Source organism: Amycolatopsis sp. NPDC098790 (assembly GCF_044759945.1).
In the GTDB taxonomy this organism is placed as follows: domain Bacteria; phylum Actinomycetota; class Actinomycetes; order Mycobacteriales; family Pseudonocardiaceae; genus Amycolatopsis.
On the sequence record NZ_JBIWAI010000003.1, the window covers coordinates 454751 to 511065 of the forward strand.

Annotated in this window: 50 protein-coding genes and 2 pseudogenes (2 of these 52 running past the window's edge); 24 read left to right on the forward strand and 28 right to left on the reverse strand. The window is 72.5% G+C overall.

Annotated features, from left to right (window positions below):
- The 3 genes and pseudogenes from ACIQWX_RS27285 to ACIQWX_RS27295 all read left to right on the forward strand — a co-directional run.
- Positions 1–5482, forward strand: a pseudogene (locus tag ACIQWX_RS27285) (type I polyketide synthase) (its annotated part extends 4718 nt beyond the left edge of the window); the annotation flags it as partial.
- Positions 5479–6237, forward strand: a complete 759-nt coding sequence (locus ACIQWX_RS27290) for a thioesterase II family protein (protein ID WP_400876836.1) — start codon at positions 5479–5481, stop codon at positions 6235–6237. The pseudogene ACIQWX_RS27285 and the gene ACIQWX_RS27290, both read left to right, overlap by 4 nt.
- Positions 6238–6248: 11 nt before the next feature.
- Positions 6249–7499 carry an activator-dependent family glycosyltransferase gene (locus ACIQWX_RS27295; protein ID WP_400876839.1) on the forward strand — a complete coding sequence of 417 codons (1251 nt, stop codon included), beginning with the start codon at positions 6249–6251 and terminating at the stop codon, positions 7497–7499.
- A gap of 52 nt (positions 7500–7551) precedes the next feature.
- On the opposite strand, the gene ACIQWX_RS27300 is transcribed toward ACIQWX_RS27295, so the two are convergent.
- Positions 7552–8745 carry an aminotransferase class I/II-fold pyridoxal phosphate-dependent enzyme gene (locus ACIQWX_RS27300; RefSeq protein WP_400876842.1) on the reverse strand — a complete coding sequence of 398 codons (1194 nt, stop codon included), beginning with the start codon at positions 8743–8745 and terminating at the stop codon, positions 7552–7554.
- A 264-nt stretch (positions 8746–9009) separates the two neighbouring features.
- Here ACIQWX_RS27300 and ACIQWX_RS27305 point away from each other — a divergent pair, with 264 nt between their 5' ends.
- Entirely contained in the window at positions 9010–10224 is a 1215-nt protein-coding gene (locus tag ACIQWX_RS27305) for a macrolide family glycosyltransferase (protein WP_400876845.1), read from the forward strand.
- On the forward strand, positions 10221–11279 hold the full coding sequence (locus ACIQWX_RS27310) for a ketoacyl-ACP synthase III family protein (RefSeq protein ID WP_400876848.1): 1059 nt from the start codon (positions 10221–10223) through the stop codon (positions 11277–11279). Before ACIQWX_RS27305 ends, ACIQWX_RS27310 begins: the two co-directional genes overlap by 4 nt.
- 149 nt (positions 11280–11428) lie before the next feature.
- Here ACIQWX_RS27310 and ACIQWX_RS27315 read toward each other — a convergent pair whose 3' ends face one another.
- From ACIQWX_RS27315 to ACIQWX_RS27330, 4 genes are all read right to left on the reverse strand, one after another.
- Positions 11429–11572 carry a hypothetical protein gene (locus tag ACIQWX_RS27315; RefSeq protein ID WP_400876851.1) on the reverse strand — a complete coding sequence of 48 codons (144 nt, stop codon included), beginning with the start codon at positions 11570–11572 and terminating at the stop codon, positions 11429–11431.
- A gap of 57 nt (positions 11573–11629) precedes the next feature.
- Positions 11630–12322, reverse strand: coding sequence for a helix-turn-helix transcriptional regulator (locus tag ACIQWX_RS27320; RefSeq protein ID WP_400876854.1), 693 nt, complete (start codon positions 12320–12322; stop codon positions 11630–11632).
- Positions 12323–12674: 352 nt separating this feature from the next.
- Positions 12675–13790, reverse strand: coding sequence for a cytochrome P450 (locus tag ACIQWX_RS27325; RefSeq protein WP_400877592.1), 1116 nt, complete (start codon positions 13788–13790; stop codon positions 12675–12677).
- 85 nt (positions 13791–13875) lie between these two features.
- Positions 13876–15099 carry a macrolide family glycosyltransferase gene (locus ACIQWX_RS27330; RefSeq protein ID WP_400876857.1) on the reverse strand — a complete coding sequence of 408 codons (1224 nt, stop codon included), beginning with the start codon at positions 15097–15099 and terminating at the stop codon, positions 13876–13878.
- 142 nt (positions 15100–15241) lie between these two features.
- Here ACIQWX_RS27330 and ACIQWX_RS27335 point away from each other — a divergent pair, with 142 nt between their 5' ends.
- Positions 15242–16198 carry an ATP-binding cassette domain-containing protein gene (locus ACIQWX_RS27335; RefSeq protein WP_400876860.1) on the forward strand — a complete coding sequence of 319 codons (957 nt, stop codon included), beginning with the start codon at positions 15242–15244 and terminating at the stop codon, positions 16196–16198.
- A gap of 4 nt (positions 16199–16202) precedes the next feature.
- A complete protein-coding gene (locus ACIQWX_RS27340) occupies positions 16203–17042 on the forward strand; it encodes an ABC transporter permease (protein ID WP_400876863.1) in 840 nt (279 codons plus the stop codon).
- Between the two features lie 84 nt (positions 17043–17126).
- Here ACIQWX_RS27340 and ACIQWX_RS27345 read toward each other — a convergent pair whose 3' ends face one another.
- Complete coding sequence (locus ACIQWX_RS27345; RefSeq protein ID WP_400876866.1) at positions 17127–18353, reverse strand: macrolide family glycosyltransferase; 1227 nt, start codon at positions 18351–18353, stop codon at positions 17127–17129.
- Positions 18354–18558: 205 nt separating this feature from the next.
- Between ACIQWX_RS27345 and ACIQWX_RS27350 the strand changes: the two genes are divergently transcribed.
- Entirely contained in the window at positions 18559–20013 is a 1455-nt protein-coding gene (locus ACIQWX_RS27350) for an ArnT family glycosyltransferase (protein WP_400876869.1), read from the forward strand.
- Position 20014: 1 nt separating this feature from the next.
- On the opposite strand, the gene rfbB is transcribed toward ACIQWX_RS27350, so the two are convergent.
- The 3 genes from rfbB to ACIQWX_RS27365 form a co-directional block, all read right to left on the reverse strand.
- The gene (gene rfbB / locus ACIQWX_RS27355; RefSeq protein ID WP_400876872.1) at positions 20015–20986 is read right to left on the reverse strand and encodes a dTDP-glucose 4,6-dehydratase; all 972 of its coding nucleotides are present in this window, start codon (positions 20984–20986) and stop codon (positions 20015–20017) included.
- Between the two features lie 20 nt (positions 20987–21006).
- A complete protein-coding gene (gene rfbA, locus ACIQWX_RS27360) occupies positions 21007–21894 on the reverse strand; it encodes a glucose-1-phosphate thymidylyltransferase RfbA (protein WP_400876875.1) in 888 nt (295 codons plus the stop codon).
- Between the two features lie 348 nt (positions 21895–22242).
- Positions 22243–23526, reverse strand: a complete 1284-nt coding sequence (locus ACIQWX_RS27365) for a sensor histidine kinase (RefSeq protein ID WP_400876878.1) — start codon at positions 23524–23526, stop codon at positions 22243–22245.
- A gap of 413 nt (positions 23527–23939) precedes the next feature.
- On the opposite strand from ACIQWX_RS27365, the gene ACIQWX_RS27370 reads away from it, so the two are divergent.
- The 3 genes from ACIQWX_RS27370 to ACIQWX_RS27380 are packed head-to-tail and all read left to right on the forward strand — an operon-like array spanning position 23940 to position 32225.
- Positions 23940–26504, forward strand: coding sequence for a LuxR C-terminal-related transcriptional regulator (locus ACIQWX_RS27370; protein WP_400876881.1), 2565 nt, complete (start codon positions 23940–23942; stop codon positions 26502–26504).
- A complete protein-coding gene (locus ACIQWX_RS27375; protein ID WP_400876884.1) occupies positions 26488–29481 on the forward strand; it encodes an AAA family ATPase in 2994 nt (997 codons plus the stop codon). The genes ACIQWX_RS27370 and ACIQWX_RS27375 overlap by 17 nt, the downstream gene beginning before the upstream one ends.
- Positions 29478–32225 carry an AAA family ATPase gene (locus ACIQWX_RS27380; protein WP_400876887.1) on the forward strand — a complete coding sequence of 916 codons (2748 nt, stop codon included), beginning with the start codon at positions 29478–29480 and terminating at the stop codon, positions 32223–32225. The genes ACIQWX_RS27375 and ACIQWX_RS27380 overlap by 4 nt, the downstream gene beginning before the upstream one ends.
- A 1-nt stretch (position 32226) precedes the next feature.
- Here the strand turns inward: ACIQWX_RS27380 and ACIQWX_RS27385 are convergent, their stop codons facing one another.
- The 3 genes from ACIQWX_RS27385 to ACIQWX_RS27395 all read right to left on the reverse strand — a co-directional run bounded on the left by ACIQWX_RS27385 (position 32227) and on the right by ACIQWX_RS27395 (position 34428).
- A complete protein-coding gene (locus ACIQWX_RS27385) occupies positions 32227–32874 on the reverse strand; it encodes a response regulator (protein ID WP_400877593.1) in 648 nt (215 codons plus the stop codon).
- Between the two features lie 106 nt (positions 32875–32980).
- Positions 32981–33874: a TIGR03619 family F420-dependent LLM class oxidoreductase gene (locus tag ACIQWX_RS27390; protein WP_400876890.1), complete on the reverse strand. Its 894-nt coding sequence runs from the start codon at positions 33872–33874 to the stop codon at positions 32981–32983.
- 80 nt (positions 33875–33954) lie between these two features.
- Positions 33955–34428, reverse strand: coding sequence for an SDR family NAD(P)-dependent oxidoreductase (locus ACIQWX_RS27395; protein ID WP_400877595.1), 474 nt, complete (start codon positions 34426–34428; stop codon positions 33955–33957).
- Here ACIQWX_RS27395 and ACIQWX_RS27400 point away from each other — a divergent pair.
- Positions 34366–34563, forward strand: coding sequence for a hypothetical protein (locus ACIQWX_RS27400; RefSeq protein ID WP_400877630.1), 198 nt, complete (start codon positions 34366–34368; stop codon positions 34561–34563). The two genes, ACIQWX_RS27395 and ACIQWX_RS27400, sit on opposite strands and share 63 nt — an antisense overlap.
- Here the strand turns inward: ACIQWX_RS27400 and ACIQWX_RS27405 are convergent.
- From ACIQWX_RS27405 to ACIQWX_RS27415, 3 genes and pseudogenes are all read right to left on the reverse strand, one after another.
- Positions 34527–34721, reverse strand: a pseudogene (locus ACIQWX_RS27405) (SDR family NAD(P)-dependent oxidoreductase); the annotation flags it as partial. The gene ACIQWX_RS27400 and the pseudogene ACIQWX_RS27405 sit on opposite strands and share 37 nt — an antisense overlap.
- A gap of 11 nt (positions 34722–34732) precedes the next feature.
- Positions 34733–35623 (reverse strand): NAD(P)H-binding protein, encoded by an 891-nt coding sequence (locus tag ACIQWX_RS27410; RefSeq protein WP_400876893.1) that lies wholly within the window; start codon positions 35621–35623, stop codon positions 34733–34735.
- Positions 35624–35640: 17 nt separating this feature from the next.
- A complete protein-coding gene (locus ACIQWX_RS27415) occupies positions 35641–35820 on the reverse strand; it encodes a hypothetical protein (RefSeq protein ID WP_400876896.1) in 180 nt (59 codons plus the stop codon).
- A 94-nt stretch (positions 35821–35914) separates the two neighbouring features.
- Here ACIQWX_RS27415 and ACIQWX_RS27420 point away from each other — a divergent pair, with 94 nt between their 5' ends.
- The 5 genes from ACIQWX_RS27420 (at position 35915) to ACIQWX_RS27440 (ending at position 40907) form a co-directional block, all read left to right on the forward strand.
- A complete protein-coding gene (locus tag ACIQWX_RS27420; RefSeq protein ID WP_400876898.1) occupies positions 35915–36415 on the forward strand; it encodes a winged helix-turn-helix transcriptional regulator in 501 nt (166 codons plus the stop codon).
- A 65-nt stretch (positions 36416–36480) separates the two neighbouring features.
- The gene (locus tag ACIQWX_RS27425; protein ID WP_400876900.1) at positions 36481–36843 is read left to right on the forward strand and encodes a DoxX family protein; all 363 of its coding nucleotides are present in this window, start codon (positions 36481–36483) and stop codon (positions 36841–36843) included.
- Entirely contained in the window at positions 36840–37718 is an 879-nt protein-coding gene (locus ACIQWX_RS27430; protein WP_400876902.1) for an RNA polymerase sigma-70 factor, read from the forward strand. Before ACIQWX_RS27425 ends, ACIQWX_RS27430 begins: the two co-directional genes overlap by 4 nt.
- 174 nt (positions 37719–37892) lie before the next feature.
- The gene (locus tag ACIQWX_RS27435) at positions 37893–38348 is read left to right on the forward strand and encodes a hypothetical protein (RefSeq protein ID WP_400876904.1); all 456 of its coding nucleotides are present in this window, start codon (positions 37893–37895) and stop codon (positions 38346–38348) included.
- A 264-nt stretch (positions 38349–38612) separates the two neighbouring features.
- On the forward strand, positions 38613–40907 hold the full coding sequence (locus ACIQWX_RS27440) for an ATP-binding protein (protein ID WP_400876906.1): 2295 nt from the start codon (positions 38613–38615) through the stop codon (positions 40905–40907).
- Here the strand turns inward: ACIQWX_RS27440 and ACIQWX_RS27445 are convergent.
- From ACIQWX_RS27445 to ACIQWX_RS27475, 7 genes are all read right to left on the reverse strand, one after another.
- Positions 40904–41716 carry a hypothetical protein gene (locus ACIQWX_RS27445; RefSeq protein WP_400876908.1) on the reverse strand — a complete coding sequence of 271 codons (813 nt, stop codon included), beginning with the start codon at positions 41714–41716 and terminating at the stop codon, positions 40904–40906. The genes ACIQWX_RS27440 and ACIQWX_RS27445 overlap by 4 nt on opposite strands.
- Positions 41713–42342 carry a hypothetical protein gene (locus ACIQWX_RS27450; protein WP_400876910.1) on the reverse strand — a complete coding sequence of 210 codons (630 nt, stop codon included), beginning with the start codon at positions 42340–42342 and terminating at the stop codon, positions 41713–41715. The genes ACIQWX_RS27445 and ACIQWX_RS27450 overlap by 4 nt, the downstream gene beginning before the upstream one ends.
- A gap of 48 nt (positions 42343–42390) precedes the next feature.
- Positions 42391–43470 (reverse strand): hypothetical protein, encoded by a 1080-nt coding sequence (locus ACIQWX_RS27455; protein WP_400876912.1) that lies wholly within the window; start codon positions 43468–43470, stop codon positions 42391–42393.
- Between the two features lie 163 nt (positions 43471–43633).
- Entirely contained in the window at positions 43634–44212 is a 579-nt protein-coding gene (locus tag ACIQWX_RS27460; protein ID WP_400876914.1) for a GTP-binding protein, read from the reverse strand.
- Entirely contained in the window at positions 44193–44564 is a 372-nt protein-coding gene (locus ACIQWX_RS27465) for a DUF742 domain-containing protein (protein ID WP_086680729.1), read from the reverse strand. Before ACIQWX_RS27465 ends, ACIQWX_RS27460 begins: the two co-directional genes overlap by 20 nt.
- A complete protein-coding gene (locus ACIQWX_RS27470; protein WP_364461841.1) occupies positions 44561–44986 on the reverse strand; it encodes a roadblock/LC7 domain-containing protein in 426 nt (141 codons plus the stop codon). The genes ACIQWX_RS27465 and ACIQWX_RS27470 overlap by 4 nt, the downstream gene beginning before the upstream one ends.
- A gap of 52 nt (positions 44987–45038) precedes the next feature.
- Entirely contained in the window at positions 45039–47456 is a 2418-nt protein-coding gene (locus ACIQWX_RS27475; protein ID WP_400876917.1) for a nitrate- and nitrite sensing domain-containing protein, read from the reverse strand.
- 391 nt (positions 47457–47847) lie between these two features.
- Between ACIQWX_RS27475 and ACIQWX_RS27480 the strand changes: the two genes are divergently transcribed.
- Complete coding sequence (locus tag ACIQWX_RS27480) at positions 47848–48129, forward strand: hypothetical protein (protein ID WP_400876919.1); 282 nt, start codon at positions 47848–47850, stop codon at positions 48127–48129.
- 276 nt (positions 48130–48405) lie between these two features.
- Here ACIQWX_RS27480 and ACIQWX_RS27485 read toward each other — a convergent pair whose 3' ends face one another.
- Positions 48406–48699, reverse strand: a complete 294-nt coding sequence (locus ACIQWX_RS27485) for a PASTA domain-containing protein (protein WP_400876921.1) — start codon at positions 48697–48699, stop codon at positions 48406–48408.
- A gap of 119 nt (positions 48700–48818) precedes the next feature.
- Here ACIQWX_RS27485 and ACIQWX_RS27490 point away from each other — a divergent pair, with 119 nt between their 5' ends.
- Genes ACIQWX_RS27490 through ACIQWX_RS27505 form a run of 4 tightly spaced genes read left to right on the forward strand, consistent with a single transcriptional unit; the run spans position 48819 to position 52177 of the window.
- The gene (locus ACIQWX_RS27490) at positions 48819–50210 is read left to right on the forward strand and encodes a fatty acid desaturase (RefSeq protein WP_400876923.1); all 1392 of its coding nucleotides are present in this window, start codon (positions 48819–48821) and stop codon (positions 50208–50210) included.
- Positions 50210–50398 carry a ferredoxin gene (locus tag ACIQWX_RS27495; RefSeq protein WP_400876925.1) on the forward strand — a complete coding sequence of 63 codons (189 nt, stop codon included), beginning with the start codon at positions 50210–50212 and terminating at the stop codon, positions 50396–50398. The genes ACIQWX_RS27490 and ACIQWX_RS27495 overlap by 1 nt, the downstream gene beginning before the upstream one ends.
- Positions 50395–51549: an NAD(P)/FAD-dependent oxidoreductase gene (locus ACIQWX_RS27500; protein WP_400876927.1), complete on the forward strand. Its 1155-nt coding sequence runs from the start codon at positions 50395–50397 to the stop codon at positions 51547–51549. Before ACIQWX_RS27495 ends, ACIQWX_RS27500 begins: the two co-directional genes overlap by 4 nt.
- 1 nt (position 51550) lies before the next feature.
- Entirely contained in the window at positions 51551–52177 is a 627-nt protein-coding gene (locus tag ACIQWX_RS27505) for a TetR family transcriptional regulator (RefSeq protein ID WP_400876929.1), read from the forward strand.
- 2 nt (positions 52178–52179) lie between these two features.
- Here ACIQWX_RS27505 and ACIQWX_RS27510 read toward each other — a convergent pair whose 3' ends face one another.
- From ACIQWX_RS27510 to ACIQWX_RS27525, 4 genes are all read right to left on the reverse strand, one after another.
- Complete coding sequence (locus ACIQWX_RS27510) at positions 52180–53007, reverse strand: haloalkane dehalogenase (protein WP_400876931.1); 828 nt, start codon at positions 53005–53007, stop codon at positions 52180–52182.
- Positions 53004–53447: a MarR family winged helix-turn-helix transcriptional regulator gene (locus tag ACIQWX_RS27515; RefSeq protein WP_400876933.1), complete on the reverse strand. Its 444-nt coding sequence runs from the start codon at positions 53445–53447 to the stop codon at positions 53004–53006. Before ACIQWX_RS27515 ends, ACIQWX_RS27510 begins: the two co-directional genes overlap by 4 nt.
- Before the next feature lie 97 nt (positions 53448–53544).
- Positions 53545–54738 (reverse strand): kynureninase, encoded by a 1194-nt coding sequence (locus tag ACIQWX_RS27520; protein ID WP_400877596.1) that lies wholly within the window; start codon positions 54736–54738, stop codon positions 53545–53547.
- The gene (locus tag ACIQWX_RS27525; RefSeq protein WP_400876935.1) at positions 54735–55106 is read right to left on the reverse strand and encodes a DUF5997 family protein; all 372 of its coding nucleotides are present in this window, start codon (positions 55104–55106) and stop codon (positions 54735–54737) included. Before ACIQWX_RS27525 ends, ACIQWX_RS27520 begins: the two co-directional genes overlap by 4 nt.
- Positions 55107–55148: 42 nt before the next feature.
- Here ACIQWX_RS27525 and ACIQWX_RS27530 point away from each other — a divergent pair, with 42 nt between their 5' ends.
- Positions 55149–55862: a LysR substrate-binding domain-containing protein gene (locus ACIQWX_RS27530; RefSeq protein ID WP_400876937.1), complete on the forward strand. Its 714-nt coding sequence runs from the start codon at positions 55149–55151 to the stop codon at positions 55860–55862.
- A gap of 1 nt (position 55863) precedes the next feature.
- Here the strand turns inward: ACIQWX_RS27530 and ACIQWX_RS27535 are convergent, their stop codons facing one another.
- On the reverse strand, positions 55864–56145 hold the full coding sequence (locus ACIQWX_RS27535) for an isoamylase (protein ID WP_400876939.1): 282 nt from the start codon (positions 56143–56145) through the stop codon (positions 55864–55866).
- A gap of 159 nt (positions 56146–56304) precedes the next feature.
- Here ACIQWX_RS27535 and ACIQWX_RS27540 point away from each other — a divergent pair, with 159 nt between their 5' ends.
- Positions 56305–56315, forward strand: the beginning of a protein-coding gene (locus ACIQWX_RS27540) for a hypothetical protein (protein ID WP_400876941.1). Its footprint extends 553 nt past the window's final position; 11 of the gene's 564 nt are visible here — the first part of the coding sequence; its start codon is at positions 56305–56307; the stop codon falls past the right edge of the window.

Consider the following 56315-nt stretch of genomic DNA (forward strand, 5'->3'; position numbering starts at 1 on the left):
ACGAATTTCCTACGCGCTCGGGCTCGAGGGGCCGGCCGTCACCGTCGACACCGCGTGCTCGTCGTCCCTGGTCGCGCTGCACTGGGCGATCCAGGCCCTGCGCACGGGGGAGTGCTCGCTCGTGCTGGCCGGCGGGGTCACGGTGCTGTCGACGCCCGGCTCGTTCGTCGAGTTCAGCCGGCAGCGCGGGCTGGCCCCGGACGGGCGGTGCAAGGCGTTCTCCGACGACGCCGACGGCACCGGCTGGGGTGAAGGTTCGGGAATGCTGGTGCTGGAACGGCTTTCCGACGCGCGCCGCAACGGACACCCGGTGCTCGCTCTGGTACGCGGCTCGGCGGTCAACCAGGACGGCGCTTCGAATGGGCTCACTGCACCGAACGGGCCGTCGCAGCAACGTGTGATCCGAGCGGCGCTGGCTTCGGCGGGGCTGGAAGCGTCCGATGTGGACGCCGTCGAGGCGCACGGTACCGGGACGTCGCTGGGCGACCCGATCGAGGCACAGGCACTGATCGCCACCTACGGCCAGGACCGCGACCGGCCGCTGTGGCTCGGTTCGGTCAAGTCCAATGTGGGCCACACCCAGGCGGCGGCCGGGGTCGCCGGTGTCATGAAGGTGGTGCTGGCCCTGAAGAACGGCCTGCTGCCGAAGACGTTGCACGCCGACGTGCCGTCGTCCCACGTGGACTGGTCCGGCGGGGACGTGCGGCTGCTGTCGGACCCGGTGCCGTGGCCGGACGACCGCGTGCGCCGCGCCGGGGTGTCGTCGTTCGGCGTGAGCGGGACGAACGCCCACGTCATCATCGAAGCCGCGCCCGAAGCGGAGCTTTCACGTGAAAGCCCCGTCCCCGGGTCGCTGACAGCGTGGAGCGTGTCGGGGCACAGCCCGGAGGCGCTGCGGGCTCAGGCTGAACGGCTGCTGGACCACGTCGCGGCCGAGCCGGCCGAGATCGGGACCGCGTTGGCCGGCCGGACGGTCTTCGCTCACCGGGCGGTCGTCGTGGGTGCCGACCGGGACGAGCTGGTCAAGGGGCTGGCCGCCGTGGCCGCCGATCGCCTGGCGCCCGGCGTCGTCACGGGCGTGCGCGCCGAAGGCGGGACCGCGTTCCTCTTCACCGGTCAGGGCGCGCAGCGGCTCGGCATGGGTGCCGAACTGCGTCGCGAGTTCCCGGTGTTCGCCGACGCCTTCGCCGAGATCTGCGCCGAGTTCGACACCCACCTCGCCCGGCCTCTGTCCGAAGTGATCGACACCGAACCCGAACTGCTCGACCGGACCGAGTACACCCAGCCCGCGCTGTTCGCGCTCGAAGTGGCCCTCTTCCGGCTCCTGGAGTCCTGGGGTGTCCGGCCGGACCGGCTGGCCGGGCACTCGATCGGCGAGCTGGCCGCCGCGCACGTCGCGGGCGTGTGGTCGCTGCCCGACGCCTGCGCCGTCGTCGCCGCGCGTGGCCGTCTCATGCAGGCGCTCCCCGCCGGCGGCGCGATGCTCGCGATCGAAGCGACCGAGTCCGAAGTCGTCCCGACACTGCCCGCGGGAGTCGACCTCGCGGCGGTCAACGGACCCACGTCCGTCGTGGTCTCCGGCGCCGAGGACGGGGTCGTGGAGGTCGAGCGGCACTGGGCCGGCCGCAAGACCCGGCGGCTGCGCGTCTCGCACGCCTTCCACTCGGCGGACATGGACGCGATGCTCGCGGAATTCGGCCGGGTCCTGAACGGCGTCGCCTTCGCCCCGCCGGACATCCCGGTCGTCTCGACGCTGACCGGGGAGGTTGCGACCGAGCTGACCTCGCCGGACTACTGGCTGCGCCAGGCGCGCGGGACCGTCCGGTTCGCCGGCGCCGTCGCCACCCTCGCCGGGCTGGGCGTGACCCGGTTCGCCGAGCTGGGCCCGGACGGCGTGCTCACCGCGATGGCCGCCGCATGCCTCGACGACCGTGCGGTGGTCACCGCGTTGCTGCGCAGGGACGAGCCGCGGGACTTGCTGACCGGACTGGCGAAGCTGCACGTCATTGGGTCCACAGTGGACTTGGCGCGCGTCCTCGGCGGAACCGGCGACCCGGCGTCGCTGCCGACGTACGCCTTCCAGCACGAGCGGTTCTGGCCCGAGTTCTCCTTGGTGCCGGCCGGGGACGTCACGCAGGCGGGGCTCGACCGTCCGGACCACCCGCTGCTGGGCGCGTCGGTCACGAACGCCGAGAACGGCACCGTGGTGTGCACGGGCCGCGTCTCGCCGCGCACGCACTCGTGGCTCGCCGACCACGTCGTCGCGGGCCGCACGTTGTTCCCGGGCACCGGATTCGTCGAGCTGGTCCTGCGCGCGGCCGAGCAGGCCGGCGCGGGCGGCATCGACGAACTGGTCATCGAGACACCCTTGGCTCTGCCGAAGGAAGGCGTGCAGGTTCAGGTCGTCGTCGCCGCGCCGGACTCGGATGTCCGGAGCGTGACCGTCCACTCGCGACTCGACGACGAGCCGTGGACGCGGCACGCCAGCGGCCGGCTCGCCGCCGAACCCGGTCCCCTCCCCGACGACCTCGCGGAGTGGCCGCCGGCCGGCGCCGAACCCCTGGATCTCGAGGGCTTCTACACCGCCGGCAGCGGATTCAGCTACGGCCCGGCGTTCCAGGGGCTGCGGGCCGCGTGGCGGCTCGGCGACGAGGTGCACGCCGAGGTGGCCCTGCGGCCGGAGGAACACGCGGACGCGGCCCGATGCGGGGTGCACCCGGCGCTGCTCGACGCGTCGCTGCACGTCCTGGGCACGGTCGCCGAGTGGTCGGGCCGGACCTACCTGCCGTTTTCCTGGAGCGGGGTGACGCTGCACGCGAGCGGCGCCACCGCGGTCCGGGTCACGGTCACCCCGAACGGCCACGACACGGTCAAGCTGAGCTTGGCCGATCCGGCGGGCCGCGCGGTGGCATCGGTGGACGCGCTGGTGCTGCGTCCTTTGGCCGACGGCGGTGCCCAGCCGGTCCGGAAGGCGCACGACTCGCTGTTCCGGCTGGAGTGGCGGCCGGTTGCGCCGGTGCCGGTCGAAGGCGCCCGGCGCTGGGCCGTCATCGGCACCGACGACTTCGGGATCGGTCCGGTGCTCGACGCGAGCGGCGTGACGTGCGAGTCCTATGTGGACCTCGAAGCGATCGGGACGGCGGTCGGACTCGGGATGGCCGTGCCGGAGGCGGTGCTGGCGGTTCCGGCGGCGGCCGCGGGCGCACTGCCGGACGCCGCCCGGTCGGCCGCGTGCGACGTGCTGGCGCTGGTGCAGGACTGGCTGGCCGACGAGCGGTTCGCGGCATCCCGGCTGGTGGTGGTGACCCGCGGCGCGGTGGCCGCGGCGGCGGGCGACGACGTGCCCGACCTGGCGGCCGCGCCGATCTGGGGCCTGGTCCGCTCGGCGCAGTCGGAGCACCCGGGCCGGGTGAAACTGGTCGACCTCGACGACGACCACGCGTCGGCCACCACACTGCCGGCCGCCGTTCTCGGGGACGAGCCGCAGCTCGCCGTGCGCGAGGGCGCCCTGCTTGCCGCGCGGCTGAGCCGCGCCACCACCGAGTCCGCCACCGGGAAACGGCCCTTCGGCCCCGATGGCACCGTGCTGCTCACCGGCGCCACCGGGAGCCTGGGCCGCGTGCTCGCCCGGCACCTCGTCACCGCGCACGACGTGCGGCGGCTCGTGCTGACCAGCCGGAACGCCTCCAGTGCCACCGATCTCCGGGACGAGCTGACCGCACTCGGCGCGGAAGTCCGGCTCGCCGAATGCGACGCCGCCGACCGCGACGCGCTCGCCGAGCTGCTGACCGGCGTCCCCGACCTCGCCGCGGTCGTGCACGCGGCCGGCGTTCTCGACGACGGCGTCATCGACAGCCTCACCCCGGAGCGCCTCGAAGCGGTGCTGCGGCCGAAGGTCGACGCCGCCTGGCACCTGCACGAACTCACCGCCGACCGGCACCTCTCGGCGTTCGTGCTCTTCTCCTCCGTGTCGGCCACCTTCGGCGCGCCCGGGCAGGGCAACTACGCCGCGGCCAACGCCTTCCTCGACGCGCTCGCCGCCCACCGGGCCGCCCGCGGCCTGCCCGCCCAGGCGCTGGCCTGGGGACTGTGGGAGACCGGCATGAGCTCCACATTGGACTCCGCCGACCGGCAGCGGATGTCCCGTGGCGGCGTCCGCGCGCTGCCCGTCGAACAGGGACTGGCGTTGTTCGACGCCGCCACCGCACTCGCCGAACCCGCACTGGTTCCCGCGAAACTGGACCTGTCCGGCGAAGGAGAGCACGCCGTCCTCAAGGGACTCGTGCGGCGGTCCCGGCGAGCCGCGACGGCCACACGAGAAGTCACCCTGCAGCACGCACTGGCCGGTAAGTCCGAAGAGGACCGCGAAGCGACGCTGCTCGACCTGGTCCGGTCCGCCGCGGCGACCGTGCTGGGACACGCGGGCCCGGAAGCCGTGCGCCCGGACGTCGGGTTCCTCGTCGCCGGCTTCGACTCGCTCACCGCCGTCGAGCTGCGCAACACCCTCGGCGCGGTCACCGGCCTGCGGCTGCCGCCGACGCTGGTCTTCGACTTCCCGACCCCCGAAGACCTCGCGGCCCACCTGCGAGCCGAGCTGACCGTCACCGAAGCACCCAAGACGTCCATTGTGGACGCTGGTGACACGCTCGGCGCGTTGTTCCGCAAGGCTTGTGAACTCGGCAAGATGAAGGAGGGGTTCGAGCTGCTGCAGAACGCGGCGCTGCTCCGCGTCACCTTCGACTCGGCGGCCGACCTGACGACCCCGATCGGTTCGGTGAAGCTGGCCGCGGGAGAGCGGACCCCGAAGCTGATCTGCTTCAGCTCGTACGTCGCACTGGCCGGCGTCCACCAGTACGCCCGGTTCGCGTCGCCGTTCCGCGGCGACCGGGACGTCCACGCGCTGCCGGCGCCGGGGTTCGTCAAGGGCGAGGCGCTGCCCGCCAGTGTCCGCGCGGTCGCCGAGGCGCAGGCGGACGCCGTGCTGCGGGCCGCCGGGGGCGAGCCGTTCGTGCTGCTCGGCTCGTCCTCGGGTGGGATGCTCGCGCACGCCGCCGCCGAAGTCCTCGACGAGCTGGGCACGCCACCGCGAGCGGTCGTGCTGCTCGACAGCTACCTGCCGCGCGCGGACTCGCCGCTCGACCGGTTCCGCGACGAGCTGTTCGGCGGCATGTTCGACCGCGAAGAGGTGTTCGCGCCGATGGACGCCGCGCGGCTGTCGGCGATGAGCTGGTACTTCCGGCTGATGGCCGGCTGGGAACCCGCGAAGCTGCCGGTGCCGCTGCTGCTGGTCCGCTCGTCCGAGCCCCCGGTGGCCGACGCCGGACTGGCGCCCGAAGAGTGGCAGACCCACTGGGACACCGCCGACGCCGTCGTCGACGTGCCCGGCAACCACTTCACCATGGTCGAGGACCACGCCGCGACCACCGCCGAGACCGTGCGCGGCTGGCTCGGCACCACCCTCCAGGACGGAGTTCACGCATGACCGACGACCCGGAGCTGTGGCTCCGCCGCTACCACGAGGCGGACGAGGGCGCCGTCCGGCTGTTCTGCCTGCCGCACGCGGGCGGCTCGGCCAGCTTCTACTTCCCGATGTCCGCCGGGCTCGGCCGCGCGGTCGACGTCCGGTCCGTGCAGTACCCGGGACGTCAGGACCGGCGCCTGGAGCCCGGGATCGACAGCCTGCCGGTGCTCGCGGACCGGCTCGCCGAGGTGCTCGCCGAGCGGACGCGGGAGCCGTTCGCGTTGTTCGGCCACAGCATGGGGGCGACGCTGGCGTTCGAGGTCGCCGTCCGGCTGGAACGGACGGGGGTGACGCCACTGCACCTGTTCGCGTCCGGGCGGCGGGCCCCTTCGTGTCGCCGCGACGAGTCCGTGCACCTGCTCGACGACGACGGCGTCATCGCCGAGGTGCGCCGGCTCGGCGGCACGAACGCGGCCGTGCTGGGCGACGAGGAGATCCTGCGGATGGCCCTGCCCGCGATCCGCAACGACTACCAGGCCGCCGAAACCTACGTCCAGCAACCAGGTCCGAAGCTGGCCACGCCGATCACCGTGCTGACCGGCGACGCCGACCCGAAGACCACCCTCGACGAGGCCCGCGCCTGGGCGGACCACACCGACGGCGAGTTCGAGCTGAAGGTGTTCCGCGGCGGGCACTTCTTCCTCGCCGACCACCAGCCCGAGGTGCTCCGGCTGATCTCCGCGCGGCTGGCGGGCACGCTCTCCGGCCACCACTGAAAGGCGAACCCGTGCGCGTGCTGTTCGTGACGCTCGACGAGAAGTCCCACCTGTACTGCATGGTGCCGACGGCCTGGGCGCTCGTCGCGGCCGGGCACGAGGTGCGGGTCGCGGCGTCGCCGGGGTTCGCCGACGTCGTCACCGGCACCGGGCTGACCGCGGTGCCGGTCGGTGCGGACAACACGATGCACGAGGGCATGAAGCAGAACCGCGACGCCCAGGAAGCCGACATCGCGAACTGGAACGACACCGACCCGGCGTCGCACACGTGGGAAGCCCTGCACCAGCGCTACACGTTCACGGTGTGGGCGGGGTTCGCCATCTACAACGACGAGATGGTCGCGGACCTGGTCGCGCACGCGCGGGAGTGGCGGCCGGACCTGGTCGTCTGGGACGCGCTGACCTACGCCGGGGCGATCGCCGCGAAGGCCTGCGGCGCCGCGCACGTCCGGCAGCTGTGCTGGGCCGACGTCTGGTGCGCCATGCGCCGGACGTTCCTGCAGGTGATGGCCGAGCAGCCGCCCGCGGAGCAGGAAGATCCGTTGTACGACTGGCTCGAGCTGACCGCCCGGCCGTACGGCGTGGGCTTCGACGAGGAGCTGGTCACCGGCCAGGCGACGATCGACCCGCTGCCCGAGTCGCTGGGCGCGCGCTCCGGCGTCCGGCGGCTGCCGGTGCGGCACGTGCCGTACAACGGCCGCGCGGTCGTCTGGGACTGGCTGCGCGAACCGCCGTCACGGCCGCGCGTGTGCCTGACGCTGGGATCGTCCAACACGGACGCGTTCGGCGGCGACTACGTGTCCATTCCGGACATCCTGGTCGCTTTGTCTACTTTGGACATCGAAGTGATCGCGGCCTTGGTGCCCGCGCAGCGGAAGTTGCTGGACGAGGTTCCGGACAACGTCCGGGTCGTCGAGTCGGTCGCGCTGCACACGGTGCTGCCGAGCTGCTCGGCGATCGTCCATCACGGCGGGTTCGGCAGCTACGGGGCGGCGCTGGTGGCCGGCGTGCCTCAGCTGACGGTGACCACGCCGATCGCCGACCACCTGCTGCGCGCGCAGCGGCTGGTCGACGAGGGGGCCGGGTTGTTGTTCACGCACAACGGCTTCACGGCTGAGGACCTGCGGACGGCGGTGGCGAGACTGGTCGGGGAGCCGGGGTTCCGGGCCAACGCCCAGCGGGTTCGCGACCTCGCGCTGGCTCAGCCGACCCCGCACGAACTGGTGGCCGAGTTGGTGGAGCTGGCTGCCGAGACGACGTGAACGACTCATTCATGTCGCCAGGCGACATGAATGAGTCATTCACGTCATTTGGTCAGGCGCGGGCGGCGAGGCGGCGGCGGATCTCGGGGGCGTGCTCGATGGCGAACGCCACCAAAGCCGACACCTCGCGGACCTGCTCACTGGTGACCGACGGACCCGTCGGCAGCGTCAGCACCCGGCGCGAGAACGCGTCGGTGGCCGGCAGCGAGACCGGCCGCTCGGTCCGGTAGGGCTCGCACTCGTGCACGCACGGCGAGAAGTACCGCTGCGCCAGCACGTTGTCCGCCCGTAGCAGCTGGAGGATCGTGTCGCGCGAGAGGCCGCACTCCTGCTCGTCGACCTTGACGACGTTGTACTGGTAGCTGTTGCGGTTGTCCTCGTCGTAGCGGTGCATCTCCAGGCCGGGCAGCCCGTCCAGCTCGGCGGTGTACTCCTCGTAGTGCGCGCGGTTGGCGGCGATGGTCGCGGGCAGCGCGTCGAGCGAGGTCAGGCCCATCGCCGCCGACGCCTCGCTCATCTTGGCGTTGGTGCCGGCGAACTCGGTGACGTGCTCCTCGCCCCAGCCGAAGTTGTGGGTGTAGCGGGCGAGCTGGGCGAACTCGTCGTCGTTGGTGACGATCGCGCCGCCTTCGAAGGTGGTGACGACCTTCGCCGCGTGGAAGCTGAACATCTCCGCCCGGCCGAACCCGCCGAGCGGCTGCGACCCGAAGGTGCAGCCGATGCCGTGGGCGGCGTCGAAGAAGAGGGTGAGGTCGTGGACTTCGGCGATCTTCTCGAGTTCCTGGATGGCGGCGGGCTGGCCCCACAGGTGCACCCCGACCAGGCCGGTCGTGCGCGGGGTGATCAGGCTTTCGACCTGCTCCGGGTCGAGGCAGCCGGTGGCCGGGTCGAGGTCGCAGAACACCGGCGTCAGGCCGAGGTAGCGCATCGCGTGCGCGGTCGCGACGTAGGTCATCGACGGCATGATGACCTCGCCGGTCAGCCCGGCCGCCCGGGCCATCACCTCGAGGGCGATCGTGCCGTTGCAGGTGGCGACGCAGTGCTTGGCGCCGGTGTGGTCGGCGATCCGCGCTTCGAACTCCTTCACCAGCGGGCCGCCGCTGGTCAGGCGGCCGCTGTCCAGGGCGACTTCCAGCCGCTCGTAGAACTTCGCCCGGTCCCCGGTGCTCGGTTTCCCCACCACCAGGGTCTTCTCGAAGGCCATCGGGCCGCCGAACAGGGCCAGGTCGTCAACGCTCGTCTTCATGAAGGTCCTTCCCCAGGGGTCGCGGACTGCCCTTACCCGCGATGACGTGCACTTCGTTGCTTTTAAACGACTGTTGAGTTCCCCCTCGACGCATCGTCTGCAGGATAGGGACGGCGTGCACCGGCAACGGATCTCGTCGCGGAAGTCTGTGGAAGCCCCTAGTCGTCGCGGAATGCGAACGTTCCAACGGGTTTTGGGAGGAAATCGCCAGATCTCGCGTGGTAGCCGGTGCACCGCACGGACGCGGTGGCCGACGATGCGGTGGTGAGCAGGCACATCGCCGTCTTCAGCTTCCCCGCGTACGCCCACGTCGCGCCGGTCCTCCCGGTCGTCGCCGAACTGGTGCGCCGCGGCCACCGCGTCACCTTCGCCGTGGTCGACGAGTTCGCCGCGAAAGTGGCCGCGACCGGGGCCGAAGTACTGCCCTACCCCTCGACGTTCCCGTGGGCGACCGGCCTGGGCGACACCGCGTCCGACGGCTACGCGCTGCGGGCCATGCTGGCGTTCATGGGCGAAGGCCTCGCCCCGCTGCCGGCCGCCATGGCCCGGTTCGCCGACGACCCGCCGGACCTCGTCCTGCACGACCTCGCGGCCTCCGAGACGGCGCGGCTGGTCGCGCGGAAGTGGTCGGTGCCGACCGTGCAGTCGTGCCCGGAGTTCGCCTCCAACGCGCACTTCCGGCTGAACGAAGCGCAGGCCGAGTTCGACGCCGCCCAGCCGCCCGACCTCACCGACCCGGAGCTGGCCGCGTTCGTCGAGAACACCCAGCGGCTGCTGGCCGAGCACGGTCTGTCCGATGTGGACACGAGCGGTGGCGAGCCGCCCTACCACCTCGTCTACCTGCCGAAGGCGTTCCAGATCCGGGGCGACACCTTCGACGAGCGCTTCGCGTTCGTCGGGCCGTGCTTTGACCGGACGGTGGCGCCAGGGGAGTGGACGCCGCCCGCGGACGGGCTGCCGGTCGTGCTGATCTCACTGGGCACCTCGCGCAGCCGGGAGCAGGTCGGCTTCTTCCGCAAGTGCGTGCGCGCCTTCACCGGGCAGCCGTGGCACGTCGTGCTGACGCTCGGCCGCTGGGTCGATCCCGCCGAACTGGGGCCGCTGCCGGAGAACATCGAGGCGCACCCGTTCGTCGCGCACGCGGCGCTGCTGCCGCACACGCGGGTCTTCGTTACCCACGGCGGGTTGGGCAGCACCATGGAGGCACTGCACTACGGCGTGCCGATGGTGCTGACGCCGTCCCAGAGCGACCAGGTGGTGACCGCGGACCGCGTCGCCGACCTCGGGCTGGGGTGCGTGGTGTCGCGCACCGGCGTCACCGAAACCGAACTGCTCGACGCCGTCGCGAAGACCGCGGCCGACCCAGTGGTCGCCCAGCGGGTCCGGTGGATGAGCGAGCAGGTCGCGCTGGCCGGCGGGGAGATCCGCGCGGCCGACGCCGTCGAGTCGTGGTTGCGGGCGAAAGTGGAGGCGAAGTGAAGCTGGCGGACGTCTACCTCGCCGGGATCGGCACCTACGTGCCGGAGACCACCGGTGTCGGGCACGCGATCGAGCAGGGGTGGATCACCGCCGAGGACGCGGAGGCGTCCGGCCTGACCGGCGCGGCCTGCGCCGGCGAGACCCCCGCCCCGGACATGGCGCTCTGGGCCGGGCAGCAGGCCGTCGCCCGCGCGGACGTCGACCCGGAGGCACTGGACGTCCTGCTCTACGCCGACAACTACCACTCGGGCCCGGACGGCTGGTTCCCGCAGTTCTGGCTGCAGCGGCACCTGGTGGGCGGCGACCTGCTCGCGGCGCAGCTGCGCCAGGGCTGCAACGGCATGTTCGGGGCGCTGGAGCTGGCGGCGACGTACCTGATCGCGCGCGGCGGCGGGACGGCCATGACGGTCGCTTCGGACAATTCGACGTCCCCGCTGGTCAACCGCTGGCGCTGCCTGCGCCCGGACTTCATCATCGGCGACGGCGCGACGGCGGTCGTGCTGAACACGACGTCGGGCTTCGCGCGGCTCAAGTCGGCGAGCTCGATCACGGTGCCGGAGCTGGAGGGCATGCACCGCGGCGACGAGCCGATGTTCCCGCCGGGCGCGACGATCGGCCGGTTCATGGACTTCGCCGAGCGCATCGACTTCTTCGGCTTCGAGCACCGCGACACGATGCTGCACAGCGGGCTCAACCTGCTGAAGACGCGGTCGGAGCTGATCGACCGGGTGCTGGCCGAGGCGGGCATCGGGCTCGACGGCGTCAGCCGCATCGCCTACAACCACGGCTCGCGCAAGTACGTCGAGGACGGCCTCCTGGCGATGCTGGGCATCCCCCTGGAGAAGTCGAACTGGGACTTCGGCCGCGGCCTCGGCCACCTGGGCGCGAGCGACCAGGTGGCGTCGCTGGCGAACATGCTGGGGACCGGGCAGCTGGTGCCGGGGGACCACGTGCTGATGGTCGGCATCGCGCCGGGGGTCAGCGTGGCGGGCGCCGTCGTGGAGATCCTGGACGTGCCGGCGTGGGCCGAGCCCGTGGTGCCCCGGGCGCGCTGACGCCGGGCGCGGTCGTCACCCTCGGTGAAACCGGCGGAAACTCACCAACAACCTGTGAGTGATCCGGACAACCCTCCCGAAAAACGCGGACCGGGTGGGTCGAGGTCTCCCTCGGCCCACCCGGTCCGGTCGGTCGTCGGCCCGCCGGCTCAGCCGCCGGAGCCGCCGCCGTACGCGCCGCCCAAAAGGCGGCTGCGGCGCTTGCGGTTCTTTTCGTCGTCAGCCTTGGCGTTGTCCGCCTTGCTGTCCGCCGGCTTCTTCTTGTCGTCTTCCTTTTTCCCGAAAATTCCCACCAGTTCATCCCTTTCCGGCAATTTGGAAATCGAACCGTGCTCTTGCAGGATAGCGGATCAGCGGATGTACTGCGGGGTCACCTTCGGCGGCCATTGGCCGATGCAGAGGATGCCCTGCGAGTACGCCTTCGAAACCAGCGCCGAGCGGTTCGGCGACTTGAACTGCCGCAGCATCGCACCGACGTGGTACTCGATGCCCTGCCTGCTCAGGTAGAGCTTCGACGCCAGCTGCACGGTCGAAATCCCGGCGGCGACGCCCTCGAGGACCTTCGCGTCGAGCTCGCTGAGCAGCTTGGTCTTTTCGACCGCCGGCCTCGGGGCCTCCGCGGTGCGGTCCGGCTTGATCAGCACGACGATCGTGGTGACCTGGCCGGACTGGCTGCGCACCGCGATGCCCGTCAGGCCGCCGGAGAGCACCGGCTGCGCGGGCCGCACGCCGACCAGGCGCGCGCTGAAGCGGTCCCGGCGGCCTTCGTTCAGCCGCGCCAGCTGCTGCAGCGTGAACTGCTTGGCGCTCGGGTGCACGAAGTCCACGAAGCTCTGTCCGAAAACGTCGGACGCGGTCCGGCCCAGCTGCCGGAGAAAGTCGCCGTTCGCTTCGATGACCCGGAGGTCGGGACCGAGGTTCGCGATGCAGACGTCGGACATGTCGAAGGAGGGGACGTTCTGGTTCTGTCTTTCGGAGACGGCAGGCAGGCCGTGCGGTACGGCGACCGGCCGCTCGACCACGGAATCGACACGTGTGTTCATCGAGTTCGAACCCCCAGATTCGGTTCTACGTTCGAGGCATTGCCAACGGACAAAAGACGTCGACGACCCTCGAGCTCCCCTCAAGAGGGTCCGCGGCGGCGATCCGGGTGGTTTCTTCACACCACCCCAGCGGAAACCTCGAGTTCCTTCCCCAGAACGATCCTCGAGTCCACCCGGACACCGGCCGCTTCGGTCCGTTTCGTTGGAAACAAACCAAACGACGTCTCGTACGCTAGCCAACGGGGTATGGCCCGTCAATGCCGCCACGGCGGATCGGCGCTAACACTGTGGTCCGCCCGACCGCAGGTACGGCACCCCCGGCCCGGCCTTCGGTCGGTGCGGTACCGCAGGGTCAGCGACCGCTGCCGAGGGTGGTCGTGACCGGCAGCCGCTGCACGCCGAACACGCCGCCGGCGTGGAACGGGACCTCCGCACCCGGGGCGACCCGCAGGTGCTCGAACCGCTCGAACAGCAGCTCCAGCGCGACGCGCCCCTCCAGCCGCGCCAGCGGCGCACCCAGGCAGAAGTGGATGCCGTGCCCGAACGCGGCGTGCGAGTTCGGCCGGCGGCTCAGGTCGAACCGCCACGGGTCGGCGAACTCGCGTTCGTCGTAGTTGGCCGACACCACCCACGCCCAGACGAGGGAGTCGGCGGGGATGACCGTGCCCGCCACCTCGACGTCGGCCGTGGTCACCCGGACCACCCGGGGGAACGGCGGCCGCAGCCGCAGCACCTCCTCCAGCAGTGGCTCCACCAGCGCGGGGTCCGCCCGGACGCGCTCGTAGCCGCCCGGGGCGTCCTCCAGGCAGAGCAGCACGTTGCCCAGCAGCATCGTCGTGGTGACGTGCCCGGCGAGCAGCAGGAGCGCGGTGAAGTTGCCGACCTCCTCGTCGCTCAGCCGCTCGCCGTCGATCGAGGACTCCACCAGCCGGGTCAGCAGGTCGTCGCGGGGCCGCGCGCGCCGGTCGGCGATCTGCGCGTTGAGGTACGCCTCCATCTCCTCGATGGCGACCGCGAGCTTCTCGCCGGTGCTCGGGTCGTCGACCTGCAGGGCCATCAGCGCCTCGGCCCAGCCGCGGAACAGCGCGCGGTCGTCGGCGGGCACGCCGAGCAGCTCGGCGATGACGATCACCGGCAGCGGGTAGGCCAGCACGTCGACCAGGTCGAACGCCGTCGCGTCCGGCTCGACCGCGGCGAGCAGCTCCCGGGTGACCTCGGTGATCCGCGGCTCGAGGTCGGCGACGACCTTCGGGGTGAACGCCTGGCTGACCAGGCGCCGCAGCTTCCGGTGCTCGGGCGGGTCGATGACCAGCAGGGTGCCCGGGGGTGCCTGGTCGCCGGGCGAGGTCAGGCGGGTCGTGTCCGAAGAGAACAGCTGCGCGTCGGTGCTGACGCGGCGGACGTCGGCGGACCGGAACACGTGCCACGCCCCGGCCCCGTCCTGCCAGACGGGCGTGTCCGCGCGCATCTTTTCCAGCCAGGTCAGCAGGGCGGCGCCGCCGTCCGGGGCGATCTCCGGGGCGGCGGTCGGCTCGGTGGTGTCCACTTCGGATTCACTCCTGGGGTCGGGTGGTCAGTCGGGCCTCGACGCGGTCCGCGGCCGCCGCGGCGCCCCCGGCGCCGGTGATGTGCTCGCGCATCCGGGCCACGCGCGCGTGCGCGGCGGCGTCCTCGGCGAGGCCGGTGACGGCCGCCCGCAGCGTCTCCGCGTCGACCTCGCCCGGTTCGACCCGGACCCCGAGGCCGAGCTCGGCGATCCGGTCGGCGACGATCTCCTGCTCCAGCGTGCGCGGCACGACCACCGGCGGGACGCCCAGCGCGAGGGACTCCATGGTGCTGCCCATCCCGGCGTGCGAGACGAACCCGCTCGCCCGGCTCAGCACGGCGGGCTGCGGCACCCACGGGTGCAGCTCGAAGTTCGGCGGCACCGGGCCCAGGTCGGCCGGCGAGACCAGGCGGCCGATGGTCATCACGACGTGCCACGGCGACCCGGCGAACGCTTCGAGGCACGAGGAGAAGAACTCGCGCTGGCGGTGGTAGCCGAAGCTGCCCATGGCGATCAGCAGCACCGGCCGGTGGTCCGGCGGGGTCCAGCCGCCCGCGCGGTCGCCGAGGCACGGCCCGACGAAGGCGAACCCGTCGTCGAAGGTGTCGCCGCCGGGCTGGAACTCCCGCGGCAGGAACACGAGTCTGGTGTCTTCGCCGCCCTGGGCGAACTCGGCCGCGGACGTGCCGGGCAGGTGCTCGGCGAGCGCGTCCTCGACCACCGCCGCGGCCTTCGCCAGCGCGGGGTGGCCCGGGTCGGGCGCGGGGACCTTGCCCGCCATGGCCGCGTACGGCGAAAACCGCTCGTTCGCGACGAAGGTCGAGCACAGCAGGATCGCCGGGACGCCCCACTTGCGCGCCAGCAGCCGCCCGGTCGGGTAGCCGAAGGCGTCGTACAGGAAGACGTCCGGCCGGTCGCCGTCGAAGGCTTCGAGCGCGGTCTTCAGCGGCGCGAAGCCTTCCAGCGCCTGCGCGAGCCCCGCCTCCGCGACGACGTCGCCGGTGATCTCCTCCGGGATCGCCACGGTGTCCCAGGACTTCGGCACGTGCGACTCGTACGCCAGCACGGTGGCCCCGGTGGCGCGCACGGCATCGGCGTACTGCCCGGCGACGACGTAGGTCACGCGGTGACCGCGGCGGACGAGCTCGGCCGCGACGGGCAGCGTCGGGTTGACGTGCCCGTGAGCCGGATAGGTGAGGAAGGCGACGTGGCTTCCCGACGGGGGAGTCATGCTTGTGAAAGCTAGTCCGGCGCGGCGCCCAGTCAACCATGTCTAGGCGAACCCCTCGGGTCGCGCTTCCGTGCGGGGAAAGGGGTTTCCCGGTGTGCTAACTGTAGCGGTGTCCGATCCGGCGCTGCGGAAGGAAACGGCCGTGACCCTGTTCGTCGAGGCCGAGGGGATCACCAAGACCTTCGGCAAGGTCCGCGCGCTGGACGACGTCAGCATCCAGGTGCCGCGAGGCACCGTGTGCGGCCTGCTGGGCCACAACGGCGCCGGCAAGACCACCTTGGTCAACGTGCTCACGACGCTGGTGACGCCGACTTCCGGCCGCGCGAGCGTCGCCGGGCTGGACGTCCGGCGCGACGCCGTGGCCCTGCGCAGCCGCATCGGGCTCACCGGCCAGTTCGCGTCGGTGGACGAGCAGCTTTCCGGCTTCCGCAACCTGATCCTCATCGCCCGCCTGCTCGGCGCCTCCACGAAGGCGGCCAAGGAACGGGCCGACGAGCTGCTGACCGCGTTCGGGCTGCAGGAAGCGGCCGGGCGCCCGGCGAAGACGTACTCCGGCGGCATGCGGCGGCGGCTCGACCTCGCCGCCAGCCTGGTCGGCCACCCCGACGTGATCTTCCTCGACGAGCCGACGACGGGCCTCGACCCGGCCGCCCGGATCGCCATGTGGGAGATCGTGGAACAGCTCGTGCGCGACGGCTCCACCGTGCTGCTGACGACCCAGATGCTCGACGAAGCCGACCGGCTCGCCGACAAGATCGTCGTGCTGGCGCAGGGAAAGGTGATCGCCGCGGGCACGTCGGCGTCGCTCAAGGCGCAGGTCGGCAAGCGCACGGTCACCCTGACCCTGGCCGATCCGCCCGACGCCGAGCGTGCGGCCGACGCCGTGCGCGGCGCCGGCCTCGAGCCGAGGGTGTCCGGAGTGGACGAACTGATCGTCCCGGTGGAGAAGTCCACCGACCTCGCGCGCGTCGTCCGCGCGCTCGACGACGTCGCGGTCGAGCCGGTCGAGCTGGCACTGGTCGACCCGCGGCTCGACGACGTGTACCTCGCCCTTTCCGGCGGGCCGCGGGATCCCCACCCCGAAACCGAGAGGCTCTGACCCGATGAGCGCACCGACACTGTCCACTTCGGACTCGCCGGCCGCGGTGGCCGGACCCGCGCCGTGGCGCGGCACCTCCGTGCCGATGCAGATCCTCATCCTGACCGGCCGGTCGCTGCGCGCGGTCGTGGCGTCGCGGGCGCTGGTGCTGCTGGGCCTGCTGCAGCCGCTGATCGTGCTGATCCTGTTCAGCCAGGTGTTCGCGAGCCTGGCCGGCACCAGCTCGTTCCCGGCCGGGGTGTCCTACATCGACTACCTGATGCCGGCGGTGCTGGTGATGGGCTCGCTGTCGGTGGCGCTGCAGTCGGGCGTCGGCCTGCTCGACGACATGCGCAACGGCGTCGTCGCCCGCTTCCGGACGCTGCCGATCGCGTCGGCGTCGGTGCTGGTGGCACGCAGCCTCGCCGACGTCGTGCGGCACGCGCTGCAGCTGGCGATCATGCTGGTGCTGGCGGCGACGCTGTTCGGGTTCTCGCCCGGCGGCGGCTTCACCGGCGTGCTGCTGGCGTGGCTGATGTGCATCGCGGTGGGCTGGTCGCTGTCCTGGATGTTCATGGCGATCGGCGTGTGGATCACCAACGTCGAGGTGATGCAGGGTGTGACGTCGATGGTGATGTTCCCGCTGATGTTCGCGTCTTCGGCGTACGTGCCGCTGTCGTCGTTGCCGGCTTGGCTGCGTGCGGTGGCGACGGTGAACCCGCTGACGTACTCGGTGGACGCGTCCCGCAACCTGGCACTGGGCAACCCGGTGGGCGTTGGTGGGTTGGCGGCCCTCGGTGCGGCGGGCCTGATCGGCTTGACCGGTGCGATCGTGGCGACCCGGGGCTTCCGCCGCTCCGCCTGACCCTGCCCCGACGTCATGAACGACTCTTTCATGTCATCTGGCGACATGAAAGAGTCGTTCATGACGTTTGCGGCGGCGGACCGCTCACGGGAGCAGGGCCTCCAGGGCGTCGGCGGCCGCGGCGGCGCCGCCGGCCCGCTCGATCTCCTTGGCCATCAGCGAGAGCCGGGGAGCCAGCTCGTCGTCGGCCGCCAGTGCCTCGACCGCCGCGTGGATCGCCGGGCCCGTCGCCGACGCGACCGGGATGTGCGTGCCCAGGCCCAGTTCCGCGACGCGGTGGGCGTTGGCCAGCGTCTCGCCGCTGTGGGAGACCGCGACGACCGGGACCTCGTAGCGCAGCGCCTCCAGGACGCTGCCCATCCCGGCCTGGCAGACCAGCGCGGAGGCGTACCGCAGCACCGACGGGTGCGGCATCCACTCGTGCGCCTCGACGTTCGGCGGCAGCTCGCCGAGCGCGGCCAGGTCGGCGCCGCGGCCCAGCGTCAGCACCACGTGCCACGGCGTGCCGCGGAACGCCTCGATGCAGCCGGTGAAGAAGCCGATGTCCTTGCTCATCGACGTGCCCAGCGAGATCAGCACCACCGACCGGCCGTCGTTCGGCGGCGTCCAGTGGCCCTCCAGCGCGCGGCAGTCCGCCGTCGGGCCGACGAACCGGTACCGCGGGCCGAACGTTTCGCTCCCGTAGTGGAACGCCTGGGGGATGTACACCAGGCGCAGTTCGTCCCCGACGGGCGAAAGGCTGCCGGTCGCCAGCCGCGGATCCAGGCCGTACCGCGTCAGCAGTTCCGAGACGCCCGCGCCGAACTCCTCGCCGAACCGCGCCAGGCGCGGGTCCTCGTGGTCGAAGTCCGTGGCGGCGGGGTGGTCGTCGGGCGGCTGGGGCGCGCCGGGGATCTCGTCGGCGTCGTTCTCGATGAAGACCGGGCAGCTCTCCACCAGCGGCACGTCCCAAGCGCGGCCGAGAACCCGCGCGGCGTTCCCGCTGATGGTGTCGTGGACGATCAGGTCGGGCCGGTCGCCGGAGAACCGCTCCAGCGCCGCCTCGAGCGGCGCGAAACCTTCGCGCATCAGGTCGATGATCATCGTGACGGCGTCGTCGGCGCTGTCCACTTTGGTCACCGCCGCGGGGAAGTCCGAGTGGTAGGGCAGGACCTCGGCGGAGCTGTCGCGCAGCAGGCGCGCGAACGGCTCGGCGACGGCGAACGTGACCCGGTGGCCCCGCTCGGCGAGCGCTTCGACCGGGCCCAGCATCGGGTTGATGTGCCCGACGCCGGGAAAGCTGAAGAAGGCGATGTGCCGACCGTGGGTCATGGTCGCAGTATCCCGGGAAACCCCAGCTCAGAGGCGGTTCGGGGGCGAAGTCTAGGGAAACCGCTACCCTCACTTTCCGTGCTCAAACGTCACTTCCGAGTGACTACGAAGGTTGCGGATCCCTACGGCGTGATCGACTTTCGTTGTGCGGAACGAGGACTCTCGGCCGCAGAAATCGCCAGGTCGGAGCGTGTCTACTCGAGGTATGACCCTTACCGGAGAGACCACCGAAACCCGCACGGCGTTCGCGCGGACCCCGGTTCTCCTGATCGCGGGAGTCGCCGGCGTCCTGCTCCTCGTCGCCAGCCGCAACTACGGGTTCTCGTTCGACGAGGCCTACTTCGTGGTGGCCGGTCGCGACCACCCCGCGTGGGGCTACTTCGACCAGCCGCCGCTGGTGCCGTTCCTCGCGGCCGGGCTGGACCACCTGTTCCCCGGCTCGCTGATCGCCCTGCGGCTGCCCGCGACCCTGGCCGCGGCGGGCGGGATCGTGCTGAGCGCGTTGATCGCCCGTGAGCTGGGCGGGCGCCGGGTCGCGCAGACCCTCGCCGCGGCCGCGTACGCGATGTCCGGCGCGACGCTCATCTGCCACTACCTCGCGACCTACTCGATCGACCCGTTCTTCTGGTCGCTCATCCTGTTCCTGGTCGTGCGGTGGACCCGGGTGCGCGACGACCGGCTGCTGTTCGCCGCCGGGCTCGTCACGGCCGTGTCGCTGCAGACGAAGTTCCTGGTCCCGGCGCTGTGGGTGGCGCTCGCCGTCGCGTCGCTCGCCTTCGGGCCGCGGGACCTCGTCCGCCGGCCGCTGCTGTGGGCGGGGGCGCTGGTCGCGACGCTCACCACCGTGCCGACGCTGGTCTGGCAGGCCGCGAACGGCTGGCCGTACACGCGGATGTCCGAGGTCGTCTCGGCCGAGTTCCCCGGCACCGGCGCGTTCCTGCTGGAGTTGCTGTCCGGTCCGGGCCTGGTGATCGGCGTGCCGCTCGCGGTGTTCGGGTTCGTCCGCCTGCTGATGTCCCGGCAGTACCGGTTCGTCGGCGTCGCGTTCCTGCTGCTCGTCGTGGCCTACCTGCTGACGTCCGGCCGGTCCTACTACGTGTACTGCCTGTACGCGCCGCTGTTCGCCGCCGGTGCCGTCGGCCTGCAGGACGTCAAGTGGCCCACGGCCGCGAAGGCCGCCGGCTGGGTGCTCGCCGTCGCGTCGGTCGGCCAGGCGCTCGTCGCGCTGCCGATCTACCCGAAGTCGTGGGCCGAGCGCATCCCCGACGTGCCGCTGGTGCCGTTGACCGCCAAGGTGTTCGTGCAGTCCGACGGCCAGCTCGGGCAGCTGTCCGACGCCGTCGTGCAGGTGTACCGGTCGTTGCCGCCGGAGCAGCGGGCGCGGACGGCGATCATGACCGACAGCTACGCGTTCGCCGCCGACCTGGAACTCTTCGGTCGTGAACGCGGGCTGCCGTCCGTCTACAGTGCACACCGCGGGTACTACTACTTCGGGCACCCGGACGAGGGCGTCGACAGCGTCCTGTTCGTCGGCGACGCGAGCCCGGCGGTGACCGGGGCGTTCGCCCACCGCCAGGACGTCGTGCCGCAGCTGATGACCGTCCTCAGTGGACGGAACACCGCGTGGGACGCGCTGTGGCCCCGGCTGCGCACGCAGTGACTCAGCCCTTGAGCGGTTCCCACCAGCCGCGGTTGTTCTTGTACCAGTCGACGGTGTCGCGCAGGCCGGTGTCGATGTCGACCCGCGGGGCATAGCCGAGTTCGGTGGCGATCTTGGTGATGTCGACCGAGTAACGGCGGTCGTGGCCCTTGCGGTCCTCGACGGGCCGGATCGCGGTGTGGTCCCGGCCGGTGATGGCCAGCAGCCGTTCGGTGAGCTCCCGGTTGGTCAGCTCGGTGCCGCCACCGATGTTGTAGACCTCGCCCGCGCGGCCCTTCTCGGCCACCAGCTGGATGCCGCGGCAGTGGTCGTCGACGTGCAGCCAGTCGCGGACGTTGAGGCCGTCGCCGTAGAGCGGGACCTGCAGACCGTCGACCAGGTTGGTGACGAACAGCGGGATGACCTTCTCGGGGTACTGGTACGGCCCGTAGTTGTTGGAGCAGCGGGTGATCGAGGCGTTGAGCCCGTGGGTGGTGTGGAAGGCGCGGACCAGGAGATCGGAGGACGCCTTCGAGGCCGAGTACGGCGAGTTGGGGGCGATCGGGTGCGTCTCGGGCCACGAGCCCTCGTCGATGGAGCCGTAGACTTCGTCGGTGGAGACGTGCACGAACTTGCCGACCCCGCGTTCGAGCGCGGCCTGCAGCAGCGTCTGGGTGCCGAGGACGTTGGTGCGCACGAACTCCGCCGACCCGGCGATCGACCGGTCCACATGGGACTCGGCGGCGAAGTGCACGACCAGGTCGGTGCCGGCCAGCTCCCGCTCGACGACTCCCGCGTCGCAGATGTCGCCGACGACGACCTTGAGGCGTTCGTCGCCGTCGACCGGCGCGAGGTTCGCGCGGTTGCCGGCGTAGGTGAACTTGTCGAGCACGACCAGCTCGCCGGGCTCGAAACCGGCGTACTGTCCGGAAAGGACGTTGCGGACGTAGGCCGAGCCGATGAACCCGGCACCGCCGGTGACCACCATGCGCATGGGAAGGATCCTCCGGGGGTTCAGACCGCGGTGAGCGGCCGCGCGCGGCGCGCGAAGTCCATGACGTACTCGCCGTAGCCCGAGCTGCCGATCCGCTCGCCCAGCGCGTAGCACTGGTCGGCGTCGATGAAGCCCATGCGCAGCGCGATCTCTTCGAGGCACGCGATCTGGACGCCCTGGCGGGCTTCCATCGTCTGCACGTACTGCCCGGCGTCCAGCAGCGACTTGTGGGTGCCGGTGTCGAGCCAGGCGAAGCCGCGCCCGAGGTCGACGCAGCTCGCGCGGCCCCGGTCGAGGTAGACGTTGTTGACGTCGGTGATCTCCAGCTCGCCTCGCGCGGACGGAGTGAGGCTCTTGGCGATCTCGACGACGTCGTTGTCGTAGAAGTACAGGCCGGTGAGCGCCCGGTTCGACTTGGGGTGAGCGGGTTTTTCCTCGATGGAGACGAGGTTCCCGTCGGCGTCGCACTCGCCGATGCCGTGGCGGTGCGGGTCGGAAACCTCGTAGCCGAAGAGGACGCAGCCCTTGAGGTCGTGCGTGGCGGCGCGCAGGACGTCGGAGAAACCCTGGCCGTGGAAGATGTTGTCGCCGAGGATGAGGGCGGAGGTGTCGTCGCCGACGTGGTCTTCGCCGATGATGAAGGCTTCGGCGAGCCCGTTCGGGTGGGGCTGCTCGGCGTAGTCGAGGTGGAGGCCGAGTTCCGCGCCGTCGCCGAGCAGGCGCTTGAAGGCGGGCAGGTCGTGCGGGGTCGAGATGAGCAGGATTTCGGTGATGCCGGCGAGCATCAGGACCGAGAGCGGGTAGTAGATCATCGGCTTGTTGTAGACCGGGACGAGCTGCTTGGAGACGCCCAGCGTGACCGGGTGCAGTCGGGAGCCACTGCCGCCGGCCAGGATGATGCCTTTCATGTGGGCTCCACGTGGTGGGTCGGGTTCGCGTCCGGCCCGACCTTATGCGGGGGAGGAGTAGGAGAATGCCCAGTCTCGGCGCGGCTTCGGCTTCCCCGCGCGCCGGCCGGCGGGTGACATGAATGACTCATTCATGTCGTCAGGTGACATGAATGAGTCATTCACTACGTCGCCGCGGGGTGGGAGCGGTGGCGTGCGGCGGGCGGCCCAGCGGCTCGGGAGCAGCGGCGCAAGCCGGGTGGCGGTGCGGGGTCAGCGGTGCAAGCCGGGCGGTGCGGGGAACCGGCGCGGTGCGGGGGCAGCGGCGCAAGCCGGGTGGGTGGTGCGGGGAACCGGCGCGGCGCCGGGTCAGCGGTGCGCCGACTTCTGCCGCGTCTCCGTCGTGGGCACGTACGCCGGCAAGTCCGCCGCGATCCGGAACCCGCCATCCGGCGTCGAACCCGCCTGCAGCGTCCCCCCGACCAGCTCCACCCGGTGCCGCAAGCTCGACAACCCCAGCCCCGACCCGCTCCCCGCCAACACCGCGTCCGGCTGCCGTGACGGCCGGGTGTTGATCACCCGGATCCCCACCCCGTCCGGCCGGTAGCGCAGCTTCACGCGGATTTCGGCCCCCGCCGCGTGCTTGCGGGCGTTCGTCAGCGCCTCCTGGACCACCCGGTGGACCGTGCGGGCGATCGTCGGGGACATCTGGGACCGCTCGCCCTCGACGTCCAGCTCCACCGGGATCCCCGCCGACACCGACTCCTCGACGAGCGTCGCCGGGTCCGGGGTCGGCTGCGACGGGACGCTGGGGCTCGGGCTCGCCATCCGCTCGGACACGTCCGCCGACGTCGTGTTCAGCACCCCGACCAGGTCGCGCAGCTCGTCCAGCGCCATCGCGCCGCGGGCGCGGATCTCCTCGGCCGCCTTGCGGACCTCGGGTTCCTTCGAGCTGATCCCGAGCGCTCCGGCGTGCAGGACCATCAGGCTGAGCCCGTGGGTGAGCACGTCGTGCATCTCCGCGGCGAGCCGGCGGCGCTCCTCGAACCGGGCCTGCTCGGCCAGCAGGTGCGTCTCGCGCTCGGCCCGCTCGGCGCGGTCGCGCAGCTCCTGCAGCAGCTGCCGGCGCGCGTCCAGGTACAGCACGACGGCCGCGGGGCCGATCGTGCTGAGCAGGCCGACCGGGGTGAGCGTCCAGCTGGGCGCCCACGGCGCGCTGCCGACGACCGCCAGCGCGCCGACGAAGCCGAACGCCACCCGCTGGGGCGTCCGCCGGACCAGGAAGATCACGATCACCGGCGTGATGCGGGGGAGGATCAGCGGGCTGGCCGGGTCCTCCGGGGAGAGCAGGCCGGGGGCGAGCGCGTCGGCCAGCACCGTCGCGGTCGTCACGGCCAGCGCGATGCTCGCGACCGTCTTCGGGAACCGCCGCAGCCCGAGCACCGAGACGTCGACCAGCAGCTGCAGGATCAGGTCCGCGCGGGGGCCCGCCCAGCCGGTGGTCGGGTGGCTGTTGAGGCAGATCGCCACGTCGAGCGCGCCGAAGATCACCGCCAGGCTGAGCAGGGTCGCCAGTTCGTGCTTGGGACCCACCCGCGTGCCGAGGTGCTCACGCAGCGTGGTTCGAAGACCGGGAGTGGTGACGTCCGACACGGGCTCCACGGTAGCTTCCGGACCCCTGTTCCGGCGGCGGCCTGCCGGTTCCGGGCCGGACTAGCGACGAAAGTTGCCCGGCGGGGCACGGACCGACAACTTTCGTTGGTTGCCCGTCACCCCGTCGGCCCACGGCCGCCGAAGGGCACCTCAAGTCTTGGTTAAATGTCCAGTTTCGGGGTCTGAGTAATGCTACAAGTATGTCACCCGTACAGGTGGTGGCCTTCGCTGACAGCAAGGGTCGCTCCTGGTACGGTCACTCCACAGTGGAGGAAGTGGCGCGCATCGGGCACCGACGGTGGTTTCTCCGGCGGCGGTGTCAATAGTGTTCGGACGGTCAGATCCTTCGGCGGCTCTGGGGGCTGCGGGAAAAGGCTCGGTTTTGCGAGCTTGCAGGAAAGGTCGATGGCGGCATGTCGGATCCCACTCCGAATCCGGTCTTCGCCCGGGATCCGGGCGCGCTGTCCCGGTGCGCGGCACTGGCGTGGACGGAGTCCGCGCAGGCCGTGCTGGTGGACGGGGCGTCCGGCGGCGGCGTCCGGACCCTGCTCGCGGGGCTGGAAACGGAAGAACCGGACCAGTCTGCGAATATCTTTCGCTTTTGCGCCGAACCGGCGGGTGAACCGGCCGAGTTCCACGCACTGGCCGAACTGTTCACGAAGAACCACGATCCCGGCGGTGCCATTCGGCGGACCCTGGAACTGCCCGCGGAAGACGGTTCCGGAATGCACCGGAAATTCCGTACCCTGCGGTCGCTGTTGCTGGCCGGACCATTGCGGAAAAGGAATTCCGCGATCGTCGTCGAAGAAGCGCAGTGGTGCGACGAATCGTCGCTGCGATTCCTCGACTTCCTGCTGCGGTGCGGCCGCGGGGAGCGGTTCCTCATCGTCCTCTGCCGCCGTCCCGGCGAGCCCGGTCCCGGGGCGTGGGCGCTCGGGCAGATCGGGGCGCAGGACCGGTGCCACCGCTGGGAAGTCACCGCGCCGAGCCCGGTCGACGCGCTCGCCGGCCTGCCCGCGCAGGCACGGACCGTGGCCACCGCCGTCGCCGTGCTCGACGAACCGAACGTGACCAGGGCGGCCGCTTTGTGCGGGCTGCCCGCGCGGTCGGTGCGGATCGCGCTCGACGCAATTCGCCGCGCGAATCTGTTCACCGGAGGCGTGCTCGACCCGTCGATCCGATCCCGCCTGCTCGCCGAAACGCCCGCCGCCGAACTCGCCCGTATGCATTTGCATGCGGCCCGGATGCTGAACGACGACGCGCGGCCCGCCGCCGAAGTCGCCCCGCACCTCGGGGCGCTGCCGCGGCTCGACGAGCGCTGGATGGTCGACCTCGCTCTGGAAGCCGCGGCCGCCGCGCCGGACCCGGCGACCGCCGTCGGCCACCTGGCCCGCGCGGCCGCCGCCGAGCCGGCGCGGCTCGACGTCCGGCTGGCGCTGGCCGCCGCCCGGCTCGGCCTCGACCCGGACGCGGCGATGACGGAACTGCGCACGGCCGCCGGCCACGCCCGCGACCAGCGCGACCACTGCGCCATCGCCGTGCTCTACGCGCTCGCGGCCACCGCGCCGGACGCCGCCGGGCACCGCGCCCCGGTCGGCGGCCTCGTCGACCGGCTGGCCCGGCGGTTCGGCACCGCCGCGCCCGCCGTGCCCGTGGCGGCCCTCGCCGCGGCGGCCACGACCCGGGAGGCCGCGCGCGGCCTGCTGCGGGACCGGGCCGCGACCGCCCCCCGCGCGGCCGCGGCCCGGCACCCCGGCGCCCGGGACCTCGCCGACCGCGCCGCCGCGCTCGCGCTGACCGGCCGCGGCACCGAGGTCGCCGCGGCCTGCGCCCGCGCCGTCGTCCGGATGCCCGCGGCGGCCGCGTCGAGCGACGACCTGCTCGCCGCCGCGCGGACCCTGCGGCTGGTCGACGACGCACCGAACGCCGTGCGCGCGCTCGACCGCGCGGTCGCCGAGGCCGCGGTGGGCGGCGACGGACCGGCGCTCGGCCGGGCGCTCGCCGCCCGGTCCCGCCTGCTGCGGGAAAGCGGCGACCGCGACGGCGCGCTCGCCGACGTCCGCGTCGCCGTGCTGGCCGGCGCGGGACGACGGCCGGGCCTGCTGGTGCGGACGACGCTGGCGACCGCCCTGCGCGACGACGGCGAACCGGCCGCCGCCGAGCGGCTGCTGACCGCGGTGCACCCGGAGGAACTGGCCGCCGCGCCGGCGGACCGCCACCTCTGGCTGCTCGGCCGGGCGCGCGGCCGCGCCCTGCGTTCCGACGTCGACGGCGCGCTGGACCTGCTGCTCGAATCCGGCCGGGGCCAGGACGAGACCGGTATCGGCAACCCGGTGTTCGCGCCCTGGTGGTTCACCGCCACGCTGCTGCTCGCCGGCGCGGGACGGCACCGCGAAGCGGACGGCTACGCCGAACGCGGGCAGGAGCTCGCGGCGAGCTGGCCGACCGCGACCGCCCGGGGCCTGGTGCTGCTCGGCCGCGGCGTCGCGGCGTCGGGGACGCGGGCGGTGGAACTGCTGGCCGAGGCGAGCCGGGTGCTGGCGACCTCGCCCTGCCGCGTCGAGTACGCGCGGTCGGAATACCTGCTGGGCAAGGCGTTGACGCTCGTCGGCGACCGCAAGACCGCGCGCCAGCACCTGCGGCAGGCCGCGCTGCTGGCCGCCGGCTCGGGGTGGTGCTCGATCGGCGCGCTGGCCAGGGACCTGCTCGAGGAGTCCGGTGGCCGGCTGCGGAAACCGCGCGCCGACGTGCTGACGCTGCGCGAACGCGAGGTGGCCGACCTGGTCGCCGCCGGCGCGAGCAACCGCGACGTCGCGAGCGCCCTGTTCGTCTCGCCGCGGACCGTCGAGCTGCACCTGACCAACGTCTACCGGAAGCTGGCCGTGGACAGCCGCGCCGAGCTGGCCGCGGCGCTGCGGGCGAGCGCGGGATCGGCCGTCCCGGAGGCCGCGAAGAGGACCCATGGGCTCGCCGGGTGAGGACGAGGAGGTCGTGCGCCCGCCGGGTGTGGCCGGCTTGCCTCACCAGCGCGGCGTTTCCGGGACGCGGCTGGCCGAGCGGGACGAGGAAGCCGCGCTCCTGACCGGGCTGGTCGGCGACCTGCGCGAGGGACGCTCGGCGGTCGTGACGGTCACCGGCGCGCCGGGTTCCGGCCGCAGCGCCCTGCTGGCGTCCGTGGCCGCGACGGCCGCGGCCGCCGGGTTCCCCGTGGCGCACGTGCCGTGCTGCCCGTCCGACCGGGACGAGCCCTTCGTCGTGCTGCACGAGGTGTTCGCCGCGCTCGGCGTCGCGCTCCCCGCGGACCCGCCGGACGAGCGCGTCCTCGGCGAGCTGTGCCGGGACCTCTACGCCGGGCTCGGCGGGCGGCCGCTCGTGCTGGTCGTCGACGACCTGCACTGGGCCGACGACCCCACCCGGGCCTGGCTGCGCGTGCTTTCCGGGTACCGGGCCGAGGTGCCGGTGCTGCTGGTCGTCAGCGAGACCAGCGGGCTGGACACCTGGGAGCCCGCGACGGACGCCACCCACGGGGTCCGGCTGCGCCCGCTCGGCGACGCCGCGGTGGCCGCGCTGGTCCGCGTGCGGCTGGCCGGGGCCGACGACCGGGTCGTCGAGCACGCGGTGCGCGGCAGCGGCGGGAACCCGGCGGTGCTGACCGAGGCGCTCGTCCGGCTGAGCATGGACCCCGGCGGCGCGCCGGAACCGGCCGGGCTGTTCACCCGCGTCGCCACCGAGCGCCTGCTGCGCCTGGTCGACGGCCTGCCCGCCGGGCTCCTCGCCGTGCTGCGCGCGGTTTCGGTGTGCCAGGACGGGTTCGGCCCGGCGTTGCTGGCCGAGCTCGCCGGCTGCCCGCCCGACCGGCTCGCCGCGGACTTCGCGCGGCTGCGGGCGCTCGGCCTGCTCACCGCGGACGGCAAGCTCGCCGGACCGGACGTCGGCCAGCGCGCGCTCGGCGGGATGAGCGAGGAGGACCGCCACGCGTTCTTCGCCCGCGCGGCGAAGCTGGGCCACGACCACGGCGTCGCGAACGCGGCCGTCGCGGCGATCCTGCGGCGGACGCGCGTGCTCGGCGAGCCGTGGGTGGTGGAAGTGCTGCGGGCGGCCGCCCGGCTGGGCCCGGCCGGCGGGCAGGCCACGGCGTCGCTGCGCCGGGCGTTGCGGGAACCCCTGGAGCCGGCGCAGCGCGCGGCCGTGCTGATCGACCTCGGCGCCGGGGAACTGCTGCAGGACCAGGAAGCGGGCGACCGCCACCTCGCCCAGGTGCTGTCCGAAGTGGACGGTGCGGGGCTCGGCCGGTACCGGCTGCTGGCGGCGGATCTGCTCAACGCGCGCGGCGGCCTGGGCGCGCGGACGCTCATCGCCGCGTTCCGCCGCCCGGACGTCTCGGCGGCCGAGCGTGACGCACTGCTGAGCCTGTACTGGCTGGCCGACGGCGAACCGCAGGACCGGTCCGCGGTCGGCGGCTACGGCATGCCGCCGCTGCCCGAACGGCCGGCCGACCCGGCGCAGGCCGCCGTCGCCGCGTTGCTGCTCGCCCGGCGCGGCCTGCGCCCGGCCCGGGTGCGCGGGCTCGCGCGCGCCGCGCTGGCGCAGCCGATCGCGGACGCCGGCTCGCTGACCGCGCGCGCCGCGGCGGTCCGCGCGCTGACCCTCACCGGCGACCTCGACGAAGCCGGCGGCCACGGCCGGGAAGTGCTCGCGCGGGCCCACCGCCACGGCGCGCGCACGCTGATCGCCCGCGCCCTCGTCGACCAGGCCGAGCGGCACCTCGCGGCGGGGATCCTCGACGACGCGGAGGCCGACCTGGCCGAGGCGCACGAGCTGGTGCCGCCCCGGCACTGGCATTCGGCGTTGCGCGCGCGGGTCGTCGCGATTGAGGCGCGGGTGCACCTCGAAGCCGGCCGCCCCGACCTCGCCCGGCGCACGCTCGACCGCGACCACGTCGAGCCGGGACCCGGGCTCGGCAGCGCGTTCCTGTTGTACGCCAAGGGATCGACGCTGCTCGAGGAGGGCCGTCCGGAGCAGGCGCTCGCCTCGCTGCGCGAGTGCGGCCGCCGGCTTTCCGCGCGCGGCTGGGAAAACCCGGAGCTGCTGCCGTGGCGCTCGGCCGTGGCGCGGGGCCTGGTGGCGAGCGGCGAGCGGGCGGCGGCCCGGCTGCTGCTGGGTGAGGAGCTCGCGGCCGCGAACGCGTGGGGTACGCGGGCCGCGGTGGGCGGGGCGCACTTGGCGGCCGCGCTCGCTTTGGGGTCCGGAGATCCGGAGTCGGCCGGGCACCTGGCACAGGCGGTGGGGCTGCTGGACGGCACCGGCAGCCACCTGCGCCACGCGACGGCGCTGGTGGAGCTGGCCGCGGTCGCCGGCGAACGGTGCGAGGGCGCGGCCGGCGCCGGCCGGGGTCGGCGGGACGCGACTGCGGTGGAGCTGGGTGCGGTCGCCGATGATCGGCTTGGGGACGTGGTCGCGCCGACTGCCGACGCCGGCAGCGATCCGCGGGACGCAAGCGCGGTGGCGAAGCTGGGCGCGGTTGCCGATGATCGGCTCGGGGACGTGGTTGCGCCGACGGCCGGCGTCGGCCGCGGTCCGCGGAACGTGAGCGCGGTGGTGAAGCCGGGCGCGGTTGCCGATGATCGGCCTGAGGACTTGGTCGAGCCCGCCGGCGACCTCCTCGCGCGGGCGGCCGCGCTCGCAGCGCGTCACCGCTGGCCCGCCCTTTCGGCCCGGCTTCGCGACCTGACCGGCGGCCCCGGCGCAGACCGGCCGCCCGTGCTTTCCGAGGCCCAGCGCCGGGTCGCCGAGCTGGCCGCCGCCGGTACCTCCAACGCCGAGATCGCGGACCGGCTCGAGGTGACCCGGCGGACCGTCGAGCTGCACCTGACCAACGTCTACCGCAAGCTGGGGATCGGGGGACGGCCCGAGCTCGCCGAGGCGCTGGCCGCCGCCGGGGAGGGGCCGGGGTGACGCTGCCGGAACGCGAGACCGAGCTGCGCCTGCTGTGCGGCGCGATCACCGCGGCCGGGGCGGGGGAGGGCTCGGTCACCGTCCTCACCGGACCGCTCGGCGTGGGGAAGACCGCACTGCTCAAGGAAGTCCTGCGGAGCGCGGAGGCGCGCCCCGGGGCGATGCGGGTGCTCACCGCGTCGGCGAGCCGGACCGAACAGGACTTCGACTTCGGGATCGCCTGCCAGGTGCTCGAGCCGGTGGTCGCCGAGGCGGACGAGCACGACGCGGAACGCTGGTTCGCCGGCACCGGCTCGGCCGCGCGGTGGCTCTTCCCCGGCGCCCCGGGCTGGCCCGGCTGGGAACCGGACGGCCACAACGACGTCCTGACCACGCACGGCCTCGTCGCCCTGCTCGCCGCGATCGCCGCCGACCGGCCGCTCGTCGTGCTGGTCGACGACCTGCACGTCGGCGATCGGCAGTCGCTGACCTGGCTGCGGCAGTGCGCACGGCGGATCCGGCACCTGCCGTGCGCGCTCGTCGTCGCGGTCCGCGAAGGCGACCCGGGCGCCGACCGGCCCGCCCTGCGCGAGCTGTGGGAACTGGCGAAGACGCGGATCCGGCCGCCGAACCTGACCGAGGACGGCGTCGCGGCGGCGTTGCGTGCGGCGGCCGACACCCGGGCCGGGGACGCGCGGTTCGTCGCCGCCTGCCACGCGGCGAGCGCCGGGAATCCGTTGTACCTCGCGGAAGCCGTGCGCGGTGACCACCGCACCGGGCCGTCGCTGCTGCAGGAGCGGCTCGCCGCCCAGCTCGCCGTGCTGCCCCCGGCCGTCGGCGAGTGCGCCAAGGCGATCGCGGTGCTCGGCGAGCACGCCGAGCCGTGGCTGGTCGAGCGCCTCACCGGCGGCGACTCGGTGGCCGTCGCGGAGGCCGTGCGGGCGCTGGCCCGGCTGGGCGTGCTCGGCCCGGCGGCCCCGCCGCGGTTCGCCGCGCCCGTGGTGCGGGCCGCGGTCGAGGCGTCGACGACCGCGCCGGAGGACCTGCGGCTGCGAGTGCGCGCGGCGACCGTGTTCCACGAGGCCGGCTTCGCCGCGGAGACGGTCGCGGCCCAGCTGCTCGAAGTGCCCGCACCGTCGCCGTCGCCGTGGATGCCGGAGGAGCTGCGCACGGCGGCCGACGCGGCGACCCGGCGCGGGCAGCCCGAGACGGCGGCGCGCTACCTGCGCCGCGCGCTGCTCGACCTGCCGCCCGACGGCCCGGAACGCGGCTGGCGGCTGGTGGACCTGGCGCTCACCGAAGCCGCGTTCGACGTCCCCGCCGCGCTCCGGCACCTCACGCAGGCGGTCGGCCTGCTGCCCACCCCGCGCGAGCGGGCCGAGGCGGTCACCCTGCTGCCGCTGTCGGCGTTCCTCCGGCCGGAAGCCGCCGTCCTCGTCGGGCGCGTCCGGCCGGAGGACGCCGGCGCGCAGGCCGGGCTCCGCCTGGAGGCGCGGATCCGGCTCACCCGCTGCGAGGACCCGGTGCTGCTGGCCGGTGCCGTCGACCGCCTGCGCGAGCTGGGTCCGGAGCCGCCGGTCGGCACCCTTGCCGAGCGCGAACTGCTGGCGGTGCTGCTCCACGCGGCCGCGCTGAGCGCCGGGATGCCCGCGCGGACCGTGGCGGAGCTGACCGAACGGCTGCTGCGCTGCGCACCCGCGTCGTCCACGGAGTTCGCGGGCACCGCGCCGCTGCTGATCATCTGCGCGTTCGCCGCGGGCTCGGCCGGGCAGCCGTCGTCCTGGCTGGAGAGCGCGGTCGGGGAGACGGCCGAGGGGCGGCCGGCGTCGCTCATCGCGGCGCGCGCGGCCGAGCTGGCGCAGAGCGGGCAGCTGACCCGGGCGCGGTCGACGGCCTGGGAAGCGTACGGGCTGATCGGCGGCGACCTGGCCGAAGCGACCGAATCGCTGGTGATGGCGCTCGTTTCGGTCGCGATCATCGCCCGGGACGAGCGGCTCGCGGCCACCTTGGTCGAGCACTTCGACGAGACCACGGCGGGACGGGCCGGCCTGCACGTCCGGGCCGCGCTGCTGATGCTGCGCGGTGCGGTGGCGGCGGTCGAGGACCCCCGCGGCGCGCTGGCGCGGTTCCTCGACTGCGGCGCGGCCCTGCACCGCGCGGGCTGGCGGAACCCGGCGCTGTTCCCGTGGCGGACGTGGAGCGCCTGGCTCCAGCGCCGCCTCGGCGACCGCGTCTCGGCCGGGGAGCTGATCGAGGACGAAGTCCGCTGGGCCCGCCGCTGGGGCGCGCCGGTGGCGCTCGGCCGCGCGTTGCGGATCCAGGCGTCGCTGACCTCGGGCGCCGAAGCCGACGACGTGCTCGCGGAGTCGATCGGGATTTCCCGCGTCTCGGGCGACCGGCTGGAGCTGGCGCGCGCCCTGCTGGCGGAAGGCGCGTCGCTGCCCGACGGCGCCGCGGCGGGCGACCTGTTCCGCGAGGCGTACCGGCTCGCCGAGGGCTGCGGCGCGCCGTGGCTCACCGGCCGGACGGCCGAAGAGAAGACCGCGGCGGGCCCGTCGGCCGCGCTCAGCGAGGCGGAGGGCCGCGTGGTCGCGTTCGCCTTGGACGGGCTGACGAACGGCGAGATCGCCGCCGAGATCAGCGTGAGCAGGCGGGCCGTCGAGAAGCATTTGACGAACTGCTACCGGAAGCTCGGGATCTCAGGCCGGGCCGAACTCGCCGAAGTCTTCGGCGCGTGGGGTTTCGGGGCGCGCAGCAGCGCGTGAGTCAGCCCGCGAGACCCGCTTCGTGGGCCAGCAGACCGGCCTGGGTGCGGTTGGCGCAACCCAGCTTCGTCAGCATCCGCGAGACGTAGCTCTTCACCGTTGCTTCCGACAGGTGCAGCTTGGCCGCGATGGCGGCGTTCGACATGCCCTCGCCGAGGCAGACGAGCATGTCCAGTTCGCGGTCCGTGAGATCGGCGGTGCGCTCACGGGCTTCCTGCGAACGCTCGTGCTCGCCGGCCGACGCCGACACCATCCGGCGCGCGGCCTCCTTGGACAGCACCGTGTGCCCGTCGGCGGCGACGCGCACCAGCCCGATCAGGTCCTCCGGCGGCGTCGACTTGAGCAGGAAGCCCGACGCGCCGGCCCGCAGCGCCTTGAGGACGTAGCTGTCGGTGTCGAACGTCGTGAGCGCCACGACCGACGGCGGGTTAGGGAGCTTGACGATGCGCTCGATCGCGGTCAGCCCGTCCACCCCGGGCATCCGCAGGTCCATCAGCATGACGTCCGGCCGGAAGCGCCCGGCGGCCTCGACGGCTTCGGCACCGTCCTGCGCCTGCCCGACGATCTCGATGTCCCCGGCCGAAGTCAGCACCGTACGCAGGTGCGCGAGCACCATCGGCTCGTCGTCGACGATCACCAGGCGGATCACGCTGTCGTCTTTCCCTTGGGTGCGCACACCCGGCAGTATCGCATTGACCGGGTCCGCACCGCGTGGGCGACGCGGAACCCGCCGGAGCGGGTTCCGCGCCCGTGCGTCAGCCCTTGGCGACCAGGTCGAGCAGGCGCCCGGTGAGGTCGAGGTGCTCGTCCACGCTGCTCGTCAGGTAGGCCAGGTCCACGAAAGTGTGGTCCGGCTCGAGGATCCCGACGATCTTCGTCACCGACTCGGCGATCTGCTCCGCTTCGACGCCGGGTGCGGCGTTCACGCGCAGCGCCACGCCGAGCGCCTGCGGGTCGCGCCCGGCCTTTTCGGCGTCGGCCCGGAGCTTGGCGAGGGTGGAGGTGAGCACGTCGGCGGGGAACTGCTCCGGTACCGACCAGACGGGCAGCCAGCCGTCGGCCCGCTCGGCGACGCGGCGCAGCGACTTCTCGCCGAACCCGGCCAGGTGCACCGGCGGCTTGCGCACCGGCTTCAGTGCGACGTTGGACTCGGCGATGGAGTAGCCGACGCCTTCGTGCGTCACGGTGTCCTTGGTCCACCACGTTTCGAGCAGGTCGAGCAGGTCGTCCAACCGCTTGCCGCGCTCGCTCATCGGGATGCCGACGGCCGTGTACTCGTCCGGCGACCAGCCGATGCCGAGGCCGGGCAGCAGCCGTCCGTTCGAGGCGACGTCGATGCTGGTGAGCATCCTGGCGAAGTTCGCGGGCTGGTACTGGGTGGCGTTGATGGTGCTGGAGCCGAGGATCGCCGTCTCGGTCACCGCGGCGGCGACGGCCAGCGCGGTGAACGGGTCCTGGGCGGTGTGGAACTCCTCGGGCATGGTGTCGTAGCCCGGGTAGGGAACGACGGGCGAGACCGGCGAAAGCAGCCGGTCACCGACCCAGAGACTGGCCGCCCCGGCCCGTTCGGCTTCGCGGGCGTACCGCGCGATCCCGCCCGGTGTGGCCGCCGCCTTGCCGAAGACCGGAAGGCTGAAACCCAAGTGCATGAATCCTCCCCTGGAGAGCGAACGGATCTTTGGTGATCCTCTGCCCAGTAGTACTCCCGTTTAGTTGCTCGTTCAAGCACTCACCAGTCGATCTTCGCGAACAGGAACGGTTCGTTCTCCGGCGCGTCCTTCCGCGCCCGCAACGCCTTTTCGGCGGGCGCCCCGGCAGGCACGCGCAGCGGCGGTTCCGGGCGTTCGATCGTTTCCGCGACCGTGACAGCGACCTCCTCGGGTGTCACGCCTTCGCCGCGCAGGGCGGCGAGCTGCTCGTACAGCGGGAGGTACGGATCTTCGTCGGCGAAGAAGACCTTCGCGCGCTCGCCGCCACCCGAGGAAACGGCGCCGGGCTGGACGATGCTCACCTTGACGCCGAAGTGGCGCGTTTCGACGGCGAGCGTTTCGGCGATGGCTTCGAGGGCCCATTTGCTGGCCGCGTACGGGCCGATGATCGGCAGCACGAGCCGGCCCTGAACGCTCGAGACGAAGACGAGGTGGCCGTCGCCGCGGGAGCGCATCGCCGGCAGGACGGCCTGGGCGACCCGGAGCGCGCCCAGCGTGTTGAGCCGGAAGAGCCGGTCGACCTCGTCGAGCGGACGGTTTCCAGTGGCGCGCGCACGGTCTCGCCGGCGTTGCTGATCAGGACGTCCACTTCGCCGGCGTCGGCCACGGCCCGGTCGACGCTTTCCTGATCGGTGACGTCCAGGCGCAGCCGCTGGTCGACGGGCAGGTCGTCGAGCACGCGCGGGTCGCGCGCGGTGGCGATCACCCGGTGGCCGCGGCGGGACAGCTCGAGCGCCATCGCGCGGCCGATGCCCTTGCCGGCGCCGGTGATGAGAACGGAGGCCATGGTCTTTCCCCTCAAGCGACGAAGTACGGGCCGTTGCCGGCGAAGGAATCCTTGTTCGCCAGCACGAACTGCTCGACCGACAGCGGTGGTGCGCCGCCGACCTTTTCGACGACGTCGTTGGTGCCCGCGAAAACCCCGTTCCGGTAGTCGACGGCGACGTGGCCGAGGTGCTGGATCAGGTGCGCCGGCAGGCCGCGCGCGGTCATCGACGCCGAGAACTCCTCGACGGAGATCGGCTCGTAGCGCACCGGGATGCCGAGCGTGGCGGCGATGAGCCCGGCGATCTCGTGGTGGTTCAGCTCGACCGGGCCGTGCAGGGAGTAGGATGCGCCGGCGTGGGGCTCGGGATCGGCGAGGACGGCGGCAATCACGCGCCCCTGGTCGGCCGCGGCGATCGGCGCGTGCCTGCCTTCGCCGAACGGGAGGCGCAGCAGGCCTTCGCCGTCGCGCAGTTCCCACCACGAGGGGAGCCACTCGGCGAAGAACGTCGGCCGCAGGTGGGTGGTGAGCAGGCCGGTCCGGTCCAGCACGCGTTCGGCGAGCCAGTGCTGCCGGGCCGCGTTGCTGCGGGCCTCGCGGCGGGCGGAGATCTGGGACATGTCCACGATCGAGCGGACGCCGGTTTCCGTTGCCGCCTGGGCGAAGGCGACGGTCGCGTCGAGCAGACCGTCGCGGATGGGGTAGCAGAAGTAGGCGCCGGTGACGCCGTCGAGCGCGGCGGTGACGGCGTCGAGGTCGAGGAAGTCGGCGCGCACGACTTCGGCGCCGGCCGCGGCGAGCGCGCGCGAGCGGTCGTCTTCGCGGCGGACCATGGCCCGGACGCGGTGGCCGCGGGCGAGCAGGTGGCCGATCGCGGCGCCGCCGGTCTTGCCGGCCGCGGCGGTGACGAGGAAGAGGGACATCGGAACTCCTTGCGGTATCAGGCCGGGGCGCCGACGACGGTGCCGCGCATGAGCCAAGTCGGGCCCTCGGCGTAGGTGGCGGCCTCGGCGAAGAACGCGCCGAAGCGGGGGCCGGCGGCGTGGGCGGTGAACGCGTCGGCGTCCGCGATGACCTCGAACCGGCGGGAGCGCGTGAAGGAGACGAGGAACTGGAACACGGGACGCCCTCCTGATGGCAGTTCATTTACCGAACTACCGCACCGTAGCACGAGCGAGTTCAATGAACGAACTGCCGAGGTGTAGCCTTGGGCCATGGCTCTCCCCAGCACCTACGCGGACCGCAACTGCTCCCTCGCGCGCTCCCTGGAGGTCGTCGGGGAGCGGTGGACGCTGCTGATCGTCCGCGACGCCTTCTTCGGCGTCCGGCGGTTCGGGGACTTCGCCGCCCAGCTCGGGATCCCGCGCGCCGTCCTGACCAGCCGGCTCAAGGCGCTCGTGCAGGAGGGCGTCCTCGCCCGCGAAAACGGCGAATACCGGCTCACCGACAAGGGCGTCGCGCTCTGGCCGGTCGTGCGCGCGCTGATGGGCTGGGGGGACGCGTTCTACTCCCCGGACGGGGAAAAGCGCACCACCCGCCACGACGCCGACGGCGGCCGCCTCGGCGCGGACGGCCGGTGCGAGGAGTGCGGCGCGGTCGTCCCGGTGCCGGAGATCCGCATCGAGCCCGGCCCCGGCTACCGGCCGCCCGCGGACCCCGACCCGGTGTCGGCCGCGATGAGCGCCCCTCGGCGGCTGCTCGAGCCGGTCGTGTGACCCGCGTCATGCCCTGTCACGGCGACCGGGCACCCGGTGTCTTGAGGCCGACCGAAGGAGACCTCATGAACACCGCACTCTGGATCGCTGCCGCCCTGCTCGCCGTCGTCGCCCTGACCGGGGGCGTCAGCAAGACGTTCGTGCCCCGGGCCAAGCTCGCCGCCCACCCGGGCGGCGCGTGGACCGGCGAACGCAGCGCCGGCTTCGTCAAGACGCTCGGCGTTCTCGAACTGCTGGCCGCCGCCGGCCTGATCCTGCCCGCGGCCCTCGGGATCGCGCCCGTCCTGGTCCCGGTGACGGCCGCCTGCTGGGTCCTGCTCATGATCGGGGCCATGATCACGCACCTGCGCCACGGCGAGGCGAAGTTCGTCGCGCTGAACCTGGCCTACCTCGCCATCGCGGCCTTCGTCGCCTGGGGACGCGCGTGACCGCCACCGAAACCTTCGTCGCCCACCGGAACCTGCTCTTCACCGTCGCCTACGAGATGCTCGGCTCGGCGGCCGACGCGGAGGACGTCCTGCAGGAGACCTGGCTGCGGTGGGCCGACGTCGACCTCGGCGAGGTCCGCGACGAGCGCGCGTACCTGGTCCGCATCACGACGCGGCTGGCGCTCAACCGGCTGCGCACGATGAAGCGCCGCAAGGAGGCCTACGTCGGCCCGTGGCTGCCCGAGCCGCTGCTCACCGCGCCGGACGTCGCCGAGGACGTCGAACTCGCCGAGAGCGTGTCGATGGCCCTCATGCTCGTCCTCGAGACGCTGGCGCCGACCGAACGCGCCGTGTTCGTGCTGCGCGAGGTCTTCGAGTTCGGCTACGACGAGATCGCCGCCGCCGTCGGCAAGACCCCGGCCGCGGTCCGCCAGATCGCGCACCGCGCCCGCAAGCACGTCGACGCCCGCCGCCCGCGCGAGCCGGTCTCCGCCCGCGAGACCCGCGCGGTGCTGGAGTCGTTCCGGCGCGCGCTGGTCACCCGCGACTTCCAGAGCCTGCTCGACGTGCTCGCCCCCGACGTCGTCCTGCTCAGCGACGGCGGCGGCGTCAAGCAGGCGGCGCTGCGCCCGGTCGCCGGCGCGGACAAGGTGGTCCGGTTCGTGTCCGGCGGCATCGGCCGCACGGACGCGGTGCTGACCAGCGGCCTGACGGTGGTCAACGGCAACCCGGGCCTGGCGCTGCACCTGGACGGCGAGCTGGACGGCGTGATGGCGGTCCGCTTGGACGGCGGCCGCATCACCGGGCTGTACTACGTGCGCAACCCGGAGAAGCTGACCCGCGTCGCGTCGGAGACCCCGCTGACCCTGCGTTGACCGCTCATCGGACGGCGGGGTGGTCCGGCCGCCGCGGCGCCGGACAGTAGTCCTGCGGGCGCGGCACGTGACCGCCGGGACAGGTATGGGTTCAGGTACTTGTACGGGTGCGGCGCCGCGTGCCCCGGCGCAAGCTTGACCGGCCCCCGATGACCGCAGGAGGTCGGAAAACCCATGGTGCACGGCCGGTCGCGTCCCCTCCTCCGGGTCGTTCCCCCCGCGAGCGCCCCGGAGCCGCGACCGGCCGCCCCGGGCTCGCGTGACCGCTACGCCGACCTCGACGACCGGCGGCTGGCCGCGATCCTGGCCGCCGAGGACACCGCGGAGGAGCACGGCCTCAGCCCGCACACCCGCAGCACCTGCTACGTCCACCGGTGCTGGGCGCACCAGTGCGTCGGCGACCCGCTGCACGTCCTCGTCGTCACCGGGCACCGGTGGTGCCGCCGCTGCGAGTGCCCGGTCGACGTCGCCGTCGACGAGACCCCGCCCGGCGCGGTCCACCTGTACTGCCCGCGCTGCGGCCAGGCGGGCTCGGCGGCCAACCGCGAGGTCCGCCAGGCCTGCCGCACGAGCCTCGCCGCGATGCACGGCGGCGACACGCCGACCCTCTACCGCATCCCGGACGCCTGACCCCCGCGAGGCCGCAGCCATCGCCGCCGCGGTGGCACCGAGCCCGCCGATGGCCTCGACGTTGCCGGCCATCAAGCGCTGGTAGCCCTCGGCCGCACCGCCGGTCCAGCCGGGCAGGTCCGCGGCCAGCGCGGCTTTCAGGTCGGCGGAGACGTCCGTCAGCTCGGCCGCGATCCTGGTCCAGGTGGCGGCAGCGGCTCGAAGGTTGCTTCCTCCGAGGGGCCCGCATTGACCGGCCCGCGCGGACGTCCTTACGGTGCTCGGGTGGGCAAGGCCGGCACGACGTGGGGGAAGGGCAACCTGCCCGCCGACACCACGAGCTTCGTCGGGCGCAAGCCGGACGTTTCCGAGGTCAAGCGGCTGCTGACGCAGGCGCGGCTCGTCACGCTGACCGGGGTCGGCGGCGTCGGCAAGACGCGGCTGGCCGTCCAGACCGCCGCCGAGCTCGCGCGGGCGTTCCCCGACGGCGTCTGGCTGGTCGAGCTCGCCGGGCTGCAGAACCCCGCGCTCGTCGCGCACACCGTGCTCGAGGCGCTGCGCGTCCACGACGAAACCGGCCGGACCCCGGCGGAGGTGCTCGCCGAGCACCTGCGCGACCGGCGGCTGCTGGTCGTCCTGGACAACTGCGAGCACGTCCTCGACGCGTGCGCGACGCTGGCGCACGACCTGCTGCGGGCCGCGCCGGGCCTGCGGCTGCTCGCGACCAGCCGCGAGCGGCTCGCGCTGGCCGGCGAGCACCTCTGGCCGGTGTCCCCGCTGCCGCTGCCCGAGCCCGGCCGCCCGCTGCCGGGCGGGGCCTGGCTGCGCTACCCGGCGCTGACGCTGTTCGCCGAACGCGCGGCCGCCGTCGACCCGGCGTTCGCCGTCACCGCGGAGAACCAGGAGCAGGTGGCGCAGGTGTGCCGACTGCTGGCCGGCCTCCCGCTGGCGATCGAGCTGGCGGCCGTCCGGCTGCGGGTGCTGACGCTGGCGGAGCTGGAGTCCGGCCTGGAGGACTGCTTCCGGCTGCCGGGGACGGTGAAGCGCGGCGGCGAGCCCCGGCACCAGACGCTGCTGGCGGCCGTCGACTGGAGCTTCGCGTTGTGCAACCCGGCCGAGCGGCGGCTGTGGGCCCGGACGTCGGTGTTCGCCGGCGGGTTCGACCTGCCGGCGGCCGAACGCGTCTGCGCGGGCGAGGACGTCCGCGCCGGGCTCGCCGGGCTGGTGGAGAAGTCGGTGCTGATCCGCGAAGGCGGGCGGTTCCGGCTGCTGGAGCCGTTGCGGCAGTTCGGCCGGGCCAAGCTCACCGAGTCCGGGGAAGCGGCCGGGGCTCTGCGGTCCATGCGGGACCACTACCTCGAACTGGCGGTCTGCGGCGAACGGGCGTGGTTCGGGCCGGAGCAGGCGGAGGTCTTCCGCCGGACGCGGGCCGAGCACGCGAATTTACGCGCGGCGCTGGACTACAGCCTGACGGTGCCGGGCGAGCTGGAAACCGGCCTCCGGCTCGCCTCGACGCTCTGGTACTACTGGGCCGGCTGCGGGGTGTTCGGCGAAGGCCGCCACTGGCTCGACCGCGCGCTCGCGCTGTCGCCCGAACCGGGTGCGGCGCGGGCGAAAGCGTTGTGGGTCAACGGGTACGTGGCGACGCTGCAGGGCGACAACGCGGGCGCGATCGAAATGCTGGAGGAGTGCCGCGCGTACGCGCGCCGGGCCGGCGACGACGTGGCGCTGGCGTACGCGACGCACCGGCTCGGCTGCAACCTGCTGGTGGGCGACGACGTCGGCGACGCGAAGGCGTTGTTCGAAGAGGCGCAGGCCCGGTACCGGCAGCTCGGCGAGCTGAACAGCAACGTGATGCTGGCCGGCATCGAGCTGGCGGTGGCGTCGATCTTCCTGGGCGACCTCGACCGCGCGGGCGAGCTGTGCGAAGAGGCGTGCGCGACGGGCGCCGCCCACGGCGAGCAGTGGGCCCAGGCGTACGCGACGTTCGTCCAGGCCCTGGTGGCGCTGGGCCGCGGCGACTTCACCCGCGCGGCCGAGCGCGGCCGGCATTGCCTGCGCGTCAAGCGGGAGTTCCACGACCTGCTGGGGATCGTGCTGGCGATCGAGGTGCTGGCGTGGAACGAAGCGGCCCGCGGCCACTGGGAACCGGCGGCGACGATGCTGGGGTCGGCCCAGCCGATCTGGCAGGCGGTCGGCTTCCCGATGTTCGGCTCGAGGTACTTCGGTGCCCCGCACGGCGAGTGCGAGAGGTCGGCCAGGCGAGCGCTGGGCGAGGGCCCGTTCGCGGCGGCGTTCCGCCGGGGCCGGGAGTTCGGCTTGGAGGAAGCGATCGCGTACGCGCTGGGGGACGCGACACCGTCACCCGCGCCCGGCCCGTCGCGGGTGACGCCGTTGACGGACCGCGAGCGCGAAGTGGCGGTGCTGATCGCGGACGGCCGGTCGAACCAGGAGATCGCGGACAAGCTGGTGATCTCCCGGCGGACCGCGGAGGGGCACGTGAACCGGATCCTGCGGAAGCTGGGGTTCGATTCGCGGAGCCAGATCGCCGCCTGGGCGGCGCGGGTTTCGCGGCTTTAGCCGAGCCGGCTGTCCCAATCGGCGAACGAGGCCACCAGGTCCTCCGGCGCCCCGATGTCCTTCAACCGCCGCAGCTGGTCCTCGATGTAGTACCGGTACAGCGGAACCAACCCCGCCGCCAGCTCCGGCCGCAGCTCTTCGGCCTCCAGCGGGTGCCCCTCCCGGACCCGCAACGCCAGCCGCACCAACGACTTCGCCGGGGCGTCCTCCTGGGACAGGTACCACTCGATCGCTTCGTCGTTGTTCGCGGCGCGGCCCGTCTCCAGCGTGCCCGAGTACAGGAAGCGGACCGGGAACAGCACCGCCTTCGTGAACCACACCGTGTCCACCAGCAGACGGCGCGGCGAACGGAACTCCGCCGTCACCTCCGGCGTCGCCAAGACCGCGATCGCGAAGGAAGCGCTCTCCAGCAGCAGCTCCGACGCGGCCGGGCGGGCGATCTCCGCCAGGACGTCCGAGCCCAGCAGGACCACGCCGTGGTCGGCCAGCTGCAGGCGGTCCAGGGCCGGGAACCGCCCGTCGTCGCGGCCTTCGCGCAGCGCCGGCAGCGAGGCCCAGAACACCGAAAGCTTGCGGTGCAACGGGCTTCGCTCCTGCAACGCCGTCGTCGTGTCCGCGATCGAGGCGCCGTCCGCGTCGGTCAGCACCAGGGCCAGGTCGATGTCGCTCGCCGCCGGGGCGTAGCCGCCGTAGGACAGGCTGCCCAGGAGGTACGCGCCGATCAGGCGCTCTCCCAGCGCTTCCTGGTAGGCACGGGCGGCTTCGGCGGCGATTTCGCGGGCGGCCGCGGCCGGGTCGGTGCTCGTCATGCGGCCACCGTATCGCGGCGGGCGCACTCCGCGATGCGGTCCGAGACGACGCCGATCACCTGCCACGCCCGGTCGAGCACCGTGACGACGTCGTCCACCGACCAGTCGCTGCGCCGGCGCAGCAGTTCGTAGCCCATCTCCAGGTGCTCGACGTCGGCTTCGTCGTGCAGGTCGAAGTATTCGTCCTCGGGGAACGCCCGCGTGCCCGCCTGGCTGAACACCAGGCTGCCCGCTTCGAGGGCCAGGTGCGCCAGCACCGCGCGCTGCACGCCGGGCAGGATCCCGAACTGGTCGACGAACCAGGACGCGCCCGCTTCGATCACCGGGTCCCAGACCAGCTGCCGGTCCTCCGCGCGGCTGCGGGCGAGGATCTTGTCGTGCCCGATCTCCTCTTCCTGGTGCTCCAGGGCCAGGGCGCGCAGCTCCGGGTCGCTCTCGAACGTGACGCGGGCGCTGATCATCCGCTGGAAGGCGTTCGACCACGGCTGCAGGTAGGTGAGCACGGCCTTCTTGGTCTCGTCGGTCGTGCTCGCGTCGGTCAGCAGCCGGATCAGGGCCGACCCTTCGTACTCCCGCTGCCGCTGCTCGTTGTGCCGGGCCACGCGCTCGACGTCCTGCTGGGTCACGATCGGCTCCTTACCGTGGTGCTTCGGGAGATCATCTTTCCTGGCACGCTAAGCAAGATCAACAGGCGCCGGCGACCGGTCGTACACGGGGAACCGGAAGTACGTGGTGACGTCGCCGCGGCGGCCCGCTGTGCGGTAGCTCACCAGCTCGAGGATGCGCGTCCGCGCCAAGGGTTCCGGCGCCAGCGCGGCGGTGAGGAGGCGGAAGCGGCCGGGGTCGACGCCTTCGCGGTGCAGCAGCGCGGCGGTCCGTTCGACGGCTTCTTCGTCACTGGCAGCGAGATCCGGCAGGCGCAGGTAGGTCGTGGACTCGGCCGCGCGGTCGAGTCCGGCCCGGAACGCCAGGCAGCTCAAGGCCGCTTCACCGGCGTCTTCCCGGTCTCCGGCCAGGGTTTGGTACGCGACGCGCGCGTCTTCGGCGTCGTGGCTCAGCGCCACCGAAGCGACGCGGTTCACCTCGGCGAGGCCGGCGTCGTGGTTGCGGTAGTAGACCTTGACCCGCGCCTCGGCCTCGTCGGCCAGGTCCACCGCGAAGAACTCGATCTCCCGGCGGCCGTCGACGGTTTCGACCCGGCGGCGGGCGTCGTCCCACGCGGGGGCCATGCCGAGCCGCTCCATCGCTTCGGCCACCGCGAGTTCGCGGTGCGCGTGCGGCCACGGGTAGAGCCCGAAGTAGGTCTTGTGCACGATCCGCGACGGTGGGCGCCAGGCGATCGAGTGCCACAGCGGAGCCGGGGACGGCCGGCCGCCGCGCACGGTGAACGTCTCGTGCACCCGGTGCAGCCTGCGGAAACCGCTCTCCGGCGGCGGCGCGACGTCGTGACCGAGCCCGTCGAACAGCACCCGCAGCTCGGGGTGCGGCCCGGACCAGTTCACCGACATCTCGGCGGGGAACCCGTCGTCCGCCACATAGGACGGCTGCGCCGGGGTGGCCCCGATCCGTTCGTGGGCCCACGGTGGCAGCAGCGCGCGCAGCATCCGCGTGGTCCGCACGGACTGCTCCAGCGGAACCTCGAGCGCTTCACACGCGGTGGACCAGAGCCCGCACAGGAAGTCACCGAAGAGACGACCCTGAGCGGGGTAGTTTTCCCTTATATATTCAGGAAACTCCGGCTCACGACTCGTCACGACCGGATGCTATCAGTTTGATGCTTGCTCAACTAAAAAGCTGCACCCGGGTGGTCCAACCAATTGGGCCATGTGGGTTTGCCGGTGTCCGACGTGGACACGCTCGGACACATCGGACACCGGCGCCGTCCGGGGTGGACAAGGACAGGACAAACCGCAGGTCTCAGACCGGCGCGGGCAGGATCGTCATGGCGTGCTTGACCAACCGGATCAGCGCGAGCTTGCTCGAGTCCCTGTCACGCGCGTCACACATGACGATCGGCACCCGGTCGGGGACGACGAGGGCCTCGCGGATCTCGTCCGCGGTGTAGCGCGGCGCGTTGTCGAAGCAGTTCACCGCCACGACGAACGGGATCTTCCGGCGTTCGAAGAAGTCGATCGCGGCGAAGCTGGTCTCCAGGCGCCGGGTGTCGACGAGCACGATCGTCCCGATCGCGCCGCGCGCGAGGTCGTCCCACATGAACCAGAAGCGCGCCTGGCCGGGCGTCCCGAACAGGTACAGCACGTGCCGCGGCGAGATGGTGATCCGGCCGAAGTCGAGGGCGACCGTCGTCGTGGTCTTGCGCTCGACGCCGGACAGGTCGTCCACCCCGGCGCTCGCCTCGGTGAGCACCTCCTCGGTGGTCAGCGGCGGGATCTCGCTGACCGAACCGACCATGGTGGTCTTCCCGGCGCCGAAGCCGCCGGCGATGATGATCTTGACCGGCGTGGGGACCAGTTCGTCAGTACTTGATGAGGCCATCGAGAACCGCCTGGAGTGTTTCGAGGTCCGGCGACTGCGCCGGGTGGTGGGCAGGGGAGCGCGTGATCACGAGGCCGCGTTCGATGAGGTCGCCGACGAGCACGCGCACGACCCCGAGCGGGATCTTCACGTAGACCGCGATCTCGGCCACGGACACCGGGTGCCGGCACAGCTGCACGATCGCCTGGTGCTCCGGGCCCAGCCCGGCGGGCTCCTGTTCCGACCGCAGCGTCATCACCTGCGTGGAGAGGTCCAGCCGCGCGTTGTCCGCGGGCGTCCGGCCGCTGGTGATCGTGTACGGCCGGACGAGCGGCCCGGCGGCCTCGTCGTACCAGCTTTCGTCCCCGCTCACGTGGCCTCCCGCAGGATCTGCGCCGCTTCGCGCGGCGCGGACACCATGTAGTCGCCGACCCGTTTGACCAGGCGGCTCATCTCGTAGGCGATCATCTCGACGTCGACGTCGTCGGCCGCCAGCACCGCGAGGCACGCGCCCTGCCCGGCCGCCGAGACGAACAGGTAGCCGCGCTCCATCTCGATCATGTTCTGCAGCACCGGGCCGCGGTTGAACTGCTTGCTCACCCCCTTGGCCAGGCTCTGCAGGCTGGAGGCGATGGCCGACAGCTGGTCGGAGTCGTCCTTGCCCATGCCCGCCGACTTGCCGATCAGCAGCCCGTCGGCGGACAGCACGATGGCGTTCTGCGCGCCGACCACGCGGTTCACCACGTCGTCGAGCAGCCAGTTGAGATCGGGTTTGGGGTTCCCGTACTCGTTCATGCGTCAGAGACCTTGACTTTCCTCTGTGGACATTCGAAATGCTGTCGCGGACTTACGCATCGTCCGACCCGACCCGGCCCCGGCGAGTGCCCTTGTGGAACGCGGCGAGGGTCCGCGCGGTCCCCTCTCCGGGCGAGACGACGTCTTCGTCGCCTTCTTCGGGTTCGTTTTCGAGCTGGGCGACGAGGTTCTGCTGGGGCTCGCGCCGGGGCAGCCGGGGCCGGTCGTCGGCCGTCGGGGGCGGCGTCGCGGGTGCTTCGGCGGCCGGCGGCTCCGCGACCGCGGGCGCGGGCGCCGCGGCGGGCACGGCGGGCAGCGGGTCGGGCGGGGTCAGCGCGCGAGCCGGGTACGGCCTCGGCTTGGCCTCCCGCTTCATCGGGATCTGGCCGCTGAACGAGCTGGGCGTGTCCATGGAACCGGGTGCGCTTTCTGCTGCCTGCGCCGCGGGGGCGCCCACCGGGGCCAGCACCGCGGTGGTCTCCGCGGGGGAGGACCCCGGTTCTTCGGAGTGCTCGCCCTGCCGGCCGGCCAGGTGCTGGGACGGGATGAGCACGGTGGCGCGGAGGCCGCCGTAGCGGGACGGGTCGAACGTGACGGTCATGCCGAGCTTCGACGCCAGGCGCGCGACCACGAAGAGGCCGAGGCTGGAGTCGGCCCGCAGCGCCATCGCGTCGAACTCGGGCGCTTCGGCCATCATGGAGTTGGCCCACTCGCGGACGCCGTCCTTCATGCCGAGCCCCTGGTCCGACACGTCGACGACGACCCCGCGCGCGACCGCGCGGCTGGTCACCTCGACCGGCGACCCGGGCGGCGAGAACGACGTCGCGTTGTCGACCAGCTCGGCGACGAGGTGGATCGTGTCGGCCACCGCGGCGCCGACGATCGCGACGTCGGGCACCTGCTCGACCTGGACCCGGGCGTACTGCTCGGTTTCCGAGACGGCCGCGCGCAGGACCTCCATCAGCGCCACCGGCTTGCGCCAGCGGCGGCCCGGCTGCTTCCCGCCGAGGATGATCAGGTTCTCGGTGGTCCGGCGGGCGCGGGCGGCGAGGTGGTCGAGCTGGAACAGCGACGCCAGCTGCGTCGAGTTGTCCTCGCGGGCTTCCATCTCGTCGAGGATCTGCAGCTGCTGGTGGACCAGGACCTGGTTGCGGTGGGCGATGCCGAGGAACACGTTGTGCACGCCGCTGCGCGCTTTGGCCTCGCTCGCCGCGGCGTTGACCGCGGTCAGCTGGGCGGTGTTGAACGCCTCGGCCACCTGCCCGATCTCGTCGCGGCCGTGGTCGAGCTGCGGCAGCTCTTCCTTCAGGTCGACGGGCTCGCCGTTCTTCAGCCGCTCCACGATGTTCGGCAGCCGGTTGCGGGCGAGGTCGAGCGAGTCGTTGCGCAGCCGCGCGAGGCGCGTCATCAGCGCGCGGTCGACGAGCGAGCGTGAGACCCGCACCGCGACGATGATCGCCGCCAGCGACGCGAGCAGCGCCAGGATGCTGCCGATGATGACGTTGCGCAGCTGGGCGTCACCGGAGTCGATCGCGGCCGCGGAAACCTTGTCCGCCTGGGTGATCGCGAGGTCGTTGAGGCCCTGGGCGACCTGCGTGGTCGCGTTCAGCCAGTCCGTTTCGGACACCGGCACGGAGTTCTGCTCGCTCGGCGACCACGGGCCGTGCTTGACGATCGCCTGCTCGGCGGTGCCCAGCTGCTGCCACGCGGCGCTCTTGGCCAGCGCCTGGTACTTGTCGCGGACGGCCGGGTCGAGGAACGGCTCGATCTGCGCCAGCTGCGTCCGGTAGGTCCCGGACAGCTGCGCGAACTGCGCGAAGTCGTCGGGGGCGAAGGTGCCGGCCGAGAAGGCCGTCGAGACGAGCGACGTCTCGCGCGACATGGCGTCACCGGCGCGGAACACCGAGGTCGCCGTGACACCACCGGTCGCGGCGTCGGCGTCGGGCACGACGCGGGCCTGGGTGTCGAAGAGGTTGGACGCGGTGTCCATCACGCCGTTGTAGTAGCCGTTGACCTGCGCGCGGTCGATGCTGCGGAAGGAGATCTGCGAGCGCAGCACGGGCAACTGGTCGAACTGGGACTTCAGCTCGTTGACCTTGGCCGCGATCTCGTCCGGCGCGTTGGAGATGGTCGCGGCGAACGCGTCCTTCAGCGCGCCGAGCTTTTCGTCGGTGGCCTTCTGCTGCTGCTGGAGCCGGCCCGGGCCGAGCGCGGGGTCGTCCAGGTACTGCAGCGCGGTCTGGCGTTCCTTCTGGAACTCGGCCAGCGCGGACGCGGCGGGGATGGACACCTCGCGCACCGACGCGGCGACCAGCCGGACGTAAACGCCGTTGAAGAGGAAGTAGGAGGAGACCGCGATCCACAGCACGAGCAGCGTCACGCTGGGAATGAGAACGGTCCTGGTCAGCCTTTTGCGGATCGACTTGTCGTACGGCTTGTCCGACTCGTCCTGGACGTCTTTGTTCTGCACGGCGGTTCACGAACTCCTGAGTGACGGTCGGCGAAAACTCCGGACCCGGACGAGGAAGCGGACACGACGATGGGACACAGCGGCCGCCGTCACCCGTCTTCGCCTCACCCTCCGTGTTGCCGCGGAATCGATCAGGGTCCGTTTTTTACCACGAACCACTGAACGGCGGTGGTGCTGACCCAGCGTCCGGACGGGTGTCCGCCGGGCGGCGAACGGTGTTTACCGAACGCGTCCGGTTGATTACGCGCATTTCCTCTGGTAACGGCCCCGGGGTGGATTTCGCGGAGTTGCACACTGGGCCGAACGGGTGAAAGTGAATTCGTCCGGTCCGCCGCGCCGGGGTGTTCGCAAGGCGGGAAAAACGGGCAGGGCGGGTGCCTGGGAGTGCTCGGTGCGGGCGACGCTCGGTGACGGGGTGGCGAAGATGATCTTCGTCACGAACGGTGGCCGTGGCGGGGAATTCCGTGGCTGGGGCTCAGTTCTCGGGTTCGCCGAACCCGACGTCTTCCCGCGCCTCTGGCAACGGCCGACGCGGTTCGCGGACTCCGCTCGGATCCCCGCCTCGCTCACCGTTGTCCAGCGGCCCACTCCCGCGCTCGCCGCGGGTGGCTGGGCTCGGCGAGAAGTAGGAGGTGTGCCGGAGGTGCAGGCGTCGGCGGTCGGGTTCGCGTGATTTCTTCGATGGGGGGTCGACCGCACGGTCGCAAGCTCAGTCGCCGTCCGGCTCGCCGAAGCCCACGTCTTCCCGCGCCTCCGGTAACGGCCGCCGTGGCTCGCGGACTCCGCTCGGGTTGCGGCCTCGCTCATCATCGCTCAGCGGCCCACTCCCGCGCCCGCCGCGGGTGGCCGGGCTCGGCGAGTGGCGGTAGGTGTGCCGAAGGGCGCAGGTGTCGGCAGTCCGGGGTTCGCGTGATTTCCTCGATTCGGGGTCGGCCGCGCGGTCGCGGGCTCAGCCGCCGTCCGACTCGCCGAACCCGACGTCCTCCCGCATCTCCGGCAACGGCCGCCGCGGTTCGCGGACCCCGCTCGGATCCCCGCCGCCGCTTACCCACACCGTCACGGTCGCCCACCGGGTCACCGTCGCACCCGCCGCGGGCAACTGGGCCACCACCAACCCGTTCATCAACGGGTGCGGGCTGTCAGGGTCCGGTCCTTGCAACAACAACCCCGCGTCATGACCGGACAGCCACGCGTCAAGCGCCTGCCGTCCGCGGAAGTTCGGCACCACGACCTGTTCGTCCACTGCTCCTCACCCGTCCTCCAGGTTACCGAGCCGCGCAAGATTTACATAGAACCAACTATTGTCAAGCGAGATGGACATCACCTACAGTCCTGTCAAGCCAGCCAACGGAGGAGGGTGTCATGACCGCTACCGTGCCCGCGGGGTCCACCGAGCTGTGGCGCGACCGCAAGCGCTACCTGTGGCTGATCGGACTGGTCGTCCCCTCCCTGGCGTTCCTCGCCATCGGTCTGCACGCCGCCACCGGCTGGGGCGCCTGGTTCTGGATCGGGCCGGTCGTGATCCTCGTGGTCGTGCCGCTCATCGACCTCGTCGCCGGCCTCGACCGCAGCAACCCGCCCGACGACGTCCTCGAACGGCTGGAAAAGGACCGCTACTACCGCTGGATCACCTTCGCCTTCCTGCCGATCCAGTACCTCGGCTTCGCCGCCGCGTTCTGGCTCGTCGCCCACGGCGGCCTCACCGTCGCCGACAAGATCGGGCTCGCGATCTCCATCGGCTGCATCGGCGGGATCGGCATCAACACCGCGCACGAACTGGGCCACAAGAAGGAAAGCCACGAACGCTGGCTGTCGAAGATCGCCCTGGCGCAGAGCTTCTACGGCCACTTCTACATCGAGCACAACCGCGGCCACCACGTCCGCGTCGCGACGCCGGAAGACCCGGCGAGCAGCCGCGTCGGCGAAAGCTTCTACCGCTTCTGGCCGCGCACGGTCTTCGGCTCGCTGAAGTCGGCGTGGCGCCTGGAGCGCAAGCGCTACGCGCGCCGGGACAAGCACCCGTTCCGCCTCGGCAACGACGTCCTCAACGCCTGGCTGATGTCCGCCGTGCTCTGGGCGGCCATGGTCGCCTGGCTCGGCGTGGGCATCCTGCCGTACCTGGTGATCCAGGCCGTGGTCGGCTTCTCGCTGCTGGAGGTCGTCAACTACATGGAGCACTACGGCATGCGGCGCCAGCGCGTCGGCGCGGAGGGCAAGCGCCGCTACGAGCGCGTGGATCCCAGCCACAGCTGGAACTCCAACAACATCGCCACCAACGTCCTGCTCTACCACCTGCAACGGCACAGCGACCACCACGCCAACCCCACGCGCCGCTACCAGACGCTGCGGGACTTCGCCGAGTCGCCGGTGCTGCCCACCGGGTACGCCGGGATGATCGTGCTCGCGCTGGTCCCGCCGCTGTGGCGCCGGGTGATGGACCCGCGCGTGCTCGCCCACTTCGACGGCGACATCTCGCGCGCGAACATCCAGCCTTCGAAGCGCGAGAAAATCCTTGCGCGGTACGGGACCCGCGTCACCGTCGCCGCGGCGGAGCACGCCGACACCCACGGTGACGCCACCGAAGGCGGCATGTGCCCGGGCTGCGGGTACGTCTACGACGAGAAGCTCGGCGACCCGCGCGAGGGCTTCCCGGCCGGCACGCCGTGGTCGGCGATCCCGGACTCCTGGTGCTGCCCCGACTGCGGGGTGCGCGAGAAGGTCGACTTCGTCGCGCCGGGCCGGGTGGGTGCGTGATGCGGATCGACGCGGACCGCGCGAAGTGCGACGGCCTCGGCATGTGCGAGGCCATGGCACCCGACTTCTTCGAGGTGGGCGAGGACGGCACGGTCGTCGTGCTCGACGAGCGGCCCGCCGAGGAGCACCGCCAGGACGTCGCCGCGGCGGTCGACGCCTGCCCGGTACTGGCGCTGAAGCTGACATGACCCTCGTCGTCGTGGGTGCCTCGCTGGCCGGGCTGCGCGCGGTGGAGTCCGCGCGCAGCACCGGGTACCGCGGCCGGATCGTCCTCGTCGGCGCCGAAGAGCACCTGCCCTACGACCGGCCGCCGCTGTCGAAGGCGTTCCTCGACGCCGGCGGCCCGTCAAAACTCGAGCCGTTCCACCCGGAAACGGTGCTCCGGGACGAACTCGGCGTCGAACTGATGCTGGGCGCGTCCGCGGAAAGCCTCGACACCGACGCGCGCGAAGTGACGGTCGCCGGAACGGCCGTGCGGTACGGGTCTCTGATCATCGCCACCGGCGCGACCGCGCGCACCCTTCCCGGTGCACGCGCGCTGCGTACCGCCGAGGACGCCGTCGCGGTGCGCGCCGCGCTGGACACCGGTGCCCGCACGGTCGTGGTCGGCGCCGGGTTCATCGGCTCGGAGGTGGCGTCGGCGGCGCGCAAGCGCGGCCTGCCGGTGACGATCGTGGAGGCGGCGGCCGTCCCGCTCGCCCGCGCGGTGGGGGAGACCGCCGGGGCGGAGCTGGCCGCGCTGCACCACGCCGCTGGCACCGAGCTGCGGCTCGCCACCGAGGTCACCGGCGTGACCGGCGACGGCGTGCACCTGGCGGGCGGCGAAGTCCTGCCCGCGGACCTCGTCGTCGCCGGCATCGGCGCGGTCCCGGCCACGGGCTGGCTCGAAGGCAGCGGGCTGACGCTGCACGAGCGCGACCGCGGCGTGGTGTGCGACGCGACGCTGGCGGCGGGCCCGCCGGGCGTCTACGCGGCGGGCGACGTCGCGTACGTGCCGAACCCGCTCTTCGACGGCCTCGAACTGCGGCTGGAGCACTGGACGAACGCGGCCGAGCAGGGTGCGGCCGCCGCGCGGCACGCGCTCGACCCCGCGTCGGCGCGTCCCCTCGAAACCGTGCCGTACTTCTGGTCCGACTGGTACGGCAGACGCATCCAGTTCGTCGGCACCCCGCACGCCGACGAGGTCGTGTCCGCGGGCGGGGTGACGCTCTACCGCCGCGGCGACCGGCTCACCGGCGCCCTCACCGTCGACCGCCCGCGCGAAATCATGAAGTACCGGCGTCGCATCGCGGCCCGGGCCGCGTGGGCAGAAGCGCTGGCCTTCGCGGGCGCCGCCTAGAATGGCGATCATGAGTGCGGCACTTCCGGCGGCGCCCGAGGGTGGTCAGCACCGGCAGCCGATCATCACCGCGGCGATCGAGCTGACCGCGCGGTCCGGCTGGCAGGCGGTCACCATGGCCCGGCTGGCCGAGGTCGTCGGCGTCAGCCGCCAGACCGTCTACAACGAGATCGGCTCCAAGGCGGCGCTGGCCGAAGCGATGGTCACGCACGAGCTGGGCCGGTTCCTCTCGGTCGTCGACGCCGCGTTCACCCGCCACGAAGACGACCTGGTCGAGGCGATCTACGACGCCGTCCGCGCGGTCCTCGAACTCGCCGACGACAACACGCTGCTGCGCGCGATCGCCTCCGCCACGCACGGCACGGCGTCGGAGCTGCTGCCGCTGCTGACCACCGAGGCGGGCTCGCTGCTGACCCACGCGAAGGTGGTGCTGAACGCGCGCGTGGCGGCCTACGACCCGCCGTTCACCGGGGAGCAGCTGGACGTGGTCATCGACATCGTCGTCCGGACGGTGCTGAGCCACGTGATGCAGCCGTCGGACACGCCGGCCCGCACCGCGGACGCGCTGGCGTGGGTTGCCGCGCGCGTCCTCGGCGTGGACGCGACCCCGCCGCTGCGCCACCGCTGAGTTCACCGGAGGCCGTGCCGGTCCAGCCACGCCGCGACCTCGGCGCCGATCTCCTTCGGCCGGTCCTCCTGGGCGTGGTGCCCGGCTTCGCCGCACGCGACGACGTCGAGCGCCGCGATGTGCTCCCGGCACCACTGAGCCACCTTCTCCCCGATGAGCAGCGTGGGGGAGCCTTCGAACGTCATGAGCAGCTTCGGCGTCGCGGTGCTGGTGGCCAGCCACTCGTCGTAGGCCTCGACGCGCGCGACGACCTCGGCCGGCTCGCCGCCGAGCGGCAGCTGCCGCGCCCACGCCAGGACCGGACGGCGGCTTTCCGGCGTCGGGAACGGCGCCAGGTAGGGCTCGAGGTCCGCCACCGGCGTGCGCACGCCGCCGGTGAACGCCTGCTGGACGAACAGGTTCTCCTCCAGCACCATCCGCTCGCCGACGCCGGGCGTGCGGATCTTTCGCGTGCGCTCTGCGGCTTGCGGCGACACGTCGTCCCAGGCCATGGGTTTGACGATCGTCTCGAAGAACGCCACCCCGCGGACGCGGCCCGGGTGCCGGGCGGCGAAGTCGAAGGCGAGCGCGCCACCCCAGTCGTGGCCGACGAGGACGACGTCGTCGAGGCCGAGCACGTCGAACCAGGCGTCGAGGTGGCCGGCGTGGTCGGCGAAGGAGTACGCGATGTCCGGCTTGGGGGACCGGCCCATCCCGATCAGGTCGGGGGCCAGCAGGCGCCCGCCGCCGACGTGCGGCAGGACGTGGCGCCAGCCGTGCGACGAGCCGGGGTTGCCGTGCAGGAAGACGATCGGGGTGCCGGTGCCGGATTCCTCGTGGTGCAGCGTCATTTCTCGTCCTTCAGCGGGGTGTCGAGGAGGAGCGTGAGTTCGCGGGCAAGTGCTTTCGTGCGATTCCCGTCGCGGCCGCCGAGGGGGGCGAGGAGCCGGTCGAGGAGCGCGGCGACGGTGGCGATCGCGGGCTCGACGACCTCGCGGCCGCGGGGGGTGAGGCTCAGCCGGATGGTGCGGGTGTCCGCCGGGTCGCGGGTGCGCTCGACCAGGCCGTCGGCGTCGAGGGAGCGCGCCAGCTTGGAGGTGTAGAGCGCTTCGAGCCCGGCCTCGTCAGCGAGTTCCCGCTGGCTGGGGGTGGTTCCGGCGCATTCCAGCCCGAAGAGCGAAGCCAGGAAGACGTACTGCGCGTGCGTCAGGCCCGCGGGGGCCAATGCGCGGTCGACCGCCACGCGCCATTTCGTGGAGAGCCGCCAGATGAGGTGCCCGGGAGTGCTCATGCCAATACTGTACATGGCTAATAAGTACATGGCTACTATCGGACATGACATGAAAGGGTCGTTCATGTCGCCTGACGACATGAATGAGTCATTCACGTCATGCGGCGAGTTCGCGGATCCGGTCCATGGCCGCGCGGACCTCGGTGAAGCTCGTCGTCAGCGGGCTCAGCCCGATGCGGATGCCGTCGGGACGGCGGAAGTCGATCAGCACGCCGTTGTCGATCAGCACGCGCGAAAGCCGCTCGGCGTCGGGGTGCCGCAGGGTGACGTGGCCGCCGCGGCGCGCGTCCTCCCGCGGCGACGCCACGGTGAACCCGAGCGGGACGAGCCACTCATCGGCGAGGTCGAGCACCCAGCGCCCGAGCGCGACCGCCTTCGCCCGCACCCGGTCGATCCCCGCTTCCGCCAGCAGCGCCACGCCCTCCTGGACGCCCACCATGCCGAGCACCGGCGGCGTGCCGGACAGCGCGCGGCGGATGCCGGGCGCGGGTACGTACCGCTCGGCCATCCCGAACGTGTCGGCCGCGCCCATCCAGCCGGTGATCGGCTGCCCGAACGCCTCGTGGTGGCGCGCGTTGACGTAGAGGAACGCGGGCGCGCCGGGGCCGGCGTTGAGGAACTTGTACGTGCAGCCGACCGCGAAGTCGGCGCCGTCGGCGTCCAGCGCCACCGGGATCGAGCCGACGCTGTGGCAGAGGTCCCAGACGGCCAGGCCGCCGCGCTCGTGCACCACCCGCGTGATCCCGGCGAGGTCGGCGATCTCGGCCGAGCGGTAGTCCACATGGGACAGCACGACCGCGGCCGTGCGCGGGCCGGTGACCGCCGCGACGCCGTCGGCGCTCTCGATCCACCGCACTGTCAGGCCCAGTTCGGCGGCGACGCTGTCGACGAGGAACCGGTCGGTGGGGAAGTTCGCGGTGTCGGTGACGATCTCGTCGCGTCCCGGCCGCAGCGCGACGGCCGACCGCAGCACCTTGTACAGGCACACGGACGTCGAGTCGGCGACGATCGTCTGCCCCGGCGCGGCCCCGAGGGCGACGCGGCCCAGCTCGTCCCCGATCCGCTCGGGCAGCTCCAGCCAGCGCTCGTCCCACGACCGGATCAGCCGGGCGCCCCACTGCTCGGCGACGACCTCCTGGAGGCGTTCGGCGGTGGCACGCAGCGGGCGGCCGAGGGAGTTCCCGTCGAGGTAGGCGACGACGCTTTCGTCGGCGATCGGGACGAACCGGTCCCGGAACGCGGCCAGTTCGTCTGCGGCGTCGAGGCGCGCGGCCTCTTCGAGCGTGGTCAGCGGTTCTTCTCCTTGACGCGCTCGGTTTCCTTGCGCACCTCGGCCTGGGTGGCGCGTTCGCGCACCAGCCAGTCGGGGTTCTCGGTCTTGAGCGCGTCGATTTCCTCGGTGGTGAGCGCGTCGGTGATCCCGCCGCGGGTGAGGCCGCCGATGGAGATGCCCAGCTTCGCTGCGACGACCGGCCGCGGGTGCGGGCCGGTGCGGCGCAGCTCGCGCAGCCACTCCGGCGGTTCGGCCTGCAGCGCGTTCAGCTCGTCGCGCGAGACGACGCCCTCCTGGAACTCCGGGGGCGTGGCTTCGAGGTACACACCCAGCTTCTTCGCCGCCGTCGCGGGCTTCATCGTCTGGGCGGTCTTGTGCGACGTCATGCCGTCCAGGGTAGCCAGCGCCCCGCCCGGTAGCCTGACCCGGTGACCTCGTTCCGACTCGCGTACGTCCCGGGCGCGACGCCCGCCAAGTGGGTGCGGACCTGGGGCGAGCGGCAGCCGGACGTGCCGCTGGAGCTGGTGCCGGTGGCCGCGGCGGACGCGGCGGAGCTGATCCGCTCCCGCGGCGCGGACGCGGCGCTGCTGCGTTCCCCGATCGACCGCGACGGCCTCCACGCGATCCCGCTGTACACCGAGACGACCGTGGTGGTCGTCCCCAAGGACCACCTGATCGCGGCGGCCGACGAAGTGTCCACAGCGGACTTGGTGGACGACGTCGTGCTGCACCCGCTGGACGACACGATCGAGTGGGCCGCGCTTCCGGGCCGCCCGGCGGTTTCGCGGCCGGAGTCGACGGCGGACGCGGTCGAACTGGTGGCGGCGGGCGTCGGCGTGCTGGTCGTCCCGCAGTCCCTGGCGCGCCTGCACCACCGCCGCGACCTGACGTACCGGACGGTCGCGGACGCGCCGCAGTCGAGCGTGGCGTTGTCGTGGCTCGAGGACGAGACGACGGACCTGATGGAGGCGTTCATCGGCGTCGTCCGCGGCCGCACGGTCAACAGCACGCGCGGACGCCAGCAGCCTCCCGCACCGGAAAAGAAGCGTCCGGAACGCAAGCCCGCGGCGCCGAAGAAGCCGGCGGCCCGCCGGACCGGCGGCGGCGCCCCGAAGCGGGGCAAGCCGCGCCGGAGGTCCTGACTCAGTTGGTCGCGTAGACGCAGTTGCCGTTCTCGCGGTCCGGCAGGTCGGGGTCGTCGAACCAGTGGCCGTCCTCGCCGAGGTAGCGGAACTGGAGCACGGTGCCGGGCGCGACGTCGACCGAAGCCGAGCGGCGGCCGTTGGAGCGCGGGGTCAGGTGGTGGCGGCCGGGCGTCCAGTCGTTGAACGTCCCCACCACGCTCACCCGTCCGGGTGGCAGCCCGGCCGGGAGGCTGAACGTGACGCGCTGGGTGCCGGCCCGGCTCTTGCTGGTCTTGATCACGTGCTGAAGCCTTTCTCAGGGGGGCGGGAAGGAGGGCGTGCTCGGCACTGAGCGCCGACATGATGGCACAGTCGTAACGGTTCGGTCACCCGCAGTGCCCGATGGTGGTACGCAGCCGCTCAACGGTTCGCCACCGACCGGGTGGTCCTGCGGTGAACCATGATCATCTT

What these genes read in the sequence shown, in the direction of transcription:
- ACIQWX_RS27290 (WP_400876836.1), top strand. Translation starts at nt 5,479, where the DNA reads ATGACCGACGACCCGGAGCTGTGGCTCCGCCGCTACCACGAGGCGGAC.
- ACIQWX_RS27300 (WP_400876842.1), bottom strand. Translation starts at nt 8,745, where the DNA reads ATGAAGACGAGCGTTGACGACCTGGCCCTGTTCGGCGGCCCGATGGCC.
- ACIQWX_RS27320 (WP_400876854.1), bottom strand. Translation starts at nt 12,322, where the DNA reads ATGAACACACGTGTCGATTCCGTGGTCGAGCGGCCGGTCGCCGTACCG.
- ACIQWX_RS27325 (WP_400877592.1), bottom strand. Translation starts at nt 13,790, where the DNA reads ATGCGCGCGGACACGCCCGTCTGGCAGGACGGGGCCGGGGCGTGGCAC.
- ACIQWX_RS27330 (WP_400876857.1), bottom strand. Translation starts at nt 15,099, where the DNA reads ATGACTCCCCCGTCGGGAAGCCACGTCGCCTTCCTCACCTATCCGGCT.
- ACIQWX_RS27340 (WP_400876863.1), top strand. Translation starts at nt 16,203, where the DNA reads ATGAGCGCACCGACACTGTCCACTTCGGACTCGCCGGCCGCGGTGGCC.
- ACIQWX_RS27345 (WP_400876866.1), bottom strand. Translation starts at nt 18,353, where the DNA reads ATGACCCACGGTCGGCACATCGCCTTCTTCAGCTTTCCCGGCGTCGGG.
- ACIQWX_RS27350 (WP_400876869.1), top strand. Translation starts at nt 18,559, where the DNA reads ATGACCCTTACCGGAGAGACCACCGAAACCCGCACGGCGTTCGCGCGG.
- rfbB (WP_400876872.1), bottom strand. Translation starts at nt 20,986, where the DNA reads ATGCGCATGGTGGTCACCGGCGGTGCCGGGTTCATCGGCTCGGCCTAC.
- rfbA (WP_400876875.1), bottom strand. Translation starts at nt 21,894, where the DNA reads ATGAAAGGCATCATCCTGGCCGGCGGCAGTGGCTCCCGACTGCACCCG.
- ACIQWX_RS27370 (WP_400876881.1), top strand. Translation starts at nt 23,940, where the DNA reads ATGTCGGATCCCACTCCGAATCCGGTCTTCGCCCGGGATCCGGGCGCG.
- ACIQWX_RS27375 (WP_400876884.1), top strand. Translation starts at nt 26,488, where the DNA reads ATGGGCTCGCCGGGTGAGGACGAGGAGGTCGTGCGCCCGCCGGGTGTG.
- ACIQWX_RS27390 (WP_400876890.1), bottom strand. Translation starts at nt 33,874, where the DNA reads ATGCACTTGGGTTTCAGCCTTCCGGTCTTCGGCAAGGCGGCGGCCACA.
- ACIQWX_RS27410 (WP_400876893.1), bottom strand. Translation starts at nt 35,623, where the DNA reads ATGTCCCTCTTCCTCGTCACCGCCGCGGCCGGCAAGACCGGCGGCGCC.
- ACIQWX_RS27420 (WP_400876898.1), top strand. Translation starts at nt 35,915, where the DNA reads ATGGCTCTCCCCAGCACCTACGCGGACCGCAACTGCTCCCTCGCGCGC.
- ACIQWX_RS27425 (WP_400876900.1), top strand. Translation starts at nt 36,481, where the DNA reads ATGAACACCGCACTCTGGATCGCTGCCGCCCTGCTCGCCGTCGTCGCC.
- ACIQWX_RS27435 (WP_400876904.1), top strand. Translation starts at nt 37,893, where the DNA reads ATGGTGCACGGCCGGTCGCGTCCCCTCCTCCGGGTCGTTCCCCCCGCG.
- ACIQWX_RS27445 (WP_400876908.1), bottom strand. Translation starts at nt 41,716, where the DNA reads ATGACGAGCACCGACCCGGCCGCGGCCGCCCGCGAAATCGCCGCCGAA.
- ACIQWX_RS27460 (WP_400876914.1), bottom strand. Translation starts at nt 44,212, where the DNA reads ATGGCCTCATCAAGTACTGACGAACTGGTCCCCACGCCGGTCAAGATC.
- ACIQWX_RS27470 (WP_364461841.1), bottom strand. Translation starts at nt 44,986, where the DNA reads ATGAACGAGTACGGGAACCCCAAACCCGATCTCAACTGGCTGCTCGAC.
- ACIQWX_RS27490 (WP_400876923.1), top strand. Translation starts at nt 48,819, where the DNA reads ATGACCGCTACCGTGCCCGCGGGGTCCACCGAGCTGTGGCGCGACCGC.
- ACIQWX_RS27495 (WP_400876925.1), top strand. Translation starts at nt 50,210, where the DNA reads ATGCGGATCGACGCGGACCGCGCGAAGTGCGACGGCCTCGGCATGTGC.
- ACIQWX_RS27500 (WP_400876927.1), top strand. Translation starts at nt 50,395, where the DNA reads ATGACCCTCGTCGTCGTGGGTGCCTCGCTGGCCGGGCTGCGCGCGGTG.
- ACIQWX_RS27505 (WP_400876929.1), top strand. Translation starts at nt 51,551, where the DNA reads ATGGCGATCATGAGTGCGGCACTTCCGGCGGCGCCCGAGGGTGGTCAG.
- ACIQWX_RS27510 (WP_400876931.1), bottom strand. Translation starts at nt 53,007, where the DNA reads ATGACGCTGCACCACGAGGAATCCGGCACCGGCACCCCGATCGTCTTC.
- ACIQWX_RS27515 (WP_400876933.1), bottom strand. Translation starts at nt 53,447, where the DNA reads ATGAGCACTCCCGGGCACCTCATCTGGCGGCTCTCCACGAAATGGCGC.
- ACIQWX_RS27525 (WP_400876935.1), bottom strand. Translation starts at nt 55,106, where the DNA reads ATGACGTCGCACAAGACCGCCCAGACGATGAAGCCCGCGACGGCGGCG.